We start from the raw sequence: 56,837 nt of genomic DNA, 5'->3' as shown, positions 1-56,837 counted from the left end.
ACCGAGGACTCGGTGTGGCGCAATCGTGCGGAATTCTTCACCGGCCGCGCCGCCATCGTCGAGTTCCTCACCAGGAAGTGGTCCATCGAGAACGGTTACGCGCTGCGCAAGGATCTGTGGGCCTTCGAAGGCAACCGAATCGCGGTGCGCTTCCAGTACGAATGGCACGACGAGTCCGGCCGGTGGTTCCGCAGCTACGGCAACGAGCAGTGGGAGTTCGCGCCGGACGGGCTGATGTCGCGGCGGGAGGCCAGCATCAACGACGTCCGCATCGAGGAATCCGAGCGGCGCATCTTCGGGCCGCGCGATCCGGGTGACGAGACGGTGCTGCCCCAGCACTGAGGAAGTCCTCCGGACCACGCGGGCACAGGAGACGGCGGCGCCTACGCGACGCCGCCGTCTCGTCGTCTCGGAATGTGGTCAGGCGGCGACGGCCTGCCGCTGGGCTTCGGATGGCTCGGCGTTCGCGCGCTGCCGGTGGAACAGGGCGAAGGCGACCAGCCCGAATCCGACGCCCACCGCGGCCGCGACGCCGAACGCCGCGTCGAGCCCGGCGACGAAGTGCGACAACGTCATCGGCTGCTCGCCGGTCGCCACACCGCGGAACACCGTGCCGAGCACCGCGACGCCGAGGGCCAAACCCAGTTGCCGCGCGGTGTTCACCGCCCCCGCGGCCGTGCCGGCCTGCTCCGGGGCGACGGCCGCCATGCCGACCGACACCAGCGCGGGCGCGTTGACGCCGATCCCGAGGCCGATCACCACGAATCCGGGGATCAATGCGAGCCAGGAGGACTCGGGGCCGACGAGCATGAGCAGCCAGGCGCCCAGGCCGACCACCACCAGCCCCGCTCCGATGGTCCACTTCGGTGCGACATCGTGCAGCAGCCGCCCGAACGCGCCCGCCACCACGAACGCGGTGGCGGCCATCGGAAGCATCGCCAGGCCCGCGTGCAGTGGTGACATGTGCAGTTGCTGCTGCAGCCACAGCGAGATCAGGGGACTGCTCGCGAACGCGGCGAACGTCTGTCCGGACGCGCCGAACAGGGTCGCGGCGAAGTCGCGGTTGCGCAGCAGCGCCAAGGGGAACATCGGGGCGGCACCGCGCGCCTCGACGAAACCGAAGACCAGTGCCGCCGCGGCGCCTACGGCGAACGCGATCACCGCGGCCGTGTCGGTCCAGCCGTGCTCGCCACCGCGGATGACGCCGTAGGTGACCGCCGTCGCGGCGGTCGCGAACGACAGCATGCCCCGCACATCCACCACGCGGTCGATCCGCCGCGGGGAGGGTGGGAACACCGTGGCGGTCAGGCCGATCGCCAGCACGGCGATGGGCAGGTTGACGAAGAAGATCCAACGCCACGACAGCGCCTCGGTGAGGACCCCGCCGAGCACCACGCCGATTCCCGCCGCCGCTCCGGACACCGCGCCCCAGACGCCGAAGGCGACGCCCCGGTCGCGGCCGGTGTAGGTGGCGTGCAGCAGGGACAGCGTGGTGGCGAACATGGCCGCGCCGCCGACGCCTTGCAGTGCCCGCGCCGCGACGAGGACCGCCGCGGACCCGGCGACGCCGCAGCCGAGCGACGCGACCGCGAAGACGACCAGTCCGGCCAGGTACGCGCGCTTCGCACCTGCCCGGTCGGCGAGCGAGCCCAGCACCAGCAGCAATGCCGCCAATGCCAAGGCATAGCCGTCCACCACCCACTGCAAGCCGGACAATCCGGTGTCCAGATCGGCGGCGATGTCGGGCAGGGCGACGTTCACGATGGTGACGTCGATCAGCAGCATCAGCGTGCCGAGGCACGCGGCGAACAAGGGGAGCCATTTCCTCACGGGAGCCTCCACGGCGGATTCGAATGATTTTCGACGCCAAGCGTGCGGTATTCAGAGAGATCCCCCTAGCCATCCGGCTCCAGGCGTTAGATTCTTCCAGTGCTCGGCGAAACATCAATGGAATCCTCCGAATTGGATGTCCTGGACAAACAGATCATGCAGGCGCTGGTGCATGATGCCCGGATCCCGTTCGCCCGGCTCGGCGGCATCCTCGGGGTCTCCGAGCAGACGGTGGCGCGGCGCTACCGCGCGCTGCGTCAGCGCGGCATCCTGCACGTGTCCGGGCAGGTGAACGCGGTACCGCTCGGACAAGCGCGCTGGGTGCTGCGCCTGAGATCGACGCCGGACAAAGCGCTGCGGCTGGCCGAAGCGCTGGCGCGGTTCCCGGACCTGAGCTGGGTGACACTGCTGTCCACCGGTTCCGAGGTGACCTGTGTGGGCAGGCCGCGTTCGATCCAGCGGCGCGACGCGCTGCTGCTGCACATCCTGCCGCGCGCACCGCAAGTGCTGGAACTGACCGCGCACGAGGTCATCCACCGTTTTCCGCTCGACGAGGAGTGGCCGCGCCATCGGCACCTGCTGACCGCCGCCCAGCTCGACGAGCTCGGCGCCGCCCGGTCTAGGCCCGCGGACGCGGGGCCGGAGACGCCGGTCGATTTGTCCGCGGCCGACGAGGCGATGCTCGCGCTGCTCGGCCGGGACGGGCGCGCTCCGTACGCTCAACTCGCCGCCGAAACCGGGTGGACCGCGCCGCGGGTCGCGCGGCGGATGGCCGAGCTGACGGCGGCGGGCGTGCTGTACTTCGACGTCGATTTCGCGATCGAGCGGATGGGCTACGGGGTGCGCGGCGCGCTGTGGCTGCGCGTGCGTCCCGCCGATCTGGACGCGGTGGGGCACGCGATGGCGACGCATCCGGAGATCGTCTTCGTCGCCGCCACCACCGGACCGTCCAATATGTTCGCCTCGATCATCTGCCGCGACACCGCGGACCTCTACCGGTACGTGACCGGGCGGCTCGGCGCGCTGGACGGGATCACCGGCCTCGAGGTGACGCCGTCGCTACGCGTACTCAAACAGGCGCAGACGCTGCTGGACACCGACCGGATCGCGCTGATGCCCTGATCGCACGGCGTTTGCCGAGGACGGCGCCGGCGGTGCGGAGGGCGCCGGGCGCGTCACTTGACTCGAACACCTGTTCGTCTAGTCTGGTCGCCAGAACTTGTCGGTGCCGGGCTCTACTGTAGGCGCCAACCACAGAACGAGACTCACCCGTCGAAAAGGGGATCAGGACATGGCACCACAGGCGTACGACCGGGACAAAGCGCTCGAACTCGCGCTGGCCCAGGTGGAGAAGAGCTTCGGCAAGGGCGCCGTCATGCGCCTGGGCGAGGAGGCGCGCCAGCCCATCTCGGTGATCCCCACCGGCTCCATCGCGCTCGACGTGGCGCTGGGCATCGGCGGCCTGCCGCGCGGCCGCGTCGTCGAGATCTACGGTCCGGAATCCTCGGGTAAGACCACCGTGGCGCTGCACGCGGTGGCCAACGCGCAGGCGGCGGGCGGGGTGGCGGCGTTCATCGACGCCGAGCACGCGCTCGATCCGGACTACGCCCGCAAGCTGGGCGTCGACACCGACGCGCTGCTGGTCTCCCAGCCCGACACCGGTGAGCAGGCGCTGGAGATCGCCGACATGCTGGTGCGCTCCGGCGCCATCGACATCATCGTCATCGACTCGGTGGCCGCGTTGGTGCCGCGCGCCGAGATCGAGGGCGAGATGGGCGACAGCCACGTCGGTCTGCAGGCCCGTCTGATGAGCCAGGCGCTGCGCAAGATGACCAGCGCGCTGAACAATTCCGGCACCACCGCGATCTTCATCAACCAGCTGCGCGAGAAGATCGGCGTGATGTTCGGTTCGCCGGAGACCACCACCGGCGGTAAGGCGCTGAAGTTCTACGCGTCGGTGCGCCTGGATGTGCGCCGCATCGAGACGCTCAAGGACGGCAGCGACGCGGTGGGCAACCGCACCCGCGTGAAGGTCGTGAAGAACAAGGTCTCCCCGCCGTTCAAGCAGGCCGAGTTCGACATCCTCTACGGGCACGGCATCTCCAAGGAGGGCTCGCTCATCGACATGGGCGTCGAGCAGGGCTTCATCCGCAAGTCCGGCTCCTGGTACACCTACGAGGGCGATCAGCTCGGTCAGGGCAAGGAGAACGCCCGCAAGTTCCTGCTGGAGAACATCGACGTCCGCGACGAGATCGAGAAGAAGATCAAGGAGAAGCTCGGCATCGGCGCCGACGTGACGGCCGACGCGGCCGCGGAGGTGCCCGCCGATTTCTGAGCCGACGAACCGCCGCCGCTCACCCGGGGCGTCTTCGGCCGACCCCGGGGCCGACGTCGTGCAGGACATGCGGCGCCGGTTGGAAGAACTCCTGTCCGCCTCCGGCTCGCCGAACGGTGGCCGGCCGCGCGGACAGGATTCCGAGCTCGTCCGGAGTACCGAAGGTGGTTCGGTTGCGCCGGACACCATGGGAACTCGGCCGGACGCGTCCGATCCGCAGCGGGCGCGTCCGGCTGGGTCCCGTCGCGGTCACCGCGGCATGCGGGGGCGTGCCGACTCGTCCTCGACCGACTCCGACCGGCCCGAGGGCCGATCGGCCGATCCGGTGGCGGCCGGATCCGAGGGCGGGACGGTCGAGCAGGCGAAGGAGGCGTGTCTCCGCTTGCTCGCCGTCCGCGCCCGCAGTCGTGCCGAACTGGCCCAGCGTCTCGCCGCCAAGGGGTATTCGCCCGAGGTGAGCGAACGGGCGCTCGATCGCCTCACCGAAGTGGGCCTCATCGATGATGCCGCTTTCGCCGAGCAATGGGTGCACTCCCGCCACGCCTTCTCCGGTAAAGGCAAGCAGGCGCTCGCTCAGGAACTCCGGCGCAAGGGCGTCGCGCAGTCGGATGCCGCCGCCGCCCTCGACGCCATCACCACCGACGACGAGGAGGCACGGGCCGGTGAGCTGGTCCGCCGCAAATTACGCTCCTTGCCGCGAGACCTGGACCGGGACAAGATGATTCGTCGTCTCGTCGGCATGCTCGCCCGGCGTGGATACAGCCAGGCCACGGCCTATCGGGTGGTCAAAGCCGAATTGATCGATCGAGGGGTCGAGGGCGACCTCGACGAGCCTGTCGACTGAGCTTCCGGCCTTGGCCGCTGGCGGTGATGGCGCGCCACGCTTCACCGCTCGATAAGACAGCGGCTCGGCCCCGATCGCGCGAAGCCGTATCCCGCTCATAACTGCGTTCCACGCCGGTCGGATACGCGGGATACCGATGGTAGGTGCGGCTACCGGCTCGGTGCCTGCGGCTAGCGGAATCTGGGGCGGCTGCGGCGTTTTCGATCACTTCGCTGATTGTCGCTGCTCGGACAGCCGATCGGGGCGCGGCCCGCGGCGGTCGAGGTCAGCACCCTTCGTACCGCCGCCGCGGAGGTGCACCGCTGCGTGGGTTTCGGCTGCGGCATCGCCGGTCTACCCCTCTCCGGTGTCGGCGGATAGACCGGCGGCCTCGATACCCGCTCCGGCGGCGCGTTCGTCCTCCGAGGATGTGGCGGTGCCGGTCACTCCGACCACGCCGCGGATCCCACCGGCCGTGTGCCGGATGAAGACACCGACCCGCGCGGGGCCAGCGCGGCGCAGTTCGCCAGGGAAGGGTAACGACTCGTCGAACAGTAGGTCGGAGGTACGGCTGGTCATCGATCATCAACTCCCGCAGGTACGAAGCACTGATGACCGTCCCACCGGTCGAATACCGGGGATCGGCTTATGCCTACGAGATTGGCGGGACGCCGCCGAGTGCACGAGTGTTGCGCTCAGCTCGAGCGCAACACCCCGGCGCCTCCATCGGTGCCGCCCGGTATTGCCGCGCAGTAACCAGTTCGCTTGCGCGGCAACGACTCCGCCGGTCGGCTCAGGGCTTCTTGCCGATGTCGAAGCCGGGTGCGGCGTCGGTGATGATCGAGTCCGCAGCGACGACGGCGCCGCCGCCCTTGCCACGTTTGCGCGCCCGCAGCCGTCGCTCGAGCCTGGTGGCAACGAGCGTCAACGCGCTGTTGAGGGCGATCATGATGATCGCGATGATGATCAGCGCCGGAATCGTGTTCTGTTCGGCCGCGCCGAGTTGCTGGCCCGAGCGCACCACCTCGACGTAGGTGATCTGGTAGCCCAGCGCCGAGTCCTTCAGCGCGACCACCATCTGCGAGATCAGCGCGGGCAGCATCGCCGTGACCGCCTGCGGCAGCAGGATCAATCGCATCAGCTGGTTCTTGCGCATGCCGAGCGCGACCGCCGCCTCGGTTTGTCCTTTCGGCAGCGAGCGGATGCCCGCTCGCACGATCTCCGCGATGACCGAGGCGTTGTAGATGGTCAAGGCGGTGACCACCGCCGCGAGCGCGAGATCATCGGACTTGAACACGTCGTACTCGGAGTACACGGCGAACAGGAAGATCATCAGAATCAGCACCGGGATGGCACGCGCCACCTCCACGATCGCCCCCGCGACCCAGCGCACGATGCGATGATCCGACAGCCGCAGGACGCCGAATACCATGCCGAGGAGCAACGCGCACACGATGGACAGCAGCGCGGCCACGATCGTGCCGCGCAGACCGGGCAGCAGATAGGTCGACCAGACCTCGGCTTCCAGGAACGGCTTCCACTTCTCCGCGGTGAACTGCCCCTTGTCGGCGAAACCGCGGTAGAGCAGCCAGCCTGCCGCGGCCACCACGGCCAGTACCAGCACCGAGTAGATATTGTTGCGCAGTCTCGCCTTCGGGCCCGGCGCGTCGAACAGGACCGAAGCGCCCGCGCTCATACCCGCGCCTCGCTGACGCTCATCGAGCCACCTCGTACTTCTTGGCCAGCCAGCCGAAGAACAGGCCGGTCGGCAGGGTCAGGATCACGAAGCCGAGCGCGAAGATCGCGCCGATCGCCAGGACCGCGGCTTCGGTCTCGGTCATTTCCGCCATCAGCGTCGCCGCTTCGGCGACACCGATGGCCGAGGCGATGGTGGAGTTCTTGGTCAGCGCGATCAGGACGCTGCCCAGCGGGGCGATGACAGAACGGAATGCCTGCGGCAGCACGACCAGCCGCAGGTTCTGCAGGAATCCGAGGCCGAGCGAGCGCCCCGCCTCGGACTGGCCCATCGGTACGGTGTTGATGCCCGCACGCAGCGACTCGCAGACGAAGGCGGCGGTGTAGATGCTCAAGCCGACGACTGCGAAGCGGAAGTTGTTCTGCGCCAGAGAGTCCGGCCCCTCACCTGCGAGGCGCCAGCCCATCGTCGTGTAGAGGCCGAGCGACATGAACACGATGATCAGCGTGAGCGGGGTGTTGCGGAAGATGGTGACGTAGGCCGTGCCGACCCAGCGGGCGACGGGCACGGGAGACACGCGCAAGCCCGCGACGACAGTGCCCAGGATCAGCGCGCCGACCGCGGAGAGCGCGGTCAGTTGGATTGTCACCCAGAATGCTTCGAGGATTTGGTCGTCATACCTCGAGATCAGGTCGAACACGGCGGACGCGTCCCTCCGATCAGGTCTCGATGGTCAGGGAAGTGCGGCGGGTGGCCCGCGCCGGGCCGGGGCCGGGCCACCCGTCCGTATGCGGGGAGGTCAGTACCGATTCACGGTCGGCGGCTGCGGGGCCTGGTAGCCGGACGCGCCGACGGTCGAATCGAAGGCCTTCTTCCAGGAACCGTCGGCGATCATCGCCTCGATGGCATCGTTGATCTTGTCCCGCAGTTCCTTGTCGCCCTTCTTCAACCCGATGCCGTAGTTCTCCGTGGTGAACGGCTTGCCGACCACCTTGAACGCGCCGCTGCTCTGCGCGGCGTAACCGGCCAGGATGATGTCGTCGGTGGTCACCGCGTCCCAGGACCCGGCGCGCAGGCCCTCGAGGCAGAGCGAGTAGGTGTCGTTGGTCTGCAGCTGGGTGTCGGGGAAGTTCTTCTCGATGTTCTGGGCCGGCGTGGAGCCCTTCACCGAGCAGACCTTCTTGCCCTTGAGGTTGTCCGGGCCGTTGATGTCGGCGTTGTCGGCCCGCACCAGCAGCGATTGCCCGGCGATGTAGTACGGACCGGCGAAGTCGACCTTGTCCTTGCGCTTGTCGTTGATCGAGTAGGTGGCGACGATGTAGTCGACCTGCCCGTTCTCGATCAGCGTCTCGCGCTGCGGCGACGGCGCCTCCTTGAACGTGATCTGGTCCGGTTGCACGCCCAGTTTCCCTGCGACGTACTTGGCCACCTCGACATCGAAGCCGCTGTAGGACCCGTCCTTGTTCCGCAGGCCCAGACCGGGCTGATCGAACTTGATGCCGATGGTGAGTTTGCCGTCCTTGGCGTTGTCCAGGGCGGACTTGTCGCCGCCGCCGCCGCATGCGGTGGCTGTCGCGGCGGCGAGTGTCAGGGCGATCGCTCCGACGCCGATGCGCAGAGCGCGATTGATCCTCATCGAGTTCCTTCTCCCTATCCGTGGGTGCTGGCCGCTGTCCGGCAGATCAGTGGCTCAAAATCTTGCCCAGGAAGTCTCTGGCCCGCTCCGATTTCGGGGCGGTGAAGAACGCCTCCGGCGGCGCGTCCTCCACCACCTGGCCGTCGGCCATGAAGAGCACCCGGTTCCCGGCGCGGCGCGCGAAGCCCATCTCGTGGGTGACGACCAGCATCGTCATCCCCTCCTTGGCCAGCGACACCATCACCTCGAGCACTTCGTTGACCATCTCCGGGTCCAGCGCGGAGGTCGGCTCGTCGAACAGCATCACCTTCGGGTTCATCGCCAGCGCCCGGGCGATGGCGACGCGTTGCTGCTGCCCGCCCGACAGCTGTGCGGGGTACTTGTCGGCCTGATCGGCGATGCCGACCCGGTCGAGCAGTTGCATCGCGCGGGCGCGGGCGTCGTCCTTCTTCACCTTGCGGACCTTGACCGGCGCGAGCATGACGTTCTCGACGATCGTCTTGTGCGCGAAAAGGTTGAACGACTGGAAGACCATGCCTACGTCGGCGCGCAGGGCGGCCAGCGCGCGGCCCTCGGCGGGCAGGGCGACACCATCGATGGCGATGTCCCCGGAGTCGATCGGTTCCAGCCGGTTGATGGTGCGGCACAGCGTCGATTTACCGGAGCCCGACGGGCCCAGAACGATGACGACCTGCCCTTTCGGGACCTCCAGGGTGATGTCCTTGAGTACGTGCAGGTCGCCGAAGTGCTTGTCCACATTGTGCATCGAGATCATCGGCGGCGCGCTGGTGGCGGCGCTGACGTCCCCGGCAGAGGCGTCCCCGGTCGTCCCGGGAGCGGCGGCGTCGTCGGTCATGGTCATGACCTTAGGCAAAAATCGGGGATTTGCCCGGCTTTCCGCGACACACCGTCTCGCCGCGCCGATTCGACATGTGCGCGTAACCTCACAGTCCCGTCGGCGTCGGCGGTAGACGCCCCGGAGCCTGCGCCGATGCGCGCGAAAACCCCCGGAGGCCGCCCCGTACCCTGGATGGGTGGATTCGATCGGACAGGCACTGTCGGCTCCCTCCGAGGGCACAGCACGCAGTTACGAGGTCCGCACCTTCGGCTGCCAGATGAACGTGCACGATTCCGAACGCTTGTCGGGTTTGCTGGAGGACGCGGGATATGTGAAGGCCGCGCCCGGCGCGACGGCCGACCTCGTCGTCTTCAACACCTGCGCGGTGCGCGAGAACGCCGACAACAAGCTCTACGGCACGCTCGGTCACCTGGCGCCGACCAAGGCGAGCCGTCCGGGCATGCAGATCGCCGTCGGCGGCTGCCTGGCGCAGAAGGATCGCGACGTCGTGGTGCGCAAGGCGCCGTGGGTGGACGTGGTCTTCGGCACCCACAACATCGGCTCGCTGCCGGTGCTGCTGGAGCGGGCCCGGCACAACCGGGAAGCCCAGGTGGAGATCCTGGAGTCGCTGGAGGCGTTCCCGTCCTCGCTGCCCGCCAAGCGCGAATCCGCCTACGCGGGCTGGGTTTCCATCTCGGTCGGCTGCAACAACACCTGCACCTTCTGCATCGTGCCCGCCCTGCGCGGCAAGGAGGTCGACCGCCGCCCCGGTGACGTGCTCGCCGAGGTGCGGGCGCTGGTGGACCAAGGGGTGCTCGAGGTGACGCTGCTCGGCCAGAACGTGAACTCCTACGGGGCGTCGTTCGCCGACCCGAGCGAGCCGCGCGACCGCGGCGCGTTCGCCAAGCTGCTGCGCGCGTGCGGGCACATCGACGGTCTGGAGCGGGTGCGCTTCACCTCGCCGCACCCGGCCGAGTTCACCGACGACGTGATCGAGGCCATGGCCGAGACCCCGAACATCTGCCCGCAGCTGCACATGCCGCTGCAGTCCGGTTCGGATCGGGTGCTCAAGGCGATGCGCCGCTCCTACCGTAAGGCCCGCTACCTCGGGATCATCGACAAGGTCCGCGCCGCGATGCCGCACGCCGCGATCACCACCGACATCATCGTGGGCTTCCCCGGCGAGACCGAAGAGGATTTCCAGGAGACCCTCGATGTCGTGCGGCAGGCGCGTTTCACCAGCGCCTACACCTTCCAGTACTCCAAGCGGCCCGGTACGCCCGCCGCGGACATGCCCGGCCAGCTGCCCAAGGCCGTCGTGCAGGAGCGCTACGACCGCCTCATCGCGCTGCAGGAGGAGATCTCCTTGGCCGCCAACCGGGAACTGATCGGCGCCGAGGTGGAGTTGCTCGTGGCCGAGGGCGCGGGCAAGAAGAACGCCGCGACCGCGCGCATGAGCGGCCGCGCCCGCGACGGCAGGCTGGTGCACTTCCGGCCGGGCGGCACCGCCGAGCCGATTCGCCCCGGCGACCTGGTCACGGTCGACATCACCGCCGCGGCGCCGCACCACCTCGTCGCCGATGCCGCGATCAAGACGCACCGCCGCACCCGCGCCGGTGACGCGCACGAACGCGGTGTCACGCCGAAGACCGCGCCGATCGGCGTTGGACTCGGGCTGCCCCGCATCGGCGCGCCGACGCCGGAACCCGCGGCCGCGGGCTGCTCGACCGGCTGCGGCGCATGACCACCGGCCCGGACGACGACGCCACCCGTGATGGCGACGGGGCGGTTCCCCCGCCCGGTGACGACGCGTTCGCGGCGCGGCACCGGCCCGGCAGCCGCGACGCAGACGAACGAAACGAGGACTCAGTGAGCTCGGTCGAGAGCACCGGCGATTTCGAACAGTTCCGCGACGATCTCGACGCCGTCGAGCGCAAGATCGCCGGTGAGATCGATCCCGGCATCCGCGCCATGGTTGTGGCGGGTGCGGTGTTCCTGCTGCTGGCCTCGCTGGTCCTGCCGCACGCGGGCGCCGCGCGCGGCTTCGACGTGCTGTTGAACACCGACGTCGCGCGGGCCGAGCACATCGGGCTTCCCTCGCGGGTCTTCGTCTGGTTCCTCGTGGTCTTCGGCATCGGGTTCTCGATGCTGGCGCTGATGACCCGCCGCTGGGTGCTGGCCTGGATCGCCGTCGCGGGCAGCGCCGTGGCAAGCGTGTTCGGCGTGCTCTCGATCTGGCACCGCCAGACCCCCGGCGTGGGCAACTACATCGGCGCGGGCCCCGGCATCGGGCTGATCCTGGGCGCGATCGTGACCGTCGTGCTCACCTTCCACTGGGTCCGCGTGGTGTGGAGCCGCACCACGCTGCACCTGGCCGCCGAGGAGCAGCGCCGCAACGCCGCCGCGGCCGCGGAGGAACGCGACCGGCGTCGCCTCATGGGCGACTCCTGAGCTGATCGCGCACACGAGCGGCCCTTCCCGATGGGAAGGGCCGCAATCGTCGATCGAGCGAACTCAGCGGTTGCTGACGGCGCCTTCGGCGGCCTCGGCCCACTCCCGCCACTGCTTGGCCTGCTCCAGCGCCTTCTCCGCGTCGCGCGCGTTGCCCGCGGCCTGCGCTTTCGCCGCCTGCTCCTCGAACTGCGCCACGCGCTCGCGGAACTGGGCGGCGCGGGCCATCGCCTCGGGGTCGGTGCGCCGCCACTGCGCGTCCACGGCGTCGCGCACGCGCTTCTCGATCGCCCGCAGCTTGCCTTCCAGTTCCTGCATGCGCTCGCGCGGCACCTTGCCGATGGCGTCCCACTTCTCCTGGAGCTCGCGCAGCGCACTGCGGGCCACTTCCAGATCGGCGGACGGATCGATGAAGGCGTAGGCGCTCAGCAGTTCCTCTTTGGCGGTCGCGTTCTGTTCGAACTCGGCGTCGCGCTCGGAGACGGCGGCGTTGCGGGCGGCGAAGAAGACATCCTGCGCGCTCTTGAAGCGCCGCCACAGCGCCTCGTCGGCCTCGCGTGGCGCGCGCCCGGCGGCCTTCCACTCGGCGAGCAGATCGCGGAAGACGCCCGCGGTGGCCACCCATTCGGTGGAACCGGACAGTTCCTCGGCCTGCACGCACAGCTCTTCCTTGCGCGACTTCGCGGCGGCGCGTTCGCGATCCAGCTCGGCGAAGTGCGCGCCGCGGCGGCGGTTGAACGCCTCACGGGCCTTGGAGTAGCGCTTCCACAACGCGTCGTCCACCTTGCGGTCCACGCCCCGGATGGACTTCCACTCGTCGAGGATCTCGCGCAGCCGATCGCCCGCGGCCTTCCACTGGGTGGACTCGGCGGCGATCTTCTCCGCCTCCGCGGCCAGCGCCTCCTTGCGCTCGGTGTGCTCGTGCCGGGCGCGTTCCTTCTCTTCCTTGGCGTGCGCGGCGGCTTCTTCGGAATGCTCGGCGATGGCCTGCAAGCGCCGGCCCAGCCCCTCGATGTCCCCGATCACCGCGGCGGTCGGCAGCGACTCGGCCAGCGCCACGGCGGCGGCCTTGGTCTTGCGCGCGTCCGCACCCGCGGCCAGCCGCGCCTCCAGCAGGGCGACCTCGGTGGCCAGGTCGTCGAACCGGCGGCCGAAGTGGGCCAGACCCTCCGTGGCGTCACCGGCCTGCCACGAGCCGACCTGGCGTTCGCCCTCGGGGGTCTTCACCCAGGCGGTGCCGTCCTCGTCGACCCGGCCCCACCGGCTCGGATCGGAGACGCTGGGGACCACGACGGGATGGGGATGCTGCTGGGCGGGGCCCGGGGCGGGTTTGACCGCGTGCGGCTTCGGCGGTGGAATCGAGCGGCCCGGTTTCGGGGCACCGGAAGAACGGGGCATCTTGCCGGGGCCGGCTTTCGCGGTTCCGTTGCTGTCGGTCATCTTTCCTCGTCCCTGCCGCGCGTCACGGCTGCCTGGTTACGCCCTAGCTCATCCCATTCAACCCGGTCCGAGCCCTTGTGACCATCGACCCATGCCTTCCCGAGGAGGAATCCCGGGGGTTTCCAACCCCTGATGACCTGGGTTGTAGCTCCTCGAACACTATCAATCCCGGCGGTATTTCCGGCAGAGACACTCGAAGCCGGGCGGTACCGGTGGTCCCGGCAACGACTACGGTTACGACGTGTTCTCCGTCGCCGTTCTCGTTCCGTCGCCACCCGTGCTGGTCCCCGAGCTCTGCGGCGGCGTGGCGGACGCGGTGGGAGCGGGCGATCCGGACCCGCGCGCGGTGCTGCGGTCCGCTGTGGTCGACGCCGTACGCGCCTTCGCCGCCGTGGCGCAGCGCTGGACGGTGCTCGGCGTCGGCGCAGGTGAGAGCACGTTCGGTCCGGAGACCGCGGGCACGTTCCGCGGATTCGGCGCCGACGTGCGCGTCGGGCTCTCCGGCGCTGCGGTCGCCGCGGCGCGGCGGGCCGATGCCGGCCTGCCGTTGGCCGTGCTGATCGGGGGATGGCTACGCGGGCAGGTCGCCCCCAGCGCAACCGCCGAGGCGCGCATCGTCCCCGCGGACGCGACGGCGGAGCACTGCCGCGAGGCCGGGGCGAAGCTGCGCGCCGATCTGGACGGCGATGCCGCGCCGCGCGGTGTGCTGGTCGTCGCGGACGGCGCCGCGACACTGTCCACCAAGGCGCCCGGTTACCTCGACGAACGGGCCCGGCCGGTGCAGGACCGGCTGGACCACGCCCTGAGCACGGGGGATCGCGCCGCGCTGCGGGCACTCGATCCCGGCCTGTGCGCCGAACTGAGCCTCTCGGGACGCGCCGCCTACCAGGTGCTGGCCGGGCTGTTCCTGGCCGACCCGGTGGTCGAGACGCGGTACTGCGATGCCCCGTTCGGGGTCGGTTACCACGTGAGCATCTGGCGGCCCGCGGAGGGCGAGGCGCCGTGACCGATTCCGGTATCACTCCGATCGCGGTGGTCGGTCCCACCGCCACCGGCAAATCCGATCTCGCCCTCGATCTGGCCGAACGGCTCGGCGGCGAGATCGTGAACATCGACGCCATGCAGCTCTACCGCGGCATGGACATCGGCACCGCGAAGCTGCCGCTCGCGCAGCGTCGGGGCATTCCGCATCATCAGCTCGACGTGCTCGACGTGACGGATACCGCGTCCGTGGCCGCCTATCAGGCGGCGGCGAGCGCGGACGTCGTCGCGATCATGGGGCGCGGCCGGGTGCCCGTCATCGTGGGCGGTTCGATGATGTACGTCCAGGCGCTGCTGGATGAGTGGGAGTTCCCGGCCACCGATCCGGCCGTCCGGGCGCGCTGGGAGGCGATGCTCGCCGAGCGGGGTGTCGCGGCCGTGCACGCGGCGCTGCGCGCGGCCGATCCGGCGGCCGCGGCCACCATTCTGCCCACCGACGGCCGTCGCATGGTGCGGGCGCTCGAGGTCGTCGAACTCACCGGACGGCCGTTCGCCGCCTCGGCGCCGACTATCGGGCCGCCCCGCTGGGGCACCGTCATCATCGGTGTGGACCGGGAGACCGCGGCCTTGGACGAGCGCATCGAGCGGCGCACCGCGGCGATGTTCGAGGGCGGGCTGGTCGAGGAGGTGCGCGGCCTCATCGAGCACGGCCTGCGCGAGGGCGTCACGGCGCGGCGTGCCATCGGCTACGCACAAGTCCTGGCCTATCTGGACAACGAATACGACCTGAGCCACGCTCAGGAACGCACCCTGATCGGTACCCGGCGCTACGTGCGCAGGCAACGCTCCTGGTTCCGGCGCGATCCTCGGGTGCGGTGGGTGGACGGCGCCGCGCCGGAACCGGCCGCGATGGCGCTGGCCCTGCTCGAAGAGAAAGAACGGACTCCGCAGTGACCCGACGTGTGAGCACACGCAACGCCTCCGTCCAGGTGTGGCAGGCATATCTCAACAACCGCACCAAGCGTCATCGCGACGGTCGTTTCCTGGTGCAGGGGGTGCGTCCGATCACGCAGGCCGTGGCCAACGACTGGCCGCTGGAGACGTTGTTGTACCGCCTGGGCGGCCCGGAGCTGTCGGGCTGGGCGCGTGAAGTGCTGGACACCAGCAGCGTGCCGCAGGTCGGCCTGGTGCCCGAGCTGATGGCCGAACTCGGCGAGAAGTCCGGGGGGATACCGGAACTCGTGGCGGTCGCGGAGTCGCGGCAGCCCGAGCTGGAGACCTTCGAACCGGGTGAGCCCGGGGAGGACGCGCCGGTGGTCGTGGTGTTCGACCGGCCCAACTCACCGGGCAATCTCGGTACCCTCATCCGCTCGGCCGACGCGTTCGGGGCCTGCGGCGTCATCGTCACCGGGCACGGCGCCGACCAGTACGACCCGCAGGCCGTACGGGCCTCGACCGGTTCGCTGTTCGCCGTGCCGGTGATCCGCGCCGCCGGGCCCCCGCAGGTGCTGGAGTTCCGCAACCGGCAGGTGCGCCGTGGCATTCCGACCCGCATCGTGGGGACCGACGAGCACGCCACGCACGCCGCCTACGACTACGACTTCACCGACGCGACCATCCTGGTCGTCGGCAACGAGACCAGCGGGATGAGCGCCGCCTGGCAATCGGCCTGCGACGACATGGTGTACATCCCGATGGGCGGGACGGCCAGCTCGCTGGGGGCGCCCTCGGCGGCCGCGGTGGCGCTCTACGAAATTTCCCGGCAGCGCCGGACGTTTGCCAAGTGACGACGAGTAGGGAGACATCGCCCGTGCCGGATATCGAGTTCACCAAGGGTCACGGCACCCAGAACGATTTCGTGGTGCTGCCGGACCAGGGGGCCGACCTGGCGCTGACGGCCGCACGGGTCGGCGCGCTGTGCGATCGCCGCCGCGGGCTCGGCGCGGACGGCGTGCTGCGGGTCGCGCGCGCCGGTGCGCTGCTGGCCGCCGGGGTACTCGCGGAGATCCCGGAAGGCATCGGCGCCGACGACTGGTTCATGGATTACCGCAACGCCGACGGTTCGATCGCCGAGATGTGCGGCAACGGCGTGCGCGTGTTCGCCCACTACCTGAACGTGTCGGGACTGGAGACCCGCGACAGTTTCGTCGTCGGCAGCCGCGCAGGCGCGCGCCCGGTGACGGTGCATGCCGGGGACTCGGTCACCGGCGACGTCACCGTCGGTATGGGGCCTGTGCGCGAACTCGGCGCGTCCACCGCGACCCTCGCGGGCTGGGCGCTGCCCGGCATCGGCATCGACGTCGGCAATCCGCATCTGGCCTGCGTCGATCCGGGGATGTCCGCGGACGCGCTCGGGAAGCTCGACCTGACCGTGGCGCCCGGCTTCGATCCGGACCTCTTCCCGCACGGGGTCAACGTCGAGATCGTCACCGCCTTGGACGCCGATGGTTCGGTCGACATGCGGGTCTACGAGCGCGGTGTGGGCGAAACCCGTTCCTGCGGAACGGGAACCGTCGCCGCGGCCGCCGCGGCGCTGGCCGCCGACGGCTTCCGGATCGCCGCGGACACCGGCCGGGTGACGGTCCGGGTGCCCGGCGGTGAGCTGACCGTCGGGCTGGAGCGCGGCTCGGCGTGGCTGCGCGGGCCGTCGGTTCTGGTGGCCGCGGGCCGCCTCGGCGGATCGTGGTGGGACGGGCTGTGAGCGCCGCCCTCCGATAACCGCGTGCGTGCTGCGGTGATGTCGTGGCAGCATGGATGGTGTATGAGGAAATCAGAGACGTATGAATTCACTCCGGCGGACGCGAACGATCGCGCTGCCGAGGCGCCCGACGACGCCGTGACCGGCGACGATGCGGTGACCGGCGACGTGGTCGCCGAGCACGCCGCGCGGATGCACCGGTCCGGCTGGTCGGCCGATCCCACCGTCGGCGAGCTGCAACTCGAGGACCGCAGCTCGCTGCGGCGTGTGGCGGGCCTGTCCACCGAGCTCGCCGACATCACCGAGGTCGAGTACCGGCAGCTGCGCCTGGAGCGCGTCGTGCTGGTCGGTGTCTGGACCGCGGGTACCGCCGCGCAGGCCGAGGCGAGCATGGCCGAGCTGGCGGCGCTCGCCGAGACCGCGGGCTCCGAGGTGCTCGAAGCGCTGATCCAGCGCCGCGACCGGCCGGATCCGGCCACCTACATCGGCTCCGGAAAGGCCGAGGAGTTGCGCTCGGTCGTACTGGAGACCGGCGCCGACACCGTCATCTGCGACGGCGAGCTCACTCCGGCGCAGCTGACCGCCCTGGAGAAGGTGGTCAAGGTCAAGGTGGTCGACCGGACCGCGTTGATCCTGGACATCTTCGCCCAGCACGCCACCTCCCGGGAGGGCAAGGCGCAGGTCTCGCTGGCCCAGATGGAGTACATGCTGCCCAGGCTGCGCGGTTGGGGCGAGTCGATGTCCCGGCAGGCCGGTGGCCGCGCGGGCAGCAACGGCGGCGTGGGTCTGCGTGGTCCCGGTGAGACCAAGATCGAAACCGACCGTCGCCGGATCCGCGAGCGCATGGCCAAGCTGCGCCGGGAGATCCGGGAGATGAAGACCGCGCGCGACACGATGCGGGCGCGCCGCAACTCCAGCGGCATCCCGTCCGTCGCGATCGTCGGCTACACCAACGCGGGCAAGTCGAGCCTGATGAACAAGCTCACCGGCGCGGGCCTGCTGGTTCAGGACGCGCTGTTCGCCACCCTCGACCCGACCACCCGCCGGGCGGAGCTGGACGACGGGCGCGAGGTCGTCTTCACCGACACCGTCGGTTTCGTGCGGCATCTGCCCACGCAACTGGTCGAGGCGTTCCGTTCCACCTTGGAGGAGGTGACCGGCGCCGATCTGCTGCTGCACGTGGTGGACGGTTCCGACGCACTGCCCGCCGAGCAGATCAAGGCCGTCCGCGAGGTGATCACGGACGTGATCAAGGAATCCGGCACGCCCGCCCCGCCGGAACTGCTGGTGGTGAACAAGACCGACGCGATGGGGCCGACCGAGCTCACCAACCTGCGCGCGCTGCTGCCGGACGCGTCGTTCGTGTCCGCGCACACCGGTCGTGGCATCGACGCGCTGCGCGAGCGGCTCGCCGAAATGCTCGGCGGGCTGGACGTGGAGATCAGCGTGCTGCTGCCGTACACGCGCGGCGACCTGCTCGCCCGCATCCACGCCGACGGCCGCATCTTCGACTCCCACCATGAGGAGGGCGGAACCCGCGTTCACGCGCGCGTTCCGCACGCCTTGGCGGCCGCCCTGTCGGAGTACGCGCACGCGGGCACGGGGGAGTCAGGCGACTAGGCCACTTCGTGCGGGCACGCGGCCCAGCGCCACCGGGCGGCGGTGGGCGCGCTGGTGGTCGCCTGTGCTTCGTCACGTGTGCGCACGTCAGCCTGGGGCGCTCCGGCAGTTGTGCGCGGGTCGATCCGCTGACTCCCGCCTTGCCGGCGCTGTAGGCCGCCTGAGGTAGCCCGGCTGGCTGCCATATGGCTTCCCTCGGTGGAGTGGGCCTCGGTATGGGCGCCTCGGCGGGGCGATGACTTGCGAGTTCGCGACGGGCTTGCCGGAACGGCTGAACGAGCTGGTCGCTCGACCAAATGGGCGTGTCGCGATAGGACGCGCACATCCGGTGCGACGCAGTCGATTTCGTTGCGCTATCGTCATCGAATCGACACCAGGAGGGTTCATGTCGGACGCCCGTTCCGATTCCCGCACCCGGCGCTCCGGCGCCGCGAGCAGCGCCGATCCGGCGCTCACCGACGGTGCGCCGCTGTCGGTCGCGCTGACCGACACCGATCTGCGGGTGATCGACACCCTGCTCGCGCCGCTGCGCGCGTGGACCAGCCCGCGTTTCTACGGCCTGGAGAACATCCCCGCCGACGGCCCGGTGCTGCTGGTCGGTAACCACAACCTGCTTGGCGGCATCGACGCGCCGATGCTGCTGCCCGAGGTGCTGCGCCGCCGCGGCCGCCTGATCCGCGGTCTCGCCGAGAACGTGCTGATCAATGTCCCCGGTATACGTCACCTGCTGCACCACTACGGCGCGGTGCGCGGGACTCGGTCCAACTGCCTGGCCCTGCTGCGGCGCGGTGAAGCCGTGATGGTATTCCCCGGCGGCGGCCGGGAGGCGGTGCGCCGCAAGAACGAGAAGTACCTGCTGAAGTGGGAAGGGCGCAGCGGCTTCGCGCGTATGGCCATCGAAGCGGGCGCGCCCATCGTCCCGGTCGCGATGATCGGCGTCGACGACGCCTACGACATCGTGGTGGACGGCGACCATCCGATCCTGCGCCCGCTGCGCTGGACCGTGGAAGCGCTCGGCCTCAGCCGCGATCTCACCCCGCCGCTCATCCGCGGAGTCGGTCCCACCGTGATCCCGCGGCCGGAGCGCTTCTATTTCTCCGCGGGCGCGCCCATCGACCCGGCGCCATGGCGCGACGCGGCCGACATGCACGCCGCCGCGGTCGAGTTCCGTGACGTGGTGCGCAAGGCGCTGGAGGAGGAGATGAACTTCCTCTTCGCCGAACGGGCGCGGGATCAAGGCCGCACCCTGGTGGGTCGTGTGCGGGGTTGGCTGAACCTCTGACGGTTCGCCTGCCACCCCGGCTCTCGATCCGGTGGCTACCGATCCGACCGAGCGGGGTATGGGGTCGCTCCGGTGTAGTCGCCGCCGAGCGGGGACGAAGTCGACGGCGGATGCACTCCGAGTCCGGTCGGCACAACCGGTTCGCGGCGCCGAAGCCATAAGTGCAGCGAGCTCGATCGGCAGGTCGGCCCGTCGGACGCACCTGGATGTGATTGCGCCGCGTGATGGCGCCGGAGTGGGGTTGGTCCGCGCCTCCGTGATGCACCAGTTGTCGCGGGTCGCGTGGCACAGAAGGCGGCGGTGAAGGCTGGGTGGCCGTGGTGAACCGGTTGCGCATCAGAGCGCTCACCCACGTAGGTCTTCCGCATGGGTGGGCTGGCTCGAGCGTTCGCCGCCGACCGGCGCGGGTTCTGGCACTACCAGCGGAAAGGGCCGGTAGCGGACAGGCTCGAGCTGCCCGGTAGTGGCCACCGGACCGGCGATCGGCCGACCTCGCCGAAGAATCGGGGTGGAATCCAGCGATGCCCGGCGTTGTCGTCCCTGTCCGTTCCCAAGTCTCCGATCGTTTGCGGGGAATCTCGCCTGCTGATCCGGACCCGTGCCGCCGCTCCTGGTGAGACCATGGTTCTGGCCCCAGAAGTGAACACGGATTCTCCTTCCGGGTACGGTATGGGCAACGACTGGTCGGTGTGGACCGGCCGGTGTGGTCACTAGGAGGTTGGCGTGGAACGCACACTTTTCGAACCCGAACACGAACTGTTCCGGGAGTCGTTCCGCAAGTTTCTCGATCAGCACGTCGCGCCGAATCACGCGAAGTGGGAGGAGCAGGGCATCGTCGACCGGGAGGTCTGGCTCGAGGCGGGCAAGCAGGGCTTCCTCGGCATGGCCATGCCGGAGCAGTACGGCGGCGGCGGGGTGAAGGATTTCCGCTACAACGCCATCGTCTCGGAGGAGTCGGTGCGCGGCCAGTACTCCGGTCTCGGCTTCTCGCTGCACAACGATGTGATCGCGCCTTACCTGCTCGAGCTGGCCAACGAGGAGCAGAAGCAGCGCTGGTTGCCCGGATTCTGCGCGGGCGAGATCATCACCGCGATCGCGATGACCGAACCGGGCACCGGTTCGGATCTGCAGGGCATCAAGACCCGCGCGGTGCGCGACGGGGACGACTGGATCCTCAACGGCGCCAAGACCTTCATCACCAACGGCATCAACTCCGACATCGTCATCGTGGTGGCGCAGACCGACCCGGAGAAGGGCGCGATGGGCTTCAGCCTGTTCGTGGTCGAGCGCGGCATGCCCGGCTTCGAGCGCGGCCGCAACCTGGACAAGCTCGGCCTCAAGGCCCAGGACACCGCCGAGCTGAGCTTCACCGACGTGCGCGTGCCGGGCAAGAACCTGCTCGGCACCGAGGGTATGGGCTTCATCCACCTCATGCAGAACCTGCCGCAGGAGCGGCTGTCGATCGCCGTCATGGCGGCCGCGGCCATGGAGTCCTGCCTGGACATGACCGTCCAGTACGTCCGCGACCGCAAGGCGTTCGGCAAGCCGATCGGCGCGCTGCAGAACACCCGCTTCGTGCTCGCCGAACTGGCCACCAAGACCACCGCCGTGCGCCTGATGGTGGACAAGTTCATCGAACTGCTCAACGAGAACAAGCTGACCGCCGAGGACGCGGCGATGGCCAAGTGGTGGAGCACCGAGGAGCAGCTCGACCTGATCAACCGCTGCCTGCAACTGCACGGCGGATACGGCTACATGAAGGAATACCCGATCGCGAAGGCCTACATGGACGCGCGCATCCAGACCATCTACGGTGGCACCACCGAGATCATGAAGGAGATCATCGGGCGGAGCCTGAAACTCTCCTGACAGCGCGCGGGTTTCCGCTCGGGCCGCCGTCCACCGTCGGCCCGGGCATCGCCTGGGGCACAATCGCCTCCCGAGGTGCCGACGGACTCGACGTCCGTCCATCTCCCGAGGCGGAGGAGATGCGATGCCGAGTCTGGCCAACCAGGTCGTGCGCGGATATTTGAAGGTGACGCGCGCCAATCGGGTCTTCGTCGACGTCGGTGCGGCGCGGGAGCGGGTCCGCGATCTGAGCCTGCGGCCCCGGCGCTACGGTCCGCCGCGCCGGCTGCGCGCGGATGTGGCGATCACGGTGGACCGTCGCGGCGGCTGGCCGGTCTACACGCTGACTCCGCGCGGGCAGCGGCCCCAAGGGAATGTGGTGTACGCGCACGGTGGCGGCTGGGTGCACGAGATCGCACCGCAGCATTGGGCACTGTGCGCGGACGTCGCCGCGGAAACCGGTGCGGCCGTGACTGTCGCGATCTACCCGCTGATTCCGTTCGGGACGGCCGCGCAAGTCGTCCAGGGCTTCGTCGACCTGGTGCTCGCGAACCGCGAAACCTACGAGAACGTTTGCCTGGCAGGGGATTCCGCCGGTGGGCAGATCGCTCTGTCGGCCGCGGTGGTGTTGCGGGACGAGCATCGCGTGCGGCTGCCGGGCACCGTGCTGATCGCACCCGCCCTCGATCTCTCGCTGAGCAATCCGGAGATACCGATCGTGCAGCCCCGCGACCCGTGGCTGGGCGTCGCGGGGACCCGGGTGCTCATCGAGCACTGGCGGGGCGAGCTCGAGCTCGCCGACCCTCGGGTCAGCCCGCTCGCCGCCGACCTGCGCGGGCTCGGTCCGCTGACGATCTTCTGCGGCACCGACGACATCCTGCACCCGGACACGCGCCTGCTGGTGGACGCGGCACGTCGCGCCGGAGTCACCGTGGACTACCACGCCGGGCAGGGGCTGCCGCATGTCTATCCGCTGACGCCGACCCCCGAAGGGCGGGCCGCCCGCAGGATCGTCATCGAACGTTTGGGCAGCGCACTCGGCGGTTGAGCGAATCCGAGGCGATATCGCCGCTGACAGCGGCGCGGTGGTCAGACGCGAAGGGGCAGGGTTACGACGAAGCAGGCGCCGCCGGCCGTGCCGTCGATGACCCGGATGGTGCCCCCGTGGCGTTCGACGACATCGCGGACGATGGCCAGGCCCAGACCCGCGCCGCCTTCGTCGCGGCTGCGCGCGTCGTCCAAGCGGACGAACCGCTGGAAGATGCGCTCGCGATCGGCGGGCGGCACACCCGGGCCGTCGTCGCCGACCCACAACGTCGCTCGCCCGTCGGCGTTGCGCTGCACGGCTACCCGCACGACGCTCGCGGCATGCCGCTGGCCGTTGTCGACGAGGTTGCCCAGGACGCGCGCGAGCTGGGTACGGCTGCCGGTGACCGCGACGGCGTCCTCCGGTGTCGCGATCTCCACGGCCACCCGGTCGCCCGCACGGTGCTCCAGTTCGTCGCGAACCAGGACCGTCAGGTCCACGCGATCCGCACGCGGTTGCTCGCCCGCGTCGAGCCGGGCCAAGAGCAGCAGGTCGGCCGCGAGGTGTTCCAGCCGGATGGTGTCGCCGATCAGGCCGTCGAGTTCCAGCAGGTCGGGGTGCGCCTGGGCGACCTCGAGCTGGGTGCGCAGGCTGGCGATGGGGCTGCGCAATTCGTGGGCGGCGTCGGCGATGAACCGGCGCTGGCGCTCCCCGGATTCCTCCAGCGCGGCGAGCGTGGCGTTGGTGGTGGTCGCCAGCCTGCCGATCTCGTCGCGGGAGCCCGGTTCGGGCACGCGCCGGGACAGATCGCCGTCCATGATCTCGGCGAGCTGCCTGCGGATCGCCTCCACCGGGCGCAGGGCGCGCCTGGTGACCAGCCAGGTCACCAGGGCCACCAGGGCGAGCAGCGGCGGCAGGCCGATCAGCATCGCTTGCCGCGCGTCCGCCACCGCGCTGTCGGCGGTCTCCAGCGAGGAGCCCGCGTAGACGGTGGCGGGCTGCCCGCCGGGGGTGGTCACCGCGAGGGCGGCGACCCGGAACGGGTGCGGGCCGTCCTCGGTGTCCACCGTCAGCCGTATGTCGCCGAATTCCGCGTCGGCCGTCGTGGGGTCCGCGCTCGGGGAGGGGCTTTCGTCGTCGTCCGATTCCCCCTCGTCCTCGTCCTCGTGGTCTGCGTCGTCCTCGTCGTCTCGGTCCTCGGAGGCCTTCGCGAGGGGCCCGAAATCGGCCATCGGAGGTTTCCCCGCGAGTTCGTCGGCGGCCGCGAGGACTCGGCGGTCGATCGAAACGATCTGCACCGGTCGATCTTCGGCGTCCGGAAGCGACAATCGCGCGAGGTCGGTGCCCGAGGCGAGCTGGGTCGCCACGTCGCGCGCGGTGGTCTCCGCCTGCAATTCGGCGCTGTGCACCAGGTTGTGCCGCAGCACCGCCAGCACCGTGAGCCCGGCGGCCGTCAGCGCCACCGCGACGACCGCCGTCGCCGCGACCGTGGTGCGCGTGCGGACCGATCGCCACCACGCACGCCTGCTGCGCTCAGGCACGGTCGGCTGCCAGCCGGTATCCGGCGCCGCGGACGGTGGTGATCGTCCGGCGCCCGAACGGCGCGTCGATCTTACGGCGCAACGTGCTGATGTAGACCTCGACGATGTTCGGATCGCCGTCGTAGGCGAAATCCCAGACGTGGTGCAGGATATCGGCTTTGGACACCACCTCCCCTGCGCGGACGGCCAGGTGCTCGAGCACGGCGAACTCCTTGGCGGTGAGCGTCACGTCCTGCGAGCCGCGGCGACAGGTCCGGGTGCCCGGATCCACGATCAGGTCGCCGACGCGCAGCACCCGTGCGCCGCCGCGGGTTCGGCGGCGCAACAGGGCGCGAATGCGAGCCAGCAGCACGAGGTAGGAGAACGGCTTGCTGAGGTAGTCGTCGGCTCCGGTGTCCAGCCCCTCGGCCTCGTCGTATTCGCCGTCTTTCGCGGTCAGCATGAGCACCGGTGTCTCGTGGCCCCCGGCGCGCAGCGCGGCGCAGACCCGGTAACCGTTCATGCCGGGCAGCATGATGTCGAGGATGATCAGGTCGTAGTCGGTGGTGGTCGCCAGGTGCAGTCCCTCGGCGCCGTCGTGCACCACATCCACGGCAAATCCCTCGGCCGACAAGCCTTTTGCCAGTGTGAGAGCCAGACGTTTCTCGTCCTCCACGATCAGCAGACGCATCCACCAAGAGTGGCAGACCGATCCTGAAACCGTCTTCAGGTGGCTTCAGCTCGCCTTCAGTTCCGTGCGTCACCGTAGTCGCATTCGAATCAGCACTCCCGCAGGAGGTTTCGCATGACAACCGTTTTCCGCCGTGCCTACGCCGGTCTTCGCTGGCTCCTCGTCGGCACGGCCGTCGCGGCCGTCGTCGTCGGTCTCAGCGCGGCCCTGGCCGCTGTCGCCACCGGCGGGCCGGACGATCACACCGTCGCCTTCCGCTCGTCCGCGGGGGACTGGTCGCTGGTGGCCGACACCGGGATCAGCAGGCAGCAGGCGATCGAGGCGGCGGTGCGGGCCGTGCCCGGCGGGCGGGTCCGGTCCACCGAACTCGACTCCGATCGCGGCACCCCGGTCTGGGAGGTGGAGCTCACCACGCCCGCGGGCGTGCGGTACGACGTGACGATCGATGCGAACAGTGGCGCGGTCCACAGCGCGGTCGACCACGACTGGGCTTCCGCGGCGGCGCAGGTGTGACGGGGCGGTCCTCGGGTAAGCACGAGGTGTTTGCTGCCGGGCGGCAGGGATCCGGAGGGGGATCCCGGCCGTGGCTTCACCGAGAGCAGCTAGCGGCAGGCGTCGTGCGTAACGCCATGGAGATGCGTTCGCCGAGCATCATGGATTTGGTCCGCACCGCGTTTGCCCGGGAGTAGCCTCAAGGTTGTCCGCTCGAGGAATCGAGGTCGCGATGCACGAGATGGCCATCACGCAGAGCGTTATCGACGCCGTCTGCGAGCACGCGGCGGGCCGGCGGGTGCACTCCGTCACCGTCGAGGTCGGCGCGCTGTGCGCCGTCGTGCCCGAGGCGATGCGGTTCTGTTTCGAAGTCGCGGCCGAGGCGACGGTAGCCGAGGACGCGCAGCTGGTCCTGGTGGAGATCCCCGGCGTAGGGGCGTGCCGGACCTGCGGAGCCGAGTTCCGGCTGCCGGACCCGATCCTGCTGTGTCCCTGCGGCAGCGCCGATGTCGAGATCCGCTCCGGGCGCGAGCTGCGTATCCGATCCATGGAGGTGAGTGAGGCATGTGCGCAACCTGCGGTTGCGGCGACGACTCCGCCGCGCTGATTCGCGTCCCGCACGACCACCAGCACTCCGAGGCGCACGACCACGCCCATGAGCACCCCCATCCCCATGAGCACACGCACGGCCCGGACGCCGACCACGTCCACGTGCCCGCCACCGAGACCGTCAGCCTGGAGCTGAAGGTGCTGGCCAAGAACGACGAACTGGCACAGCGCAACCGGGCCTGGCTGGCCGAGCGCGACATCGTCGCGCTCAACATGACCAGCTCGCCGGGCGCGGGCAAGACCAGTCTGCTGGAACGCACCATCCGCGAGTCCGGCCGGACTCCGATCGCGGTGATCGAGGGCGACCAGGCGACATTGCTCGACGCCGAACGGATCCAGGCCACGGGGTGCCGGGTCGTGCAGGTCAACACCGGCGCGGGATGTCACCTGGACGCCGAGATGATGTATCGCGCGCTGGAGAAGCTCGACCCGGCGCCCGGCACACTGCTGTTCGTCGAGAACGTCGGCAATCTGGTCTGCCCGGCGCTGTTCGACCTGGGGGAGCGGGAGAAGGTGGTCGTCATCTCGGTGACCGAGGGAACCGACAAACCGCTGAAGTATCCGCACATGTTCCAGGCGGCAGGACTGGTGCTGGTGAACAAGACCGATCTGCTGCCGTATGTCGATTTCGATCTGGACCGATGCCGGGAGTACATCCATTCGATACATCCCGGCGTCGAGGTCCTTCCGCTGTCCGTCAGCAGCGGTGCAGGCCTGTCTACCTGGTATGACCGGCTGGCCGAGCGGTGTCGCGCGGCCGGTTCGGCGGCTCTTGAGGAAGCCGCCGGGCGCGCTTAAGGTGAAGTGATCAGGATCACATCGACGGGTGACCCCTTCTTCGAGAAAGGCGAGATTCGGCCCCCGGTGGTCCGCTGCGGAAGGTGGCGAGACATGCCCACTCAGGAAGCAGTACGAGCCGAAGAAACGCTGATCCACGTTCTCTGGATCAACGCCGGACTCAGTTGTGACGGTGACTCGGTCGCCTTGACGGCGGCCACGCAGCCGAGCATCGAGGAAATCGCTCTCGGCGCCCTGCCCGGTCTGCCCAAGATCGCCGTGCACTGGCCGCTCATCGACTTCGAGTGCGGCCCGAACGGCGGCGCCGATGATTTCCTGGAGTGGTTCTTCAAGGCCGATCGCGGGGAACTCGAGCCGTTCGTTCTGGTGGTCGAGGGCTCGATCCCGAACGAGCAACTCAAGGAAGAGGGCTACTGGTGCGGGTTCGGCAACAATCCCGCCACCGGACAGCCCATGACGACCAGCGAATGGCTGGATCGTCTCGCGCCGAAGGCCACGGCCATCGTGGCGGCGGGCACCTGCGCGACCTACGGCGGCATCCACGCGATGGCGGGCAACCCGACCGGCGCGATGGGCGTGCCGGACTACCTCGGCTGGGACTGGAAGAGCAAGGCGGGTATTCCGATCGTGTGCGTGCCGGGCTGCCCGATCCAGCCGGACAACATGTCGGAGACGCTCACCTATCTGCTCTACATGGCGACCGGACAGGCGCCGATGATCCCACTCGACGAGGCGTTGCGGCCCAAGTGGCTGTTCGGGGCGACCGTGCACGAGGGCTGCGACCGGGCGGGCTACTACGAGCAGGGTGAGTTCGCCACCGAGTACGGCTCGCCGAAATGCATTGTGAAGCTCGGCTGCTGGGGGCCCGTGGTCAAGTGCAACGTCCCCAAGCGCGGCTGGATCAACGGCCTGGGTGGCTGCCCGAACGTCGGCGGTATCTGCATCGGCTGCACCATGCCGGGCTTCCCGGACAAGTTCATGCCGTTCATGGACGAACCACCCGGCGGGAAGTTCTCGTCCAGCGCATCGGGGCTCTACGGATCGGTGATCCGCAGCCTCCGTCACATCACCGGACGCACCGTCGACAAGGAGCCGCACTGGCGGCACCGGGGCCGGAAGCTGGAGACCGGCGCGACCCGCACTTGGTAGGAGGATCTCTGATGACACAGATCATCCCGGAGCCGTCGCACCGGACGATCGAGCCGGACCGTCTCGTCGAGATGGCGTGGGACCCGATCACCCGCATCGTCGGCAGCCTCGGCATCTACACCAAAATCGACTTCGAGAACCGGGAAGTGGTCGAGTGCCACAGCACCTCGTCCATCTTCCGCGGCTATTCGATCTTCATGAAGGGCAAGGACCCGCGCGACGCGCACTTCATCACCAGCCGCATCTGCGGCATCTGCGGTGACAATCACGCCACCTGTTCGTGCTACTGCCAGAACATGGCCTACGGCGTGCGCCCGCCGCACCTCGGCGAGTGGGTCGTGAACCTGGGCGAAGCCGCCGAATACATGTTCGACCACAACATCTTCCAGGAGAACCTGGTCGGCGTGGACTACTGCGAGAAGATGGTCTCCGAGACCAACCCGGGCGTGCTGGCCAGGGCGGAGAACACCGAGGCGCCGCACGCGGGTGACCACGGGTATCGCACGATCGCCGACATCATGCGGGCGCTCAACCCGTTCACCGGTGAGTTCTACCGGGAGGCGCTACAGGTCAGCCGGATCACCAGGGAGATGTTCTGCCTGATGGAAGGCAGGCACGTCCACCCGTCCACGCTGTATCCCGGCGGACCCGGCACGGTCGCGACGATCCAGTTGATGACCGATTACCTGTCCCGGCTGATGCGCTATGTGGAGTTCATGAAGAAGGTCGTGCCGATGCACGACGACCTGTTCGACTTCTTCTACGAGGCGCTGCCGGGCTACGAGAAAGTCGGTCTGCGGCGCACGCTGCTGGGTTGCTGGGGCTCGTTCCAGGACCCGGAGTTCTGCAATTTCGAGTACAAGGACATGGTCGACTGGGGCCGCAAGATGTTCGTCACCCCCGGCGTCGTGGTCGACGGCAAACTGCTGACCACTTCCCTGGTCGACATCAACTTGGGCCTGCGGATCCTGCTGGGCAGTTCGTACTACGAGGACTGGACCGATCAGGAGATGTTCGTGAAGACCGATCCGCTGGGCAACCCGGTGGACCGGCGCCATCCCTGGAACCAGCACACCAACCCCCGGCCGCAGAAGCGAGACCTGGACGAGAAGTACAGCTGGGTGATGTCGCCACGCTGGTTCGACGGCACCGACCACCTCTCGCTGGACACCGGAGGCGGCCCGCTGGCCCGGCTGTGGGCTACGGCGCTGGCCAACCTGGTCGACATCGGGTACGTGAAGTCGACCGGGAACAGCGTGCAGATCAACCTGCCCAAGACCGCGCTCAAAGGCCCGGTCACGCTGGAGTGGAAGATCCCGGTGCACGGCAGCAACACCCTCGAGCGCAACCGCGCGCGCACCTATTTCCAGGCGTACGCGGCGGCCTGCGCGCTGCACTTCGCGGAGAAGGCGATGGCGGAGATTCGGGCCGGCCACACCAAGACCTGGGAGAAGTTCGAGGTCCCCGAGGAAGGCATCGGCTGCGGTTTCACCGAGGCGGTGCGCGGCGTGCTGTCGCATCACATGGTGATCCGGGACGGCAAGATCGCCAACTACCACCCGTATCCGCCGACGCCGTGGAATGCCAGCCCGCGCGACAGCTATGGCACGCCCGGACCCTACGAGGACGCGGTGCAGGGCCAGCCGATCTTCGAGGAGAACGACCGCGAGCACTTCAAGGGCATCGACGTCATGCGCACGGTACGCAGTTTCGATCCGTGCCTGCCGTGCGGCGTGCACATGTACCTCGGCAACGGAAAGTCGCTGGAGAAACTGCACTCACCGACGCAGACGCTCACCCCCGAGTGAGTCCGCGTCGGGCGAAACGACCGGAGGTGACGGTGGAGGATCGCCCGGACGACCAGGACGACACGACATTCGGTGAGGCCCGGTGGCGGGAAGCCGGCGATCGCATCGAGACCTTGCTCGAGGCGAGTTCGGCGAGCGGCGCGCTCGCCCGCGAGCGCGCCGAGCAACTGGTGCGCGAACTGGTCGGACTCTACGGCGCGGGGCTGACCCGCGTGGTCGCGCTGCTCGACGCGGACGCGGTCGAGCGGTTGGCCCGCGACGATCTGGTCGCCAGCCTGCTGCTGGTGCACGAGTTGCATCCGCACGATGTGTCCACCCGGGTGCGCACCGCGCTGGACAGCGTGCGCCCCTACCTCGGTTCGCACGGCGGCGACGTCCACCTGGTCGACATCGTCGACGGGGTGGTCCGCTTGGAACTGGCGGGTAGCTGCAAGAGCTGTCCGTCCTCGTCGGTGACGCTCGAACTGGCCGTCGAGGACGCGGTGCGGGCGGCAGCGCCGGAAATCGAGTCCATCGAAGTCGTGGCCGCGCAGACGGAGTCGGCGGGGGTGATCTCCGCCGACTCGCTGTTCTCCCGCGTGCGCGCGGACGGCGCACGCTCCGGCAACTGGGTCGCGGTCCCCGAACTGGCCGAGTTGAGCGCGGGCGAGGTGGGCGGCTTCGACGTCGCCGGGCTGACCGTGCTGGCCTGCCGGGTGGGCGAGGAGCTGTACGCCTACCGGGACCACTGTCCCGGGTGCGACGGCTCCCTCGCGGGCGCGGTGCTGGAACGGCGCGTGGGATTCCCGGCCGGTGACGCGGTGCTGCGGTGCCCCACCTGCCGGGCGCACTACGACGTGGTGCACGCGGGCGCCCGGGTCGACGGCGACGGGCACCTCGAGCCGCTTCCCGTGCTCGTGCGATCCGGCGAACTGTCGGTGGCGGTGCCGGTGGGGGTGCACGGGTGAGCACACCGTTTCGCGCCCTCCAGCGAATCGCCGCCGACCGCGGGCCCGCTCCCCGGCCCGGCGAACGGTGCGAGATGTGCGCGGAGCCGATCGCCGAGCAGCACGGGCACGTCGTGAACGTCGAAGGCAGACAGCTGATGTGCGTGTGCCGCGGCTGCTATCTGCTGTTCGTCGACCAGGACGCGGCACTGCGCTATCGAGCGGTGCCGGATCGGTATCTCGCGTTCCCCGATTTCACGATCAGCCGGGCGGAGTGGGACGCGCTGGAGATCCCGGTGAGCCTGGCGTTCTTCTTCCGCAATTCCGCGCTGGAGCGGACGGTGGCGTTCTATCCCGGGCCCGCGGGCGCGACGGAATCGGAATTGCCGCTGGAGCAATGGAACGCGATCCTGCACCGGCATCCCGAGCTGGATGTGCTCGCTCCGGACGTGGAAGCGCTGCTCATCCGGGTGCCCGACCGCCGCGCCGAACAGGCGGCCTGCCTGCTGCTGCCGATCGACGCCTGCTACGAGTTCGTCGGCCGGATGCGGCTGCTGTGGCACGGCTTCGACGGCGGTCAGGACGTGCACCGGTATCTGGAACAGTTCTTCGCCGAGACGTCGGCACGCGCTCGAGCCGGGGGTGCGGCATGAGCCCGGTGTACTCGACGACGTTCGCCGTGCTCGAGATGAAACCCGAGCCGTACGCCGTCGCGCCGATCCTGTCCGCGCGCGTCGGCATCGCCGCGCTAGCGGAGGAACCCGTGCACGCCATCGCCCTGCGCGCGCAGGTGCGCATCGAGCCGTTCCGCCGCGGCTACTCCGACGAGGAGGCCGCGGGCCTGGTCGATCTGTTCGGTCCGCGCGAACGGTGGCACGAAACCCAGCGTTCGTTTCTCTGGATGCACTGCGCCACCATGATCCCGAGCTTCACCGGCGGCGCCGAAGTGGATCTGCCGATGCCGTGCACCTACGACTTCGAGGTGACCGGGTCGAAGTATCTGCACGCGTTGCGCGACGGTGTGGTTCCGCTGCTCTTCCTGTTCAGCGGAACCGTATTCATCCGGGGCAGCACCGGATTCGCCATTCAGCAGATCCCGTGGGACCGCGAGGACAAGTTCGAAATGCCCGTGGCGGTGTGGCAGAACCTGATGGCCGCGTACTTCCCGAATTCCGGGTGGGTGCGGCTACACAACGACACCCTCCGTGCGCTGGCCGCCTACAAGTCCGGCCACGGCCTGCCCGGTTTCGACGACGCGGTGACCCGCCTGCTGACCAGCACCGAGGAGACGCCGTGACGACCGCCGACGCCCGCGCCCGCGCTCGTGCCGTTGCCGACGCGGTGCTCTACGAGGGCTACTTGCTCTACCCCTACCGGGCCGACGCGCGCAAGAACCAGTCGCGATGGCAGTTCGGCGTGCTGGGACCGCGCGGAGCCGCCGCCGCAGGGCTCGGTGAGGAGCAGGCACTGTCGGCGCAGTGCCTGGTCGCCCCCGGCGAGCATCCGGAGATCACCCTGACCGTCCGGTTCCTCCAGCTCCAGCGCCGCCAAGTGATGGACGCCGGCGGCGCGTCCGTCGCCGAGTGGTCCGACGGCGAGCGGTCGTGGCTGTCCTGGGACGAGGCGGTCGAGCAGGAGATCGTCATCGGTCCGGTCCCGCCGGGCCGCCTCGTCCGGCCGCTGGACATCCCGGGCGGCCGGGACACCGAGGAGATCGCCACGGCCGCAGCCCCCGGGCGAGGCACGCTCGTGCGGACCCGGCTGCCGCTGGCGGGTGAGCTGGAACTCGCGGCCGACCGGGACGACGGCTTCGCGCGGCTGACCGTCATCCTGCGCAATGTGGGCGAACCCGCCACCGACCAACGCGACGCCATCGCCCGCTCGCTGATCGGCGCGCACGTCATCGCGGAGATCACCGGCGGCGAGTTCGTCTCGCTGCTGGAACCGCCGCCGGACGCGGTGGCCGCGGCCGCCCGCTGCGATCGGTACCGCTGCTTCCCGGTGCTCGCGGGGCCGCCCGGCGACTACAGCATGCTGCTGATCTCGCCGATCATCCTCTACGACCACCCGGAGATCGCGGAGCAGAGCGAAGGCGCGCTGTTCGACTCCACCGAGATCGACGAGATCCTCACGCTGCGGATCCTCACGATGACCGACGCGGAGAAGGCGCGGGCGCGGGCCACCGATCCGCGCGCGGCGGAGATCATCGACCGCTGCGAAGCCATGTCACCCGACGCGATGCGGCAGCTGCACGGGGTGCTGCGCGACCCCCACGCCGAGGGTCCTGGACTGATCCCGGAGATCCCCGAAGGTCTCGATTGGTGGGACCCGTCGGCCGACCAGGCCGTACGCCCCGACCTCGACGCGGTGCCGGTCGCGGGCGTGCTCGTGCGCAAGGGCAGCAGGGTCCTGTTGCATCCGTCGCGGCGGGCCGACGCCCAGGACCTGTTCTTCGACGGCCGGTGCGCCCGGGTCGTCTCGGTCCACGAGGACGTGGACGGACAGGCGCACGTCGGGGTCGTGCTGGACGACGACCCGGCGGCCGAGTTGCACGAATGGTACGGCCGCTACCTGTATTTCGCCCCCGACGAAGTGGAGCCGCTCGACGGCACCGAGAAGTGAAAGGAAGTCCGCTATGGAAACCGTGGGAGTGGTGTCGACAACCGTCGTCGCCGTGCTGGTGGCGGCGGGAGTGTATCTCGGCGTGCGCTCGATCCCGGATCTGCGGCGATACCTCAAGATCCGGCACATGTAGCGGCCGACCGGAAAGGAGCATCATGGCTGAGCATCGCGAAGAGCCGCAATCGGCACGGGGCGCGCCGGGTTCGCGCGACACCGGCGCCGACGTCGCGGCCGGAGGGCCGGCGGATCGGGAGCCGGGGCACATCGATCACGAGGAGATGACCTCCGCGCACTCCGACGACGTCAAGAAGGGCACCGAGTTCACCTCGCAAGCCCCGCCCGGCACCGAATCGGCGGCGCCTCCCTACGACGAGCGCAAGAAGACCGCCAACGCCCCCTCCGAGACGGCGACCGGAAAGGTCGACGACGCGCGGGTGGGCGGCGCGACAACGCCGACCGAGGAAGAGGGGTGAATCCACGGGCGCGGTGCTGATCGCCGGGATCGGCAACATCTTCCTCGGCGACGACGGATTCGGACCCGAGGTGGTGCGGCGGCTGCCGCGCCACCCCGACCCGGGCGTGCGCGCGGTGGACTACGGCATCCGGGGCATGCACCTCGCCTACGACCTGCTCGACCCCTGGGCCGCGCTGGTGCTGATCGACGCGCTGCCCGATCGCGGCGCACCCGGCCGGATCGAGGTGTTCGCCGCCGCACCGGAGGACACCGGCGCCGCGCATCTCGACGCGCACGCGATGAGCCCGGAGGCGGTCTTCGCCGGAGTGCGCGCCCTGGGCGGTGCGCTCCCACCCACCGTGGTGATCGGCTGCCAGGTCGCCTGCGTGGCGGAGGGCATCGGCCTGTCCGAGCCGGTCGCCGCGGCGGTGGACGAGGCGGTGGCGGCCGTGGGCGGTGTGCTCGCCGAGTTGCTGTCCGCCGGTGCACCCGATGATTCCGAGCCGCTACGGCGGGCCACGGCGCGACAGGAGGACTGACGATGTGTCTGGGCATCCCGGGACGCGTGCTGGCGATCCCCGACGGCTACCACGGCCAGATCGCTCTGGTCGAGGTGTCCGGCGAGCAGCGGAAGGTGAACATCGGGCTGCTCGACGAGGATCCCGCCCGGCCGGGTGACTGGGTGATCATCCACATGGGCTTCGCGGTGGAGAAGACCGACGAGGCCGGGGCCACGGCGGCGCTGGACGGGTTGCGCCTGCTGCAACGCGGAGACCTGCCATGACCACCCGGCGGCTACGGCGTCGTCTGCTGGTGCGCGGCGTGGTCCAAGGTGTCGGGTTCCGCCCCTTCGTCTACACCACCGCCGCCGAGCTGTCCCTGTCCGGCAGCGTCGGCAACGACAGCAGCGGCGTCGTCATCGAAATCGAGGGCGCGCCGCCGGATCTGGACCGGTTCGCCGAGCGGCTGCGGCTGCGCCCGCCGCCGCTGGCGTTGATCGAGTCGGTCGAGCAGGCCGACATCCCGATGCGCGGCGGCACCGGGTTCCACATCGCGGGTACCACCCGCGACGGCGGTGGCCGCACGCTGGCCTCTCCCGACGTCGCGATCTGCGCGGACTGCGAACGCGAGTTGCGCGATCCCGGGGACCGCCGCTTTCGCCATCCGTTCGTCAACTGCACCAATTGCGGTCCGCGTTTCACCATCATCGCGAGTCTGCCCTACGACCGCGAGCGGACCTCGATGGCCGACTTCGCCATGTGCGACCGGTGCGCGCGGGAATACGCCGATCCCGCCGACCGCCGCTTCCACGCGCAGCCGATCGCCTGCCCCGACTGCGGTCCCACGCTCGCGTACACCGGACCGGGAGCCGGTGCGCCGCTGACGGCCGCGCGGCAGCTGCTGCGCGCGGGCGGCATCCTGGCGGTCAAAGGCATCGGCGGATACCACCTGGCCTGCGACGCCACCGACGAAACGGCCGTGGCGCAGCTGCGTGGACGCAAACGCCGCGGAGACAAGCCGTTCGCCGTGATGGTGCCGGATCTCGCGACGGCAAGAGCCATCGTCGCCGTCGACGCCGCCGCCGCGACGCTGCTGACCAGCCCGGCTCGCCCGATAGTGCTGCTCGCTCGCCGAGGGGAATCCTCCTCGTCCGCAGCCGATTCGGCCCGCTCCGCTGGGCCGGGTGAAGACACCGCGTCGGTGGGCGCGGCGCGGGCGTGCCACCCCATCCCGGCTCCCTCGGTGGCGCCCGGCAACCCGGATCTGGGCGTCATGCTCGCTTACACCCCGCTGCATCTGTTGCTGTTCGGTCTGCCCGGCGACCCGCCCGGCCCGCAGGTGCTGGTGATGACCTCCGGCAACCTCGGCGGCGAGCCGATCTGCTACCAGGACGAGGACGCCCGCACCCGGCTGGCCGGGCTGGCCGACGGCTGGCTGACGCACAACCGGCGCATCCTGGTGCCCTGTGACGACTCGGTGGTGCGTTCGCTCGACGGCCGCGAACTGCCCGTCCGGCGCTCGCGCGGGTACGCGCCGCTACCGCTGCTGCTGCCGGTCCCGCTGCCGCCGACGCTCGCCGTCGGCGCCGACCTCAAGAACACCTGCGCGGTGGCCGACGGCCGATACGCCTGGCTGAGCCAGCACATCGGCGACATGGACGATCTGGCGACGCTGCGCTCCTTCGACGCGGCCCAGCGCCACCTCGCGGAACTCACCGGGGTGCGGCCCGCTCAACTGGTCGCCGACGCGCATCCCGGCTACCGCTCCACCGCATGGGCGCGCAGGCACGCGGGTGAGCGAGCCGTGTACACCGTCCAGCACCACCACGCGCACATCGCCGCCGTCATGGGCGAGCACGGACTCGGCGCGAGCGACCAGGTGGTCGGCATCGCCTTCGACGGCACCGGATACGGACCGGACGCGGCGGTGTGGGGCGGTGAGGTGCTGCTCGCGGGTTACAAGGGCTACCGCCGCCTGGCCCATCTGAAATACGTGCCGCTGGCCGGCGGCGATCTCGCGGTGCGCAGGCCCTACCGCATGGCGCTGGCGCATCTGTGGTCGGCCGGGATCGAGTGGACCGAGGACATTCCTGCGGTCGCGGCATGTCCGCCCGCCGAGCGTTCGGTGCTGGCCCACCAGTTCCGGACCGGTTGGGGCTGCGCTCCCACGTCGAGCATGGGCCGGCTGTTCGACGCGGTGTCCTCGCTGTGCGGTGTGCGGCACGTCGTCGACTACGAAGCGCAGGCGGCCATCGAGCTGGAGGGGTTGTCCCGGGCGGGCGCCGAAGGTGCTACCGCATACCGGTTCCCACTGGTCGATGATGATCCCGCCCTGATCGATCCGGCACCGGTGCTCGCGGATGTGGTCGCCGACGTGCGCGCGGGCGCACCCGCGCAGGTGGTGGGCGCCCGGTTCCACGCCGCCGTCGCCCGGCTGGTGCTCGAGCTCGCGGCTCGCTACGCCGCCCCGGCGACGGTCGTCGCCCTGTCCGGCGGCGTTTTCCAGAACGCCCTGCTGCTCGCGCGATCGTGTGCGCTGCTGCGCGACAACGGCTTCACCGTGATCACTCACCACCGACTGCCGCCCAACGACGGCGGCCTCGCGTTCGGGCAACTCCTCGCGTGCAGCGAGGGATGAGCGAAGGAGAGCAACGATGTGTCTTGCGGTACCAGGCAAAGTGCTCAGCCTGCACGAGCGGGACGGCACGCTGATGTCGGTCGTCGACTTCGGCGGCGTGCACAAGGATGTGTGCCTGCAATACATCCCGGACGCGGCGGTCGGTGACTACGTCGTGGTCCACGTCGGTTTCGCGATCCAGCGACTGGACGAGGAGTCCGCGTTGCGGACCCTGGCCGAGTTCGAGCACCTCGGCGTACTGAACGAGGAATTCGGCGACGGTTTCGCCATCGCCGCGAAGCAGGCGGGCATGGACAATCCAGCCGCCGAGCAATCACGCGAGGAACCGGAGGCCCGGTCATGAAATACCTGGACGAATTCAGCAATCCCGAGCTGGCCCAGCGCCTGCTCGATCGGATCCGCGCCGAGACCAGCCGCCGCTGGGCGATCATGGAAGTCTGCGGCGGGCAAACTCATTCGATCATCCGCCACGGCATCGACCAACTGCTGCCCGACCAGATCGAGATGATCCACGGTCCCGGCTGCCCGGTCTGCGTCACCCCGCTCGAGGTGATCGACAAGGCGCTGGAGATCGCCGCGCAGCCGGGCGTGATCTTCTGCTCGTTCGGCGACATGCTGCGCGTGCCCGGCAGCGCCAAGGACCTGTTCCGGGTCAAGAGCGAAGGCGGTGACGTCCGGGTGGTGTACTCGCCGCTGGACGCGCTGAACCTGGCCAAGGAGAATCCCGACCGGGAAGTCGTGTTCTTCGGCATCGGCTTCGAGACCACCGCTCCGGCCAACGCGATGACGGTGTACCAGGCCGAGCGCTTGGGCATCCGGAACTTCTCGCTGCTGGTGTCGCACGTGCTGGTCCCACCTGCCATCGCCGCGATCATGGAGTCGCCGACCTGCCGGGTGCAGGGGTTCCTCGCCGCCGGGCACGTCTGCACCGTGATGGGCACCGACGAGTATCCGCCGCTGGCCGAGCAGTACAAGGTGCCGATGGTGGTCACCGGGTTCGAGCCGCTGGACATCCTGGAGGGCATCCGCCGCACCGTGCTGCAACTGGAGTCGGGCAGGCACGAACTGGAGAACGCCTACCCGCGCGCGGTGTCCGCGGCGGGCAATCCCGCGGCGAAGGCCATGCTGCAGGACGTCTTCGAGGTCACCGACCGAGCCTGGCGGGGCATCGGCGTGATCCCGCGCAGCGGCTGGCGGCTGTCGGATCGCTATCGCGAGTTCGACGCCGAACACCGCTTCGCCGTGGGCGACCTGCACACCGCCGAATCGACCATCTGCCGTTCCGGTGAGGTGCTGCAAGGGTTGATCAAACCCAACGAGTGCGCCGCCTTCGGCAAGCAGTGCACGCCGCGTAACCCGCTGGGCGCCACCATGGTGTCCTCCGAAGGCGCGTGCGCCGCCTACTACCTGTACCGGCGGCTCGATCTGCCCGCGGAGGTGGCCCATGCGTGAGGACGGCGCCGCGCCCGTGGCGATCGACGTGGAGGGCTGGGTCTGCCCGATGCCGCTGCGGGACGCGCCGAACATCGTGATGGGCCACGGCGGCGGCGGAGCGATGTCCGGCGAACTGATCGAGCATCTGTTCCTGCCCGCGTTCGGCCCGGCCGCGCACGCCGACCTCGGCGACTCCGCGGTGGTCACGCTCGACGGCGCGCGGCTGGCCTTCTCCACCGACTCGTTCGTGGTGAAGCCGATCGTGTTCCCCGGCGGCACGATCGGTGAGCTCGCGGTCAACGGCACCGTGAACGATCTGGCCATGTCCGGTGCGCGCCCGATGGTGCTGTCCACCGCGTTCATCCTGGAGGAGGGCACCGCGCTGGCCGACATCGCGCGCATCGCGCAGGCGGTCGGCACCGCCGCGCTGGCGGCGGAAGTCCAGCTGGTCACCGGCGACACCAAGGTCGTGGACGCCGGACACGGAGACGGGATCTACCTCAACACCGCGGGAATCGGCGTGGTGGCCCCCGAGGTCGACATCCGGCCGCAGCGCGCAAGGCCGGGCGACGTCGTGCTGGTCAGCGGTGACATCGGCGTGCACGGTGTCGCGGTGCTCAGCTGTCGCGAAGGACTGGAATTCGGCACCACCGTGCTCAGCGACACCGCGCCGCTGCACGGCTTGGTCGCGGCCATGCTGGCCACCGGCGCCGACGTGCACGTGCTGCGCGACCCCACCCGCGGCGGCGTCGCGGCCTCGCTCAACGAGATCGCCCGCGCCGCGGGGGTCGGGGTATCCCTGGACGAGCGGCAGCTGCCGGTGCCCGACGGCGTGCGCGATGCGTGCGGGCTGCTCGGCCTGGACCCGATGTACGTGGCCAACGAGGGCAAGCTGCTGGCGTTCGTCGCGCCCGAGGACGCCGATCGCGTGCTCGCGGCGATGCGGGAGCACCCGCTGGGTGCGCAGGCCGTGGCGATCGGCCGGTGCGTCGCCGAACATCCCGGCATGGTGGTGGCCCGCACCGCGCTCGGCGGGACCCGGGTGGTCGACCTGCCCGCGGGCGAGCAATTGCCGCGGATCTGCTGACGGCGGACGCAACGGTCCGGAGCCAGAAGGCGAGGTGTGGATCATCGTTCGGATCGCCGATAGCCCCTCGGCGGCGCCCCGTCCACTGGACGGACGGCAGCGGCGCGGCGTCGCGGGGATGGCGGCGGTCGTCGTCACCCTGCACGTCCTCGGGTGGTCGGCACTGCTGCTGGTCGTGGTCCCCGGCGGGTACGTCGTGGACGGTGCGGTGTTCGGCGTCGGTCTCGGCGTCACCGCGTACACGCTCGGGATGCGGCACGCCTTCGACGCCGACCACATCGCCGCCATCGACAACACCACCCGCAAGCTGGTCGCCGACGGGCGCAAGCCGCTGTCGGTGGGGTTCTGGTTCTCCCTCGGCCACTCCACCATCGTCTTCGTCCTCGTCGCGCTACTGGCGTTCGGCGTCAAGGCGCTGGCGGGAAACCTGCGGGACGAGGAGTCCGGGCTGCACCGCTGGACCGGGGTCTTCGGCACCGGCGTCTCGGGAACCTTCCTGCTCGCCATCGGGCTGTTGAACCTGGTCTCCTTGATCGGGATCTGGCGGGTGTTCCGCGGCATGCGTCGCGGGACCTACGACGAGGCCGCGTTGCGGCAGCAGCTGGACGCCCGCGGCGCCTTGCAGCGGGTGATCGGCCCGCTGACCCGCGCGGTGCGCGCGCCGTGGCAGATGTACCCGGTCGGACTGCTGTTCGGCCTCGGCTTCGACACCGTCACCGAGGTGAGCCTCCTGGTGATCGCGGGCGGCGCGGCGGCGACCGCCCTGCCGTGGTACGCGATCCTGGTGCTGCCGGTGTTGTTCTCGGCGGGAATGACGCTGTTCGACGCCCTGGACGGCGCGTTCATGAACTACGCCTACGGGTGGGCGTTCGCGGGGCCGCTGCGCAGCGTCTACTACAACATCGTCGTCACGGGCCTGTCGGTCGTGGTGGCCCTGCTGATCGGCGCGCAGGAGATGATCTCGGTGCTGGCCGACGAATTCGGCATCGCCGACGGTCCGGTGGCCTGGGTCGGCGGGCTGGATCTCGGCGCCATGGGCTTGCTGATCGCCGGACTGTTCGTGCTCACCTGGGCGGTGGCGGTGGCGGTGTGGCGATTCGGCAGGCTCGAACAGCGCTGGTCCGTCGAGCGCGCCGGTGGAAGGCCCTGCCGATGACGGGCGGCGGCGCGGAGATGTTCGCCCGGTACGCCTACGCGCCCAACCGGCTCGGCTACTGCGGGCCGCCCGACGCGGCCGCGTTGCGGGACGGCTCGGAAGAACAGGTGCGCGCGGTGGCGCGCCGGTTCACCGGCGCGTGGCCCTACCTGCGGGTGATGGCCCGGATGACCGGCATCGCCGATCCGCTGGACCGCAGGCTCGTCGAATCCTATTGGCTGGGCGGTGGAGTCGGCGCGAGCCTGGACCCCCGTGAGTTCACCGCGGAACTGCTGCGTCTGCTCGGCCCGGTCGCGGGCGGGTACTGGACGCACCTGACCCCGCGGTTGGCCGAGGAGGCCGCGGCCAACCATTGTTTCCACGTCTTCGGTGTGTACCCGTGGTCGCGGTTGCTCCGGCACGGCAACGCACATCCCCTGCACGTCCTCGACAGCTGCCGGATCACCTGGGGAACGGTCCTCGACCGCAGCGGCGGCGAGGTCTCGCTGCGCTGCCGCAGGCTCCGTTGGGACGGAGAACGCCTCACGCTGTCGGCGGAAACGTCCGAGTCCGTGCCGATCCGGGTGGACGGGTACGCGGCGCTGCCGGATGTGGCGGCGGGGGAGCGGGTCGCGGTGCATTGGGGGCGGCTGTGCGGGCGACTGGACGACGCCGGGGTGCGGGCTCTGGAGGCGGGCACGGTGCGTCAGCTGGAGGTCACCAATCGGCGGCTGGCCGCGCGGCGGAGCCCGGCGAGCTGACGAACTCCGTCCCGCGCCGCCGATCACGAACGCCGAATTCGTGGCGGCGGGCTTCATCGGTCCGACAAGCTCGCCGTCGTCGTCCGACGCCTATGGCGATGTTCCATTCGGACGCAAAGATCCCATCGGTGGAAATGCGCAGCCCTCGACGGTTCGGCGAATTCGTAAGGCGCGACGACGTTTTTCGGCAACCGTGCTCGGAGTAGAATGTACACAGCTGTCGATCTCGACCGCGAGGAGTGCCGCGTGAATTCGCCAATGGTCGCCCGGGCGGAAAATTCATCGCAACCCAGGAATTGTTTCCCGGTGATTATCACGGCGTGTGACCGCGTTTCCTCACCTTCGAGTCCGATGAGCCGACCTGCTTCTAGAGTCCTGTTGAAGGGAGGTGAACTACCGTGATGGATCAGATGATGGGGATGGCACGCGACTGGTGGAATCGCATGTTCCCCGGCATGCAGATGCCGACGTTGCCAATGATGCCGATGATGTAGTGGCCGTTCCGCAGACGGAAAGTCGAATGATGTCGCGGTGTGGCGTGCGTGTGTTTCGGTCACCGTACCGGTGCGACAAAAACAGCGCGTCACGCGCTGAGTATTCGACGGCCGAGAATCGACCCCGGGGTCGATTGTGGTCGACCCGAGTGTGGTGTGAATGTCCCGCGCGGCGGGTAAGACTATTTTCGTCATCGACCTGATCGGCCTCGGCGGAGGTATGCGATGAGCGGCGATCCACGGCAGGGAAAGCGGCCGGTGAGTGCGGTGCTGGCCGGTCCGTACGGGCATCCGTTCCATCCGATACTGGTCACCGTCCCGATCGGCGCGTGGGTCGCCAGTTTCGTGTTCGACATCGCCTCCCGCCTCGTTGACCATCCGGACTTCCTGGTCGAAGGATCGTCCTGGTTGATCGCGATCGGCGTGCTGGGCGCCTTGATCGCCGCGACGATCGGGTTCCTCGATCTGCTCGCGATCCCGACCGGCACGCCCGCCTTCCGTACCGGCTTGCTGCACATGACGCTCAACTTGCTGGTGACCGTCGCCTACGCGCTGGGTTTCGTGTGGCGGCGGGGTGCGGACCTCGCGGTCGCGGTCCCGGCCGGTCCGCTGGCGCTGTCGGCGGTGAGCCTGGTGACGCTGGCGATTTCCGGGTATCTCGGCGGCAAGCTGGCTTATCGCTATGGCGTGCGGGTCGCCGACGAAACCACCCAAGCCGGTGGCTTCACCCACTGAATCCCTTCGCATCCCCCAGGAGGCACACCATGGGCATCGCCGCACTGGTTTCTTGGCTGCTCACCGCGGGCGGCGGTTTCTTCATGCTCGGCACGTGGATCGCCCGGGGCGGGACGCGGCAGCCGAGTTCCACCCAGCTGCCCGTGCCGGTCGTGTTCGGTCACTTCACGCTCGCCGTGGCCGGACTGATCTGCTGGATCCTGTACCTCGTCCTCGACACGGACGCACTGGCGTGGGTCGCGTTCGCACTGCTGATCCCCGTCGCGCTGCTCGGATTCGCGATGCTGCTGCGCTGGCTGCCCACCTACCGTGCCCGTTCGGCGGGTACGGCAGAACCTCCCGAAGGGCACTTTCCCGTCGCCGTCGTCGCGGGCCACGGCGTGCTGGCCGTGCTCACCGTCGTGCTGGTGCTGCTGACCGCACTCGGTGTGGGCACGAGCTGACACCCCGTCGTCTCCGGCTCCGATCCTCGGCCGCCACCGGAACGCGCCATCACCAGTGGTGCACGGCGGTGACACTGCCGGGTCTGCCCGATCACTTCGCGCAGACCCTTCCGGGTGCATCGGCGCAGGCCGGCGCGGTGAGGTCGTAGACGGCGACATTGCCGATGTGTACCGCCGTGTAGTGCGCGGATACCCACTCGGCGATGTCTTCGTGCCCGGCCGGGCGCCACCATCCGTTGTCCGGAACCGGCGCGGCGGGCGCCTCGGCCTGGCCGCGCACACGCCACGAATCGGGCAGCCGCACCTCTTGCGCGAGGTAGTACGTCACCTGATGCGTGCGGACCATGGTCTGGAATTCGTCGAGGGTGGGGACCGGGTCGTCGGAGGTGAAACCGCCGATGGCGACGACCGGGGTGTGGCTGGCGAGCTCGAGCGACGCGGCGACCGAGGAGCGGTCCACCGCGGCCGACCAGGTCGTGGAGGTGTCGCGCAACAGCGCGGAAAGTCGAGGTTCGACCTCTCCGTTCACGAATGAGGTCACCTCGCGGCGCACGTCGTTCATCCGATCCGGAGCCGCGGCCTCGGCGGGGCCGACGGTCGGGCTGCCCCCGGTATGCGCCTGCGGCAGGGTGGCCGCGGCGTACGCCGTCGATCCGCCGATGCCTGCGAGCACGCCCGAGACGACGAGCATCGAGACGGCTCCGGCCCGCACCCGCCGCACCCCGCCGGGGAACGCCGCGGCGACCAGTGCGAGCGCCGCCGCTGCCGAGACCACCGCGAGCGTCCAACGCAGGGGCGGCAGCCACTCGGGGTTGCGGTCGAGCAGGACGAACGCCCACAGACCCGACGTGAGCACCAGTGCGGCGGCGCCGACTCGGCCGAACGCCGCGGACCGCCGCCGCCACATCTCGGCCACCCCGATCGCGAACATCCCGGCCACGGCGGGCCCGATCGCCAGCGTGTAGTAGGCATGCATGCCGCCGCGCATCACGGTGAACGCGACGCCGTCGACGATCAGCCACAACCCGAAAGCCAATGCGGCCGCACGGATCGGGTCGGTGCGAGGCGCCCGCCCGCGGGAGACGAGCACCAGCACGAAGGCGAGCAGGGCAGCAGGAAGCAGCCAGGAGATCTCGAATCCGATCTCGCCGCTGAACAGGCGAGCCGGACTCGGTCCGCTCGATCCGGCGAACCCGCCACCGGGATGACTGGCGGCCGGTGGCATCTCGTATCCGGGCGGCAGCGCGAACCGGTCGCCGCCACGGTGATTGTGCCCCAGGAAACGAGCGAACCCGTTGTAGCCCAGCACCAGATCCATGAAGGTGTTGTTCGTCGAGCCCGCCAGGTAGGGCCGCGCGGTGGCGGGCCACAGGACCGTCAGCAGGACATACCAGCCCGAGGAGACGATCAGTGCCGCCGCGGCGGCCGACAAGTGCAGCAGGCGCTTTCGCGCCGAGGTCGGCGCGACGATCAGATAGGTGAGCGCCAAGGCGGGCAGCACCATGAGCCCTTCGAGCATCTTCGCCAGGAACGCGAATCCGAGCGCGACGCCCGCCAGTATCAGCCAGCGCGGGCTCGCCTGCCGCGCCGCCCGGAGCGTGCAGTACGCGCCCGCGGTCATCAGCAGCACCATCACGGCATCCGGGTTGTTGAATCGAAACATCAGCGCCACCACCGGGGTTGCCGCCAGAACGGCTCCGGCCAGCAGACCGGCGGCCCGGTTGGCGGTCGCCTCGGTGACCATCGCGTACAGCAATGCCACCGCGGCCACGGCCATCAGCGCCTGCGGCACCAGCATGCTCGCGCTGCCGAATCCGAACAGCTGCCCGGATACGCCCATTACCCATTGCGACACCGGCGGCTTGTCCACGGTGATGAAGTTGCCCGGATCAAGGGAACCGAACAGCACCGCCTTCCAGTTCCGTGCACCGGACCAGGCTGCCGCGGCATAGAAGTCGTTGCCCATCCCGTTGACCGTGATGTGCCACAGATACGCGACCGCGGTCCCGATCAGCAGGAGGGACAGCCCCGCGCGCTCCCACCCGCGCGCGGGCGGTAAGCCGGCCGATCCGGCGCGGGTGGCAATCGGATTCGCATCGGGCACCGCGGCCGCGGCGGGGATCGCTGTCACCGCTGGAGCTTTGCAAGCGTCCTGGTGAATCGCCTGCGCGTCAGCTGGCAATCAGCTGTGAGTGCCGCGCCTCGTGCTGTTCGGCGAACGCCGACAGCGCGCATCAGCGCACAGTCGGCGTTCGTCGTTCCTATGGAACCGTCAGATCTTGCGGATGACCGTGACGACCTTGCCGAGAATCTGGGCGTCGTTACCGGGAATCGGCTCGAAGACGGGGTTGTGCGGCATCAGCCAGACGTCCTTGCCGGTGCGCTTGAAGGTCTTCACCGTGGCCTCCCCGTCGATCATCGCCGCGACGATGTCGCCGTTGTCGGCGACGTTCTGCTGTCGCACGACCACCCAGTCGCCGTCGCAGATCGCCGCGTCGATCATGGACTGCCCGACCACCTTCAGCAGGAACAGCGAACCGTCGCCGACCAGCTCGCGCGGCAGCGGGAAGACGTCCTCCACGGCCTGCTCGGCCAGGATCGGGCCACCGGCGGCGATGCGACCGAGCACCGGGACGAACGTGGGGACGGGACGATCGACGTCGACGGTGATCTCACCGTCGTCGACCGCCGCGGCGGGCAGGCTGGTCACCGACCGCACCACCTCGTCCAGACCCCGGACGTCCACGGCGCGTGGCCGATTCGGATCGCGGCGCAGGTAGCCCTTGCGCTCCAGGGCGCGCAGCTGATGGGCGACCGACGAGGTGGACGTGAGGCCGACGGCGTCACCGATCTCCCGGATGCTCGGCGGGTAGCCGCGCTCGCTCACCGAGGAGCGGATCACCTCCAGCACTTTGCGCTGACGCACGGTGAGATCCGCTCCGCTACTCGCCGCGTCGGCGCCGCTCTCGTCACCCGTGTCGTCCGTCTGCCTCACCGCAACCGCCCTTTCCTGCTGTGCCAGGCCGGTCGGTGCCCGGCATGTGTCCTCATGGCCTGTCCGTGTCTTCGGTTCTTCGAATCTAGTCCGGTCACGCCGCTGGATCAAACATCTGTTCGACGTATGTCGGGTGTTCCTGCTGACTTTGTCGGCGACGCGTGGTAGAAATCGAACACCAGTTCTTCGAACACATGAGCGAATAACAGCTGAACACGTGTTCGAACAGCTCGAACGCCGACGGAGCACCTACCACGGAGGTTTGTCCGATGAGCACTGCGATCAGCGATGTCACCCCTTCTCTCGGCTCGGCGGTCGCGCAACCCGAGCGCCCCGCCGATCCCGATCGGGACGATCTCGGCTACGAGACCGCCCGGCGCTTGCTGTGTGATGGTGCGCGTGCCCGCGCGCTGACGCCTGCGCACCGATCCGCGGCCGATCGGCGCCCGCCCGGCGCCCGTCCCCGCGCCGGTGCGGTCGCCTACGACCGGGGTTCGCGGCCGCTCGCGCGGGGGCGTGCTCATGGTGAACACCCGATGCGCCGGGTCGAGCAAGCGCAGATCGGGTTCGCCGTCCTCGCCGTCACCGCGCTGGTCACCGCCTTGGTGGTGGCGGGGCTGATCGCCCTGGCGCATGTACGGGCGGGCGGGTGGGGCGGTGATGCCGGTCGGCCGGTACCGGCGGTGGTGGACGGCCCGGGTGCGCCGGTGGGCGGCATTTCGCGCTGAGCGGAAGGGAATTCGGCCACGCTGGGCGGCCGGAATTGTTGATCGACAAACTAGAACGTGTTGCTACCGTGCTGAAAACGTGATCCGGGCAATACCGCCCGAACGATGTCGGGACTTTTCAGCACATGACACTCCTCAGCGCAGGCCGCTCGGTTCGCGTCTTGCTCCGCGCGGCCGCCTTGTCCCTCTGTCTGGTCCTCGGACTCGGCGCAGCATCGATCGCCCGGGCGGAACCCGCGTACGCGCCTTATCTGGACCTGCCCTCCGTCAACGCTGACGGTGCGGGGGCGGGCGGACTCGGTCCCGCTCTGCCACTGCACGAATCGGATCTGGCCGAGGCGTTGCGGCAGGCCCGGGCCGACGGTGTGGCGCCGCGCCGCTACGCGACACTGCTGCACCAGTACTGGCTGGTGATCGCCGCCGGGAACGCCGATATCGATCTGGCGGCCTGGGATCCCGGGCAGGGCCCGCGCGCGAACGAACGCACGTTCAACCAGGTCTACGTCAACTATCTGCGGCTGGCCACCCGCCACCCGGAGTTCTACTGGGCGGGGCTGGCCGGCATCGCGGGCGGATCGTTCGCCTCCGGATTCTTCGACATGGGCGATGTGGGCGTGGTCCTGGACGTGCCCGGCATCCATCGGCTCGGCGACGCGGTCGCCGATCTGCTGAGCGCGACCCCGCCGGAATTGACGCGGGCGCTGCCGGAGGACATCCGGCTGCTCGCCACCGAGGGCTCCCGCCTGAGCGCCGCGGACGTCGCGTGGTATCAGACCCGCCTGATGATCATGCAGAAGCACATCTTCACGGATCTGGTGCCGATGCACGAAGCCTACGTCGCGCTGGGCATGCGCGGGATCGACGAGATGTACGCGGCGGGTGTGCTCGACGACGACATCCACACCGCGTGGCAGTCGATCGCCTCGGGCACCAGGGACGGTTACATCGACGCGCTGATCCGGATGACCGATCGGGAACAGAACCACGTCGTCGCCGACCAGTGGGACGAGACGTCGGCGGGCCGGGCGCCGATCGGCCGCGTGCTCACCTATGTCAGCACCATCGCGGGCAAACCCGGAGTGCCGGGCGTCCGCGCGCCCGGCGTGTTCGCCCCCACGGTCGTCGGCGCCGAGGTAGGTGGCCGCAGCGTCACGCTCCGTGTGCCGTTGCCCGGCTTCAACTGGGCCGACCGCGAGACGCGCTGGCACTACATCACCGGTGACCTGGTGCCCCGCCATATCGATATGGAGACCGACCCCGCCGTGGCCGGCGCCGTCCTCGGCGAGGCGTTCTGGGGCAAGCTGGCCCGTGGCCGCCTCGCCGCCCGATTGCCGGACCTCCTCGCCGACTTGACCGCGCACTGGCAGATCGCCGGATGAGGAAGCCGCGTCCGGCAGCGGGGGTGAGTGCGGCAAATCGGGAACCCGGCCGGGTATCCTCGAAGTGTTATGCAGGTATTCCGCGTGTCGCACGAGGAATGTCTGGTGCCGGGGTATAGACCTCTGTACACGGGCTCGCCGGACCGATCGCCCGATCGGTGCCCGGTCCGGACGCGAGCACGCGCATCGACGAAGGATTTCTCGGATGCATTGCCCGTACTGCCGACACCCCGACTCCCGGGTGGTGGACTCGCGCGAGGCCGACGAAGGCGCGGCCATCCGCCGGCGTCGCGCCTGCCCGCAGTGTGGGCGGCGGTTCACCACCGTGGAGACCGCCATCCTGTCGGTGGTCAAGCGGAGCGGCGTCACCGAGCCGTTCAGTCGCGAAAAGGTCATCCGGGGTGTGCGCCGGGCCTGCCAAGGTCGTGAAGTCGACGACGACGCGCTGAACCTGCTGGCGCAGCAAGTGGAGGACGCGGTGCGCGCCAAGGGATCTCCCGAGGTGCCCAGTCACGAGGTGGGGCTGGCCATCCTGGGCCCGCTGCGCGATCTCGACGAGGTGGCCTACCTGCGGTTCGCTTCGGTCTACCGGTCGTTCACCTCGGCCGAGGACTTCGAACGCGAGATCCGGGAGATGCGCCAGGCGCGCGCCGAAGCGCTGTCGGCCGCCGACTGACTCAGCGCCGCACCGCGGCGATCGCCTTCTCGATCCGCTTGGCCGACACCGGGAACGGGGTACCGAGCTTCTGCGCGAACAGGCTGACGCGGAATTCCTCGATCATCCACCAGATCTCGGTGACCGCGGGCGCATGCCTGCGGCTCTGCGGGAGCGACGCTACCAAGCGGTCATAGGCGGCGAGCACCCGATCGAGTTCGGCCATGCCTTGCCGATCGCGAACGGCCGAGCCGGGCAACGCCTCCAGTCGCGCCACCGCCGCCTGGAGGTAGCGCGGCAGCTCACGCAGCCTGGCCGCGCCCGTTTCGGACACGAAGCCGCGGAACACCAGATCGTCGAGCTGATGACGGACGTCTTCGGCGATGTCGCGCTCGCTCGTTCGCGCCAGCGCCACCGAAACCTGGTGGGCGCCCGCGAGCACCGGCACGACCAGGCGCACGTAACGAGCGACGGTGGCGGCGAAATCCGGACGGATCCGGGCGACGAGCGCGTCGAACTCCGCCGGGTCGTGCACCGGCCCGCCGGCGGCCACGAGCAGTTCGTCGGCGGCAGCCGCGCGGCAGTCGTCGAGCAGCGCCTCCAGCGAGCCGTACGGATTCTGGCTCAGCGCAAGGCGATCCGCGGGCGACAGGCCCGCGGTGGAGCTACGGGCCGAAGCGGGCAGCGTGTGCAGCAGCAGCGCTCTGGTGCCGAGGCGCATGGCGGCGGCCTGCTCCGCGGGGGAGCTGAGCACCCGGACCGCCACGCCGTCGCCTTCGGCGACGAGCGCCGGGTATCCGGTGACGGTCTGCCCCGCCACCTCGCGCCGCACCGTCGGCGCGAGGGTGCCGAGCGATTCGGAGGTCCACACCGTGGCAGGCGGGCGTTCGGCTCCCGCGGTGGCCCGGGCGACGGAGGCGGAAACCTGCTCGGCCAGGCGGGTTTTCAGCGCGGCGAGACTCTTGTCCCGGGCGAGCACGGCGCCGTCGTCGCCGATGGCCGCGAAAGTCATGCGCAGGTGGTCGGGCAGTGCGGAGACGTCGAAGTCGGTGGGGGCGATCGACACCGAACCCAGCCGGGACAACTCGCGCGCCAGCCCGGCCCGCAGCGGCTCCGCCCGCGGGGTCAGCGCCGCCAGGGCGGCGGCCGCGAAGTCGGGTGCGGGGACGACGCTGCGTCGCAATGTCTTCGGCAACGTCTTGATCAGAGCGGCGGCCAGTTCGTCGCGCATGCCCGGCACCAGCCAATCGAAGCCGACGGCGCGGACGTGGGCGAGCTGTTCCACCGGGATCCGTACGGTGACGCCGTCTTCCTCGTTGCCCGGCTCGAACTGGTAGGAGAGCGGGAAGGCGAGTTCGCCTTGGCGCCAGGAGTCCGGGAAAGCCGCCGGGTCCAGTGCGGCCGCGCCTTCGTTGACCACGGTGGAGGTGGAGAAATCCAGCAGCTCGGGGTCTGTCCGGCGTGCGGTGCGCCACCAGCTGTCGAAATGACGCACCGAGACGATGTCGGCGGGCAGGCGTTCGTCGTAGAACGCGAACAGCACCTCGTCGTCGACCAGGATGTCCCGGCGGCGGGCACGATGCTCCAGGTCGGCCACATCGTCGAGCAGCGCGCGATTACGGTGGAAGAACTCGTGGCGGGTCTGCCACTCGCCCTGCACCAGGGCGTGCCGGATGAACAACTCCCGCGACAACTCCGGGTCGATCCGGCCGTAGTCCACCGGCCTGCCGGTGACCAGCGGAATCCCATACAGCGTGACACGTTCGTAGGCGCGCGCCGCGCCCCGCTTGGCCGACCAGTGCGGCTCGGAGTAGACGCGTTTGACGAGGTCGCCCGCGAGCCGCTCGGCCCATTCGGGCTCGATCTTCGCGGCCATCCGGCCCCACAGCCGTGAGGTCTCGACCAGTTCGGCGGCCATCACCCAGCGCGGCGGCTTCTTCGCCAGCGACGAGCCGGGGAAGATCATGAACTTGGCGTTGCGCGCGCCGAGGAATTCCCGGGATTCCGCTTCCCTGACGCCGATGTGCGACAGCATGCCCGCCAGCAGCGCTTGGTGGATGGCGGTGGAATCCCAGGGGAGTCCGTCGTTGTCCGCGACGATCGCCGCGGTGGCGCCCCGGCCACGTTCGGCGCCGGGGCGCCCGTCGCCCCCGCGCGTGGACCGGCTGCGGCGTGATCGGTTGCCCTGCTTGCCGTCCGGTGCGGCCGCCTCGGTTCGGTCCGGTTCCGCCGGGCTCGCCGAGTCCTGTGCCCGCGCCGACCATCCGAGGCCCTTGGTGATCGTGCGCAGCTGCCCGTGCAGGTCCTGCCACTCCCGGATCCGCAGGTAGTGCAGGAACTCCTCCCGGCACAGCCGCCGGAACTGATTGGACGACAACGATTTGCGCTGGCCGCCGAGGTAGTCCCACAGCCGCAGGTAGGCCAGGAAGTCGGAACCCTCGACCGTGAAGCGCGCGTGTTTGGTGTCGGCTGCCTGCTGCTGCTCGGCGGGCCGTTCCCGGACATCCTGGATCGACAGCGCCGCGACGATGACCAGCACGTCGGCCAGGCAACCGGTGTGTTGGGCCTCCACCAGCATCCGCGCCATGCGGGGGTCGACCGGCAGCTGCGCCATGTCGCGGCCGATCGGGGTCAGCGTCAGGGCGGTCGCGCCGTCGCCGTCCGTCCGGGACTTTCCGTCCCGGCGCGCGAGGGCGCCGAGCTCTTCGAGCAGGGCGATGCCGTCGCGGATGGCGCGGCGGTCCGGTGGCTCCACGAACGGGAAGTTCTCGATGTCGCCGAGGCCGAGCGCGGTCATCTGCAGGATGACCGCGGCCAGGTTCGTACGCAGGATCTCCGGATCGGTGAAGACGGGCCGGGATTCGAAGTCGTCCTCCGAATACAGCCGGATGCAGATGCCGTCGGCGACGCGACCGCACCGCCCGGAGCGCTGCCGCGCCGATGCCTGGGACACCGGTTCGATCGGCAACCGCTGCACTTTGGTCCGCATGGAATAGCGCGAGATCCGCGCCGTGCCCGGGTCGACGACATACCGGATGCCCGGCACTGTGAGCGAAGTCTCCGCGACATTCGTCGCCAGCACCACCCGGCGCCCGGTGTGCGGGGCGAACACGCGGTGCTGCTCGGCGGCCGACAGCCGGGCGTACAGCGGGAGGATCTCGGTGCGCGGCAGCTTCAGATCACGCAGCGCGTCCGCGGTGTCGCGGATCTCGCGTTCACCGGACAAGAACACCAGCACGTCGCCGTCACCCGCGGCGAACAGCTCCGTCACCGCGTCGCCGATCGCGTCCACCGGGTCCCGGTCGACGATGCGGGTGTCCTCGTCGTCCTCGTCTCCGGCGGCGCCCGGAAGTTCCAGCGAGAGCGGCCGGTAGCGGATCTCCACCGGATACGAGCGTCCGGAGACTTCGACGATCGGTGCGGGAGTGCCTTCCTCGTCCGCGAAATGCCGGGCGAACAGCTCGGGATCGATGGTCGCCGAGGTGATGATCACCTTGAGATCGGGCCTGCGCGGCAGCAGTTGCTTCAGGTAGCCGAGCAGGAAGTCGATATTGAGGCTGCGTTCGTGCGCCTCGTCGATGATGATCGTGTCGTAGCGGCGCAGCAGCCGGTCGCGCTGGATCTCGGCGAGCAGGATGCCGTCGGTCATCAGCTTGATCAGGGTGTGCTCGGAGGCGTGGTCGGTGAACCGCACCGTGTAGCCGACGACGTCACCGAGTTCGGTGCCCAGCTCCTCGGCGATCCGCTCGGCGACGGTGCGCGCGGCGAGCCTGCGGGGCTGGGTGTGGCCGATCGTGCCGCGGATGCCGCGGCCGAGTTCGAGGCAGATCTTCGGGATCTGGGTGGTCTTGCCGGAGCCGGTCTCGCCCGCGACGATCACCACCTGGTGCTCGGCGATGGCGGCGGCGATGTCCTCGCGGCGGGCGGTGACCGGTAGCTGCTCCGGATAGCGGATCTCCGGCACCGCCGCGCGCCGCGCTTCGACCCGCAGTTCGGCGGCCGCGATCTCGGCTTCCACCCCGCCCAGGTCGCCGCCGCGCGCTTTGTCGAGCCTGCGCCGCAACCGGTGTTCGTCGCGAAGGGAGAGGTTCGCCAAGCGGGTGCGAAGTTCGCGGGAGTCGGTGGCGGCTGTCCTGGTCATTGCATCGACCAGCCTAGCGAAATCCGCCAGCGGATTTTTCCACCAGGCACCGCGGCCGGTAGCCGAGTGCGAACCGAAGCCCCGTCCCCGGCCGGTGACATGCGCCGATACGCGGGACCGGACGAGGACCGAGGATGCGGGCCCGGCATCGCCGGTGGTCGTTCGTCACGGTCGACGGGCTGCGGCGGCGTCCCGGATCGGCGCCGTCTTGCGCTGTGCACGGCGCCCTGGCGGCCGGGAGTGGACCACGCCAGGGGAACCGGTAAAGGTGGAGACATGAACGCGCTATGGCATGGCTTTGCCGACATGGGCGCCGTCGAGCGGGACGGAGCGTTCGTGGTCGCTCGCGGAGACGGCGTCTACGTCTTCGATCAGGCGGGCAATCGGTACCTAGACGCGACCGCGGGCCTGTGGTTCGCCAACGTGGGACACGGGCGCGGCGAGATCGCCGACGCGGTGGCCGCCCAGCTGCGCACGATCGCGCACTACTCCAATTTCGGCGACATCACCGAGCCCGCCACCCAGGAACTCGCCGAGCGGCTCGCCGGCCTCGCCCCGGTGCCGGGCAGCAAGATCTTCTTCACCTCGGGTGGCTCCGACTCCGTCGACACCGCGACCAAGCTCGCCCGCCGCTACTGGCACGAACTCGGGCAGCCGGGTAAGACGATCGTGGTCGGGCGGCGAATGGCCTATCACGGCATGCACGTGGCGGGTACGGCGCTCGCGGGTCTCCCTGGCAATCGGGAGGGCTACGGCGAACTGATGCCCGCGGCGCGGACCGTCGAGTGGGACGACGCGAAAGCCCTGCTCGCGCTGATCGAGGAGGTCGGCGCCGAACGGATCGCCGCGTTCTTCTGCGAACCGGTCATCGGCGCGGGCGGTGTGTATCCGCCGCCTGCGGGCTATCTCGCCGAAGTCCGGCGCATCTGCCGCGACCACGACATCCTGTTCGTCGCCGACGAGGTGGTGACCGGTTTCGGCCGCATCGGCGGAGCGTGGTTCGCCTCGTCCCGGTTCGGGCTCGAACCCGACCTGATGACCACCGCGAAGGGACTGACCTCCGGCTATCTCCCGATGGGCGCGGTCTTCGCCGCCCCGCGCGTGGCGGAGCCGTTCTTCGGTGGCGGCGTCTGGTGGCGGCACGGCTACACCTACGGCGGTCACGCGGGCGCGGCGGCCGCCGCGCTGGCGAATCTCGACATCATCGAGCGCGAAGGCCTGCTCGAGGCCGCCCTGCGCGTGGAAGCGAGCCTGCACGAGCAGCTGTCGGTGCTCGCCGGACATCCCAGGGTCGCCGAGGTGCGCAGCGGGTTCGGCGCCGTCGCGGCCATCCAGCTGGCCGACCCCACCGAAGGGTTGCCGCTGGTCGGGACACTGCGCGCGCACGGGATCTCCAGTCGCGCCGCGGGGCAGGGGGCCATGCAGATCTCCCCGGCGTTCATCATGACCGACGACCAGATCGCCGCACTCGTCGACGGATTCACCCGCGCGTTGAACGATGGGTGATTCGCCCGCGTCGGTGATCGGAGCCTTGCATCGGACCCGATCTCAGAGCGCGCGGGTCATGAAGACGCTGTGCGGATCGGGACGGTAGTCGCCGAACGGCGGGCAGTGGCCGAAGCCGTGGGCGGTGTACAGGCGGCGGGCGGGCCGGAAGAAGTCCCGCGCGCCTGTTTCGAGGCTGAGACGCCGGTAGCGGCGCGCGGTGGCCTCGGTGATGACATGGCGCAGCAAGGTGGTAGCGATGCCGCGACCTCGATGGGTCGACGCGGTGCGCATGGACTTGATCTCGGCGTGGCCGTCGTCGAGGTGCTTCAGCGCGGCGCACCCGGCCAGGGCCGCACCGTCCCACCCGGTCCAGAACGTGATATCCGGATGACGCAGTGCCGTGATGTCCAACGCGTGCACGCTCTCGATCGGCGAGTGGGCGGCCATGTCGGCGAGATGCTCGGTGAGTAGCGCCGCGATCGCCGAGCCGGTCGGGTCGTCGACGACGATGCGCAAACCATCGCGCCCGATCGTGGCAGCGCACTGATCGGTCTGGTCGTACATGAGTCCATCCTCGCGGGTGGCCGGGCACGCTCGCGCTGCCCCGGTCGTGGTGCATGCGAGCCTCCTCAGGAACGTCCACCGGGCCGTGCCTCGAAGTGATCGCCTCATCTCGTCGCCGTAACGGACTGCGGCCCATGCTGTCTCGGCCGGGCGCTGCCGGAAGTATCGCTCTCGGTGCGGAATACTGGTCGATTGCCGCAGCGGCGGCCGTCAGCGAGGGGGGCGAATCGAAACGGGGCACCTCCACCCCTTCGGGATGCGAGCATGGGAGGGCGACGACCGTGGTCGCCGTGCTGAGAGGTGGTGGGGTGTGGCGGAGTTCGTGCAGGAGTATGCCGCGTTGCGGTGGGCGGCGGTGGCGGCGTTCGTGGTCGCCGCGGTGATCGTGCTGTCGCGGGTGGCGGCGCCTGCGGTGCCGTCCGCCGATCCCGTCGACGCGTCGCCGGATTCTTCCTCCGCCCGGGATGCCGCAGCCGGGCATTCCGAGTCCGACGCGGCCCATCTGGTGATGTGCCTGGTCATGCTCGGCATGCTGGTGTTCCCCTCGGGCGCGAGCCCGCACGCGTTGCGCGGCGTGCTGACGGCGATGGCCGTGGTCTTCGCCGGGCTGTTGATGCTGCGCGCCGCCGAGCACGCCACCCAGGGGCGGGCGCTGCCGATCGACCGCTTGGTCCCGCTCGGCTACCACATCGCCGCCGCCGCGGCGATGCTCTACGCGATGTCCGGGCACACCGCCTCCGGCCACGCGGGCGGCCCGGCCGTGGGGCCCGCGCTCGGTCTTGCCGCGCTGTTCCTCCTCGACGCACTCCTGGTCGCGGTCGCCGCCTGCATCGGCTGGGCGCATGCGCGGCCGTCGGGCCCGCTGAGGTTGCTCGCGCGTTCCGGCGGTTGCGTCGCCGCCCTCACCGGACCCGCGAAACCGTGGGCGGCGGTGCCGCACGTGGTGATGGACGCCGGCACCGCTTACATGCTGGTGGCCGTGATCATTCGGTGACCGCGACCAATCCGGGTCCACCCGCATACCGAACCCCTGTGCATGCAGGCACGGGATTCGGCGATGAGCAACGAACACGGTTCTGCTTCACCCCACCGATCGGGCGCCGCGGCCCACGCGAAAGAGGATGCCGATGGGCCGGAGTTCGCGTGCCCGCTGCCGACCGGTTACGACCGATCCGAGGCCACCCGGGCGAACCGTGAGCTCGCGGCGCTGCTCGCCGCTACCGGCACCGGCGATCGTGCCGCGTTCACCGAGTTCTATCAGGTCACCAGCCCGCGGGTGTTCGGGCTGACCGTGCGGATCCTGCGCAGTCACGCCGCCGCCGAGGAGGTTACCCAGGAGGTCTACCTGCAGGTGTGGTCGATGGCCGACCGCTACGACGCCTCGCTGGCCAGTCCGGTCGGCTGGCTGATGATGCTGGCTCATCGCCGAGCGGTGGATCGGGTCCGCGCGGAGAGTTCGGCCACCAGCCGGGACCTGGTCTACGCGCACGAGCATCTGGGCCGCGACCACGACGTCGTCGCGGAATCGGTCACCCAGCGCATCGAAGAGCAACAGGTGGCAGGCTGCTTGCAGAACCTGACTCCCACCCAGCGTGAGGCGATCGCGCTGGCGTATTACAGCGGGTGGACGTATCGGGAGGTCGCCGATCACCTCTCGGTGCCGTTGCCCACGATCAAGACCCGCATCCGCGACGGGCTGAAGAGATTGGAGAAGTGTTTGTCCGGGGAACGCACCGATGGTTGACGCCTCGCCACGGTCGGAGGCCGACCTCATCGACCTCGCCTACCCGTGCGCGCTGGACGCGGTCGCCGATATCGAGCGCAGGCATATCGATGCCCGCCTCGCGGCCGCGGACCCGGACGTGCGGCGGGCATTCTCCGACACCGTCTGGCAGGTGCGCGACGTCATGGGGCGGCTCGCCGTGCTCGACGAGTTCGCGCCGCCGCCGGAGCTGGAGCGCCGCATCCTGGCCGCGCTGCCCGACGAGCCCCCCGGGCCCTCCACCACGCGTCTCTCCGCGTGGCGGCGGCGGCCGCTGCGCTGGGCGGTGCCGATCGCGGCCGTCGCGAGCCTGGTGTTCGGTGC

General features: G+C 69.7%; 55 protein-coding genes (2 of these 55 only partly in view). 42 read left to right on the top strand and 13 right to left on the bottom strand.

What is annotated here, in order from left to right; genetic code table 11:
* Positions 1–342 carry the 3' portion of a nuclear transport factor 2 family protein gene (locus tag ON29_RS18790; RefSeq protein WP_040867940.1) on the top strand. 108 nt of this gene lie to the left of the window's left edge, so only the last 342 of its 450 coding nucleotides appear in the window; its start codon lies beyond the left edge, outside the window; its stop codon occupies positions 340–342.
* Between the two features lie 78 nt (positions 343–420).
* On the opposite strand, the gene ON29_RS18785 is transcribed toward ON29_RS18790, so the two are convergent.
* Positions 421–1,830, bottom strand: a complete 1,410-nt coding sequence (locus ON29_RS18785; protein WP_085994909.1) for an MFS transporter — start codon at positions 1,828–1,830, stop codon at positions 421–423.
* A gap of 117 nt (positions 1,831–1,947) precedes the next feature.
* Between ON29_RS18785 and ON29_RS18780 the strand changes: the two genes are divergently transcribed.
* The 3 genes from ON29_RS18780 to recX all read left to right on the top strand — a co-directional run bounded on the left by ON29_RS18780 (position 1,948) and on the right by recX (position 5,009).
* A complete protein-coding gene (locus ON29_RS18780; protein ID WP_040867938.1) occupies positions 1,948–2,952 on the top strand; it encodes an Lrp/AsnC family transcriptional regulator in 1,005 nt (334 codons plus the stop codon).
* Positions 2,953–3,121: 169 nt separating this feature from the next.
* Entirely contained in the window at positions 3,122–4,165 is a 1,044-nt protein-coding gene (recA, locus tag ON29_RS18775) for a recombinase RecA (protein WP_040867937.1), read from the top strand.
* A gap of 259 nt (positions 4,166–4,424) precedes the next feature.
* On the top strand, positions 4,425–5,009 hold the full coding sequence (gene recX / locus ON29_RS18770) for a recombination regulator RecX (RefSeq protein WP_083863761.1): 585 nt from the start codon (positions 4,425–4,427) through the stop codon (positions 5,007–5,009).
* A gap of 333 nt (positions 5,010–5,342) precedes the next feature.
* On the opposite strand, the gene ON29_RS18765 is transcribed toward recX, so the two are convergent.
* From ON29_RS18765 to ON29_RS18745, 5 genes are all read right to left on the bottom strand, one after another.
* Positions 5,343–5,567, bottom strand: coding sequence for a hypothetical protein (locus ON29_RS18765; RefSeq protein WP_040867935.1), 225 nt, complete (start codon positions 5,565–5,567; stop codon positions 5,343–5,345).
* Positions 5,568–5,781: 214 nt separating this feature from the next.
* Positions 5,782–6,684, bottom strand: a complete 903-nt coding sequence (locus ON29_RS18760; RefSeq protein WP_040867933.1) for an amino acid ABC transporter permease — start codon at positions 6,682–6,684, stop codon at positions 5,782–5,784.
* 19 nt (positions 6,685–6,703) lie between these two features.
* A complete protein-coding gene (locus ON29_RS18755) occupies positions 6,704–7,384 on the bottom strand; it encodes an amino acid ABC transporter permease (RefSeq protein WP_040867931.1) in 681 nt (226 codons plus the stop codon).
* A gap of 99 nt (positions 7,385–7,483) precedes the next feature.
* Positions 7,484–8,320: a glutamate ABC transporter substrate-binding protein gene (locus tag ON29_RS18750; protein ID WP_040867930.1), complete on the bottom strand. Its 837-nt coding sequence runs from the start codon at positions 8,318–8,320 to the stop codon at positions 7,484–7,486.
* Between the two features lie 46 nt (positions 8,321–8,366).
* Entirely contained in the window at positions 8,367–9,095 is a 729-nt protein-coding gene (locus tag ON29_RS18745; RefSeq protein ID WP_040868004.1) for an amino acid ABC transporter ATP-binding protein, read from the bottom strand.
* Positions 9,096–9,354: 259 nt separating this feature from the next.
* Here ON29_RS18745 and miaB point away from each other — a divergent pair, with 259 nt between their 5' ends.
* Together miaB and ON29_RS18735 are read left to right on the top strand one after the other, a co-directional pair.
* Positions 9,355–10,902 (top strand): tRNA (N6-isopentenyl adenosine(37)-C2)-methylthiotransferase MiaB, encoded by a 1,548-nt coding sequence (miaB, locus tag ON29_RS18740; protein ID WP_217999213.1) that lies wholly within the window; start codon positions 9,355–9,357, stop codon positions 10,900–10,902.
* On the top strand, positions 10,899–11,609 hold the full coding sequence (locus tag ON29_RS18735) for an Rv2732c family membrane protein (RefSeq protein WP_245549010.1): 711 nt from the start codon (positions 10,899–10,901) through the stop codon (positions 11,607–11,609). The genes miaB and ON29_RS18735 overlap by 4 nt, the downstream gene beginning before the upstream one ends.
* A gap of 63 nt (positions 11,610–11,672) precedes the next feature.
* On the opposite strand, the gene ON29_RS18730 is transcribed toward ON29_RS18735, so the two are convergent.
* Positions 11,673–13,049, bottom strand: coding sequence for a DUF349 domain-containing protein (locus ON29_RS18730; RefSeq protein WP_040867928.1), 1,377 nt, complete (start codon positions 13,047–13,049; stop codon positions 11,673–11,675).
* Between the two features lie 241 nt (positions 13,050–13,290).
* On the opposite strand from ON29_RS18730, the gene ON29_RS36685 reads away from it, so the two are divergent.
* From ON29_RS36685 to ON29_RS18690, 8 genes are all read left to right on the top strand, one after another.
* The gene (locus ON29_RS36685) at positions 13,291–14,055 is read left to right on the top strand and encodes a class III extradiol ring-cleavage dioxygenase family protein (protein WP_040867927.1); all 765 of its coding nucleotides are present in this window, start codon (positions 13,291–13,293) and stop codon (positions 14,053–14,055) included.
* Positions 14,052–14,984: a tRNA (adenosine(37)-N6)-dimethylallyltransferase MiaA gene (gene miaA, locus ON29_RS18720; RefSeq protein ID WP_040867926.1), complete on the top strand. Its 933-nt coding sequence runs from the start codon at positions 14,052–14,054 to the stop codon at positions 14,982–14,984. The genes ON29_RS36685 and miaA overlap by 4 nt, the downstream gene beginning before the upstream one ends.
* Positions 14,981–15,817, top strand: a complete 837-nt coding sequence (locus ON29_RS18715) for a TrmH family RNA methyltransferase (RefSeq protein WP_040867925.1) — start codon at positions 14,981–14,983, stop codon at positions 15,815–15,817. The genes miaA and ON29_RS18715 overlap by 4 nt, the downstream gene beginning before the upstream one ends.
* Positions 15,818–15,849: 32 nt before the next feature.
* The gene (gene dapF / locus ON29_RS18710) at positions 15,850–16,731 is read left to right on the top strand and encodes a diaminopimelate epimerase (protein ID WP_040867999.1); all 882 of its coding nucleotides are present in this window, start codon (positions 15,850–15,852) and stop codon (positions 16,729–16,731) included.
* 189 nt (positions 16,732–16,920) lie between these two features.
* On the top strand, positions 16,921–18,348 hold the full coding sequence (hflX, locus tag ON29_RS18705; RefSeq protein ID WP_051175362.1) for a GTPase HflX: 1,428 nt from the start codon (positions 16,921–16,923) through the stop codon (positions 18,346–18,348).
* 385 nt (positions 18,349–18,733) lie between these two features.
* Entirely contained in the window at positions 18,734–19,630 is an 897-nt protein-coding gene (locus ON29_RS18700) for a lysophospholipid acyltransferase family protein (RefSeq protein ID WP_051175353.1), read from the top strand.
* Between the two features lie 723 nt (positions 19,631–20,353).
* Positions 20,354–21,499: an acyl-CoA dehydrogenase family protein gene (locus ON29_RS18695; RefSeq protein ID WP_040867921.1), complete on the top strand. Its 1,146-nt coding sequence runs from the start codon at positions 20,354–20,356 to the stop codon at positions 21,497–21,499.
* A gap of 124 nt (positions 21,500–21,623) precedes the next feature.
* Entirely contained in the window at positions 21,624–22,526 is a 903-nt protein-coding gene (locus ON29_RS18690; protein WP_040867919.1) for an alpha/beta hydrolase fold domain-containing protein, read from the top strand.
* A gap of 41 nt (positions 22,527–22,567) precedes the next feature.
* On the opposite strand, the gene ON29_RS18685 is transcribed toward ON29_RS18690, so the two are convergent.
* The gene (locus ON29_RS18685) at positions 22,568–24,046 is read right to left on the bottom strand and encodes a sensor histidine kinase (protein WP_040867917.1); all 1,479 of its coding nucleotides are present in this window, start codon (positions 24,044–24,046) and stop codon (positions 22,568–22,570) included.
* Entirely contained in the window at positions 24,039–24,716 is a 678-nt protein-coding gene (locus tag ON29_RS18680; RefSeq protein ID WP_040867915.1) for a response regulator, read from the bottom strand. The genes ON29_RS18685 and ON29_RS18680 overlap by 8 nt, the downstream gene beginning before the upstream one ends.
* 114 nt (positions 24,717–24,830) lie before the next feature.
* On the opposite strand from ON29_RS18680, the gene ON29_RS33920 reads away from it, so the two are divergent.
* The 21 genes from ON29_RS33920 (at position 24,831) to ON29_RS18580 (ending at position 42,801) form a co-directional block, all read left to right on the top strand.
* Positions 24,831–25,229: a PepSY domain-containing protein gene (locus ON29_RS33920; RefSeq protein WP_051175352.1), complete on the top strand. Its 399-nt coding sequence runs from the start codon at positions 24,831–24,833 to the stop codon at positions 25,227–25,229.
* Between the two features lie 211 nt (positions 25,230–25,440).
* A complete protein-coding gene (locus ON29_RS18670; protein WP_040867913.1) occupies positions 25,441–25,815 on the top strand; it encodes a hydrogenase maturation nickel metallochaperone HypA/HybF in 375 nt (124 codons plus the stop codon).
* On the top strand, positions 25,773–26,615 hold the full coding sequence (gene hypB, locus ON29_RS18665) for a hydrogenase nickel incorporation protein HypB (protein ID WP_051175351.1): 843 nt from the start codon (positions 25,773–25,775) through the stop codon (positions 26,613–26,615). The genes ON29_RS18670 and hypB overlap by 43 nt, the downstream gene beginning before the upstream one ends.
* 93 nt (positions 26,616–26,708) lie before the next feature.
* Positions 26,709–27,764, top strand: coding sequence for an NADH-quinone oxidoreductase subunit B family protein (locus ON29_RS18660; RefSeq protein WP_040867910.1), 1,056 nt, complete (start codon positions 26,709–26,711; stop codon positions 27,762–27,764).
* Positions 27,765–27,775: 11 nt separating this feature from the next.
* Positions 27,776–29,572, top strand: a complete 1,797-nt coding sequence (locus ON29_RS18655) for a nickel-dependent hydrogenase large subunit (RefSeq protein ID WP_040867908.1) — start codon at positions 27,776–27,778, stop codon at positions 29,570–29,572.
* 32 nt (positions 29,573–29,604) lie between these two features.
* The gene (locus ON29_RS18650) at positions 29,605–30,519 is read left to right on the top strand and encodes a NifU family protein (RefSeq protein WP_051175361.1); all 915 of its coding nucleotides are present in this window, start codon (positions 29,605–29,607) and stop codon (positions 30,517–30,519) included.
* The gene (locus ON29_RS18645; protein ID WP_040867907.1) at positions 30,516–31,151 is read left to right on the top strand and encodes a DUF5947 family protein; all 636 of its coding nucleotides are present in this window, start codon (positions 30,516–30,518) and stop codon (positions 31,149–31,151) included. The genes ON29_RS18650 and ON29_RS18645 overlap by 4 nt, the downstream gene beginning before the upstream one ends.
* Entirely contained in the window at positions 31,148–31,795 is a 648-nt protein-coding gene (locus ON29_RS18640; protein WP_040867904.1) for a DUF6084 family protein, read from the top strand. The genes ON29_RS18645 and ON29_RS18640 overlap by 4 nt, the downstream gene beginning before the upstream one ends.
* On the top strand, positions 31,792–33,120 hold the full coding sequence (locus ON29_RS18635; protein WP_040867902.1) for a hypothetical protein: 1,329 nt from the start codon (positions 31,792–31,794) through the stop codon (positions 33,118–33,120). Before ON29_RS18640 ends, ON29_RS18635 begins: the two co-directional genes overlap by 4 nt.
* A 13-nt stretch (positions 33,121–33,133) precedes the next feature.
* Positions 33,134–33,253 carry a DUF6893 family small protein gene (locus tag ON29_RS37780; protein ID WP_085994907.1) on the top strand — a complete coding sequence of 40 codons (120 nt, stop codon included), beginning with the start codon at positions 33,134–33,136 and terminating at the stop codon, positions 33,251–33,253.
* A gap of 22 nt (positions 33,254–33,275) precedes the next feature.
* On the top strand, positions 33,276–33,593 hold the full coding sequence (locus ON29_RS34300) for a hypothetical protein (RefSeq protein WP_063825347.1): 318 nt from the start codon (positions 33,276–33,278) through the stop codon (positions 33,591–33,593).
* Positions 33,594–33,606: 13 nt separating this feature from the next.
* On the top strand, positions 33,607–34,113 hold the full coding sequence (locus ON29_RS18625) for a hydrogenase maturation protease (RefSeq protein WP_051175350.1): 507 nt from the start codon (positions 33,607–33,609) through the stop codon (positions 34,111–34,113).
* 2 nt (positions 34,114–34,115) lie between these two features.
* Complete coding sequence (locus ON29_RS18620; protein ID WP_040867901.1) at positions 34,116–34,358, top strand: HypC/HybG/HupF family hydrogenase formation chaperone; 243 nt, start codon at positions 34,116–34,118, stop codon at positions 34,356–34,358.
* Positions 34,355–36,712: a carbamoyltransferase HypF gene (locus tag ON29_RS18615; protein ID WP_040867899.1), complete on the top strand. Its 2,358-nt coding sequence runs from the start codon at positions 34,355–34,357 to the stop codon at positions 36,710–36,712. Before ON29_RS18620 ends, ON29_RS18615 begins: the two co-directional genes overlap by 4 nt.
* Before the next feature lie 16 nt (positions 36,713–36,728).
* Entirely contained in the window at positions 36,729–37,055 is a 327-nt protein-coding gene (locus tag ON29_RS18610) for a HypC/HybG/HupF family hydrogenase formation chaperone (protein WP_040867896.1), read from the top strand.
* The gene (gene hypD, locus ON29_RS18605; RefSeq protein WP_040867895.1) at positions 37,052–38,164 is read left to right on the top strand and encodes a hydrogenase formation protein HypD; all 1,113 of its coding nucleotides are present in this window, start codon (positions 37,052–37,054) and stop codon (positions 38,162–38,164) included. The genes ON29_RS18610 and hypD overlap by 4 nt, the downstream gene beginning before the upstream one ends.
* Entirely contained in the window at positions 38,157–39,233 is a 1,077-nt protein-coding gene (gene hypE, locus ON29_RS18600; protein ID WP_040867894.1) for a hydrogenase expression/formation protein HypE, read from the top strand. The genes hypD and hypE overlap by 8 nt, the downstream gene beginning before the upstream one ends.
* Before the next feature lie 85 nt (positions 39,234–39,318).
* A complete protein-coding gene (gene nicT, locus ON29_RS18595) occupies positions 39,319–40,389 on the top strand; it encodes a Nickel transporter NicT (RefSeq protein WP_217999215.1) in 1,071 nt (356 codons plus the stop codon).
* Positions 40,386–41,129, top strand: coding sequence for a DUF6390 family protein (locus ON29_RS18590; protein WP_040867893.1), 744 nt, complete (start codon positions 40,386–40,388; stop codon positions 41,127–41,129). Before nicT ends, ON29_RS18590 begins: the two co-directional genes overlap by 4 nt.
* A 719-nt stretch (positions 41,130–41,848) precedes the next feature.
* On the top strand, positions 41,849–42,358 hold the full coding sequence (locus tag ON29_RS18585; RefSeq protein ID WP_040867892.1) for a DUF2231 domain-containing protein: 510 nt from the start codon (positions 41,849–41,851) through the stop codon (positions 42,356–42,358).
* A gap of 29 nt (positions 42,359–42,387) precedes the next feature.
* The gene (locus ON29_RS18580) at positions 42,388–42,801 is read left to right on the top strand and encodes a hypothetical protein (protein WP_040867890.1); all 414 of its coding nucleotides are present in this window, start codon (positions 42,388–42,390) and stop codon (positions 42,799–42,801) included.
* A 91-nt stretch (positions 42,802–42,892) separates the two neighbouring features.
* On the opposite strand, the gene ON29_RS18575 is transcribed toward ON29_RS18580, so the two are convergent.
* Together ON29_RS18575 and lexA are read right to left on the bottom strand one after the other, a co-directional pair.
* The gene (locus ON29_RS18575) at positions 42,893–44,932 is read right to left on the bottom strand and encodes an ArnT family glycosyltransferase (RefSeq protein ID WP_051175349.1); all 2,040 of its coding nucleotides are present in this window, start codon (positions 44,930–44,932) and stop codon (positions 42,893–42,895) included.
* A 141-nt stretch (positions 44,933–45,073) separates the two neighbouring features.
* A complete protein-coding gene (gene lexA / locus ON29_RS18570) occupies positions 45,074–45,796 on the bottom strand; it encodes a transcriptional repressor LexA (RefSeq protein WP_040867888.1) in 723 nt (240 codons plus the stop codon).
* Between the two features lie 269 nt (positions 45,797–46,065).
* Between lexA and ON29_RS18565 the strand changes: the two genes are divergently transcribed.
* The 3 genes from ON29_RS18565 to nrdR all read left to right on the top strand — a co-directional run bounded on the left by ON29_RS18565 (position 46,066) and on the right by nrdR (position 48,579).
* On the top strand, positions 46,066–46,524 hold the full coding sequence (locus ON29_RS18565) for a hypothetical protein (protein WP_040867886.1): 459 nt from the start codon (positions 46,066–46,068) through the stop codon (positions 46,522–46,524).
* Positions 46,525–46,649: 125 nt separating this feature from the next.
* Positions 46,650–47,903 carry a hypothetical protein gene (locus tag ON29_RS18560; protein WP_040867883.1) on the top strand — a complete coding sequence of 418 codons (1,254 nt, stop codon included), beginning with the start codon at positions 46,650–46,652 and terminating at the stop codon, positions 47,901–47,903.
* Between the two features lie 205 nt (positions 47,904–48,108).
* Positions 48,109–48,579 carry a transcriptional regulator NrdR gene (gene nrdR, locus ON29_RS18555; RefSeq protein ID WP_040867881.1) on the top strand — a complete coding sequence of 157 codons (471 nt, stop codon included), beginning with the start codon at positions 48,109–48,111 and terminating at the stop codon, positions 48,577–48,579.
* A 1-nt stretch (position 48,580) separates the two neighbouring features.
* Here nrdR and hrpA read toward each other — a convergent pair whose 3' ends face one another.
* A complete protein-coding gene (gene hrpA / locus ON29_RS18550) occupies positions 48,581–52,699 on the bottom strand; it encodes an ATP-dependent RNA helicase HrpA (RefSeq protein WP_040867879.1) in 4,119 nt (1,372 codons plus the stop codon).
* 276 nt (positions 52,700–52,975) lie between these two features.
* On the opposite strand from hrpA, the gene ON29_RS18545 reads away from it, so the two are divergent.
* Positions 52,976–54,205, top strand: a complete 1,230-nt coding sequence (locus tag ON29_RS18545; RefSeq protein ID WP_040867877.1) for an aminotransferase family protein — start codon at positions 52,976–52,978, stop codon at positions 54,203–54,205.
* Positions 54,206–54,247: 42 nt separating this feature from the next.
* Here the strand turns inward: ON29_RS18545 and ON29_RS18540 are convergent, their stop codons facing one another.
* Positions 54,248–54,751 carry a GNAT family N-acetyltransferase gene (locus ON29_RS18540; protein ID WP_051175348.1) on the bottom strand — a complete coding sequence of 168 codons (504 nt, stop codon included), beginning with the start codon at positions 54,749–54,751 and terminating at the stop codon, positions 54,248–54,250.
* A gap of 310 nt (positions 54,752–55,061) precedes the next feature.
* Between ON29_RS18540 and ON29_RS18535 the strand changes: the two genes are divergently transcribed.
* From ON29_RS18535 to ON29_RS18525, 3 genes are all read left to right on the top strand, one after another.
* A complete protein-coding gene (locus ON29_RS18535) occupies positions 55,062–55,745 on the top strand; it encodes a DUF5134 domain-containing protein (RefSeq protein WP_040867875.1) in 684 nt (227 codons plus the stop codon).
* A 63-nt stretch (positions 55,746–55,808) separates the two neighbouring features.
* The gene (gene sigK, locus ON29_RS18530; protein WP_245549009.1) at positions 55,809–56,495 is read left to right on the top strand and encodes an ECF RNA polymerase sigma factor SigK; all 687 of its coding nucleotides are present in this window, start codon (positions 55,809–55,811) and stop codon (positions 56,493–56,495) included.
* A protein-coding gene (locus ON29_RS18525) for an anti-sigma factor (RefSeq protein WP_040867872.1) crosses the window boundary here: on the top strand, positions 56,488–56,837 show its start. 385 nt of this gene lie beyond the right edge of the window; 350 of the gene's 735 nt are visible here — the first part of the coding sequence; it begins with the start codon at positions 56,488–56,490; the stop codon falls past the right edge of the window. Before sigK ends, ON29_RS18525 begins: the two co-directional genes overlap by 8 nt.

Origin of the sequence: Nocardia exalbida NBRC 100660 (assembly GCF_000308575.1) — a bacterium.
Lineage (GTDB): Bacteria > Actinomycetota > Actinomycetes > Mycobacteriales > Mycobacteriaceae > Nocardia > Nocardia exalbida.
This window is presented reverse-complemented; position numbering and strand designations above follow the sequence as displayed.

What these genes read in the sequence shown, in the direction of transcription:
- hrpA (WP_040867879.1), bottom strand. Translation starts at nt 52,699, where the DNA reads ATGACCAGGACAGCCGCCACCGACTCCCGCGAACTTCGCACCCGCTTG.
- ON29_RS18580 (WP_040867890.1), top strand. Translation starts at nt 42,388, where the DNA reads ATGGGCATCGCCGCACTGGTTTCTTGGCTGCTCACCGCGGGCGGCGGT.
- ON29_RS18655 (WP_040867908.1), top strand. Translation starts at nt 27,776, where the DNA reads ATGACACAGATCATCCCGGAGCCGTCGCACCGGACGATCGAGCCGGAC.
- ON29_RS33920 (WP_051175352.1), top strand. Translation starts at nt 24,831, where the DNA reads ATGACAACCGTTTTCCGCCGTGCCTACGCCGGTCTTCGCTGGCTCCTC.
- hflX (WP_051175362.1), top strand. Translation starts at nt 16,921, where the DNA reads ATGCACCGGTCCGGCTGGTCGGCCGATCCCACCGTCGGCGAGCTGCAA.
- ON29_RS18540 (WP_051175348.1), bottom strand. Translation starts at nt 54,751, where the DNA reads ATGTACGACCAGACCGATCAGTGCGCTGCCACGATCGGGCGCGATGGT.
- ON29_RS18750 (WP_040867930.1), bottom strand. Translation starts at nt 8,320, where the DNA reads ATGAGGATCAATCGCGCTCTGCGCATCGGCGTCGGAGCGATCGCCCTG.
- hypE (WP_040867894.1), top strand. Translation starts at nt 38,157, where the DNA reads ATGCGTGAGGACGGCGCCGCGCCCGTGGCGATCGACGTGGAGGGCTGG.
- ON29_RS18780 (WP_040867938.1), top strand. Translation starts at nt 1,948, where the DNA reads ATGGAATCCTCCGAATTGGATGTCCTGGACAAACAGATCATGCAGGCG.
- ON29_RS18640 (WP_040867904.1), top strand. Translation starts at nt 31,148, where the DNA reads ATGAGCCCGGTGTACTCGACGACGTTCGCCGTGCTCGAGATGAAACCC.
- ON29_RS18700 (WP_051175353.1), top strand. Translation starts at nt 18,734, where the DNA reads ATGTCGGACGCCCGTTCCGATTCCCGCACCCGGCGCTCCGGCGCCGCG.
- ON29_RS18745 (WP_040868004.1), bottom strand. Translation starts at nt 9,095, where the DNA reads ATGATCTCGATGCACAATGTGGACAAGCACTTCGGCGACCTGCACGTA.
- ON29_RS18765 (WP_040867935.1), bottom strand. Translation starts at nt 5,567, where the DNA reads ATGACCAGCCGTACCTCCGACCTACTGTTCGACGAGTCGTTACCCTTC.
- recA (WP_040867937.1), top strand. Translation starts at nt 3,122, where the DNA reads ATGGCACCACAGGCGTACGACCGGGACAAAGCGCTCGAACTCGCGCTG.
- ON29_RS18680 (WP_040867915.1), bottom strand. Translation starts at nt 24,716, where the DNA reads ATGCGTCTGCTGATCGTGGAGGACGAGAAACGTCTGGCTCTCACACTG.
- ON29_RS18760 (WP_040867933.1), bottom strand. Translation starts at nt 6,684, where the DNA reads ATGAGCGCGGGCGCTTCGGTCCTGTTCGACGCGCCGGGCCCGAAGGCG.
- ON29_RS18690 (WP_040867919.1), top strand. Translation starts at nt 21,624, where the DNA reads ATGCCGAGTCTGGCCAACCAGGTCGTGCGCGGATATTTGAAGGTGACG.
- ON29_RS18545 (WP_040867877.1), top strand. Translation starts at nt 52,976, where the DNA reads ATGAACGCGCTATGGCATGGCTTTGCCGACATGGGCGCCGTCGAGCGG.
- ON29_RS18670 (WP_040867913.1), top strand. Translation starts at nt 25,441, where the DNA reads ATGCACGAGATGGCCATCACGCAGAGCGTTATCGACGCCGTCTGCGAG.
- ON29_RS18590 (WP_040867893.1), top strand. Translation starts at nt 40,386, where the DNA reads ATGACGGGCGGCGGCGCGGAGATGTTCGCCCGGTACGCCTACGCGCCC.
- ON29_RS18565 (WP_040867886.1), top strand. Translation starts at nt 46,066, where the DNA reads ATGAGCACTGCGATCAGCGATGTCACCCCTTCTCTCGGCTCGGCGGTC.
- ON29_RS18730 (WP_040867928.1), bottom strand. Translation starts at nt 13,049, where the DNA reads ATGACCGACAGCAACGGAACCGCGAAAGCCGGCCCCGGCAAGATGCCC.
- ON29_RS18585 (WP_040867892.1), top strand. Translation starts at nt 41,849, where the DNA reads ATGAGCGGCGATCCACGGCAGGGAAAGCGGCCGGTGAGTGCGGTGCTG.
- hypB (WP_051175351.1), top strand. Translation starts at nt 25,773, where the DNA reads ATGTGCGCAACCTGCGGTTGCGGCGACGACTCCGCCGCGCTGATTCGC.
- sigK (WP_245549009.1), top strand. Translation starts at nt 55,809, where the DNA reads ATGAGCAACGAACACGGTTCTGCTTCACCCCACCGATCGGGCGCCGCG.
- hypD (WP_040867895.1), top strand. Translation starts at nt 37,052, where the DNA reads ATGAAATACCTGGACGAATTCAGCAATCCCGAGCTGGCCCAGCGCCTG.
- ON29_RS18610 (WP_040867896.1), top strand. Translation starts at nt 36,729, where the DNA reads ATGTGTCTTGCGGTACCAGGCAAAGTGCTCAGCCTGCACGAGCGGGAC.
- nrdR (WP_040867881.1), top strand. Translation starts at nt 48,109, where the DNA reads ATGCATTGCCCGTACTGCCGACACCCCGACTCCCGGGTGGTGGACTCG.
- ON29_RS18620 (WP_040867901.1), top strand. Translation starts at nt 34,116, where the DNA reads ATGTGTCTGGGCATCCCGGGACGCGTGCTGGCGATCCCCGACGGCTAC.
- ON29_RS18660 (WP_040867910.1), top strand. Translation starts at nt 26,709, where the DNA reads ATGCCCACTCAGGAAGCAGTACGAGCCGAAGAAACGCTGATCCACGTT.
- ON29_RS18615 (WP_040867899.1), top strand. Translation starts at nt 34,355, where the DNA reads ATGACCACCCGGCGGCTACGGCGTCGTCTGCTGGTGCGCGGCGTGGTC.
- ON29_RS18735 (WP_245549010.1), top strand. Translation starts at nt 10,899, where the DNA reads ATGACCACCGGCCCGGACGACGACGCCACCCGTGATGGCGACGGGGCG.
- ON29_RS34300 (WP_063825347.1), top strand. Translation starts at nt 33,276, where the DNA reads ATGGCTGAGCATCGCGAAGAGCCGCAATCGGCACGGGGCGCGCCGGGT.
- recX (WP_083863761.1), top strand. Translation starts at nt 4,425, where the DNA reads ATGCGGGGGCGTGCCGACTCGTCCTCGACCGACTCCGACCGGCCCGAG.
- ON29_RS18560 (WP_040867883.1), top strand. Translation starts at nt 46,650, where the DNA reads ATGACACTCCTCAGCGCAGGCCGCTCGGTTCGCGTCTTGCTCCGCGCG.
- ON29_RS37780 (WP_085994907.1), top strand. Translation starts at nt 33,134, where the DNA reads ATGGAAACCGTGGGAGTGGTGTCGACAACCGTCGTCGCCGTGCTGGTG.